Source organism: Hymenobacter oligotrophus, assembly GCF_003574965.1.
GTDB lineage: Bacteria > Bacteroidota > Bacteroidia > Cytophagales > Hymenobacteraceae > Solirubrum > Solirubrum oligotrophum.
Genome location: NZ_CP032317.1, coordinates 1,371,734 through 1,429,404 on the forward strand (window position 1 = coordinate 1,371,734; position 57,671 = coordinate 1,429,404).

The window sequence follows — 57,671 nt, forward strand, 5'->3', positions numbered from 1 at the left end:
TGGCTTGTTCAGCGCGTAGGCGGTGGGCCGGGTATACGCAGGCTTTGCGGCCGGGCAAAGCGCCGTGGCGGCAAGCGCGGTCGGCGGTTACGCGCCGTAGTAGTTGCCGTAAGGCCGGGCCTAGCTGCGGATGGGCGCTCAATGGGCGGGCAATGCCTTCGGTTTCGCCTTCGGTATCGCGCAGGCGCAGGGCCAGGTAAAACCAGGCCAAGGCAGCCGGCCACTCGGCCCCGCGGCCCAGGCAATCGTCGAAGGCACGGCCCAAAGCTTCCACGCACAAGTAGCAGTTTTTGCCCTTGAGCGTAGCGGTGCGGATGGCCTTGTAGCGGGCCGTGCGGCGGCCATCGACCTCGCGCAGCAGGGCTGGCAGTTCGCCTTGGCGCATCTGCTCCTGCAGGTTTTTGGTGGAGGTAGCCACTACCACCAGGGCTTCGGGCGCGTGGCGTAAGTACTCCAACGCGGGCACCAGGTAGCCAAACGTTTTACCCGTACCCGTGCCGGCCTCAATGGCAAAAGCACCGCGGCGGCCCACTGCACGCGCTATAAAACGGGCATACTCCAGCTGCTGCGGGCGCGGCTGAAAGGGGTGTTTGCCGCTGCTCATGCGCTTGGCCAGCTGCTCGAACGCCTCCTCTACCTGCTGCTCCGATACGTCGCCTAGGCCCAACTCGGGCGCGGCGCTGTCGTCGGCTTTGTCGCGCCAACGAGACAAGTAGTTGTTGAGCAACAGTGTCATTTGCTCGGGCTGCGGCCAGGCAGGTTGCGGAGGCGGCAGCGGCAGGCGGTTGGGCGCGTTGGGCTTGTCGCGGCGGGCGGTGTCGTCGCAGCAATCGGGTTGCTGGGCCAGGGCCTTCAGCAACCGAAAGGCGCGCAACTCGGGTCGGCGCGGTGCCAGGCTGATTACCGCATCGAGCAAGGTGTACCCTGGTAGCCACTGCTGGCCAGGTTGGCCTTGGGGCTGCAGCAAGCTCTCGAGCACGCGGCGCACGGCCCGGCGCATGGCATGCAGCATAAAGGGCAGCTGGGGCACGGCGCCGTCGTCGTTGCGCTTGGCATAGCCGAGCTTTTCGCTGACGGCTTTGTCCTGCGCTACCAGCTTTTCGAGCAGCTCATCGGCGTCGTCGAGTACTTCGTTGGGCAGGAAGAACGCCAGCAGCTCATCGAGCCCGACGCACATAGGCGGCTTAGCCATGCCGGCCAGCACGTGCTGCTCCAGCCACAGCCGCTCGGGCGAGGGTTGCCCGGCGCGGTCCATAATCAGCAACGCGTCAAAAGCACCTAGGGCCGCTTGGGCTTCTTCGGCCACTTCGGCCCAGGTGGGGGCCTCTTTTGCGCGGGCGTTGGCTACACCGCTGGCAGTACTTACGGCTGCGGAGTAGTCGCGCTCGGGGTTCAGCAGCCACTGCTGCACCTTGGCGCCGGGCTCAAGCGGCAGTACCCCTAGGTGCAACAGGCCGTGTTTGGTATCGGGGCGGTAGGCGCCGGTGGCGAACAAATGCGCCACAGCTACCCGCGCCGAACGAACCGGACTCGTGAATAAAACTGCCATAACCCCGTTGCTCCAAGCCGCAAATTAGGCAATCGGCAGCCGCAGCCCTAGCGTATTATGGTTGGGCTGCCACAAACCCTACCTTGGGCTGGTTGCCGGGTTGTTTTCCCTTGATACCTTCGCTCATGTGTCTTTCCGCTTCCCCTCTCCTTTCCGGCTTGTTGCTCACCGGAGCTTTGGCCGCGTGCTTGCAAAAGTCCGACAACTCTGCCGCCGAAACGGCTGTTGTTCGGTCTGATTCTGAATCAGCAGTTGCTGCTTTGCCCGCGCAGGCCAGCCCCCTCACCGAAACCTTCGAGGCAGGCAGCAAAGGCTCGTATGCCTCGGGGCAAGAGCAGCTGCCCTCGGGTACTTGGCTGCTCGATGATGCCCTGATTGGCACCTCCGAGCAAGACCACAAACGCGGCGACAAAGCCCTTCGCCTCCGCGGAAAAGGCCGCGCTCAAATGCGTTTCGACCTAGGCAGCGGCGCAGGCCGGGTGCGCGTGTTCAATGCCAGCTACGGGCGCGATGGCTCGGTGCGCTGGCAGCTGTGGCTCAGCACCGACCGCGGCCGCACCTGGCAACCCGCCGGCACCGAGGTGAAAGTTGAAGGCACCGGCATCACGACCGACGTGGCGGTAAACCGCCCCGGCCCTTTGCGGCTCGAAATTCGGAAAGTAGACGGTGGCGACGACCGCCTGAACATCGACGACTTTACCGTGGAGCCTTACCGCGGCGGCAGCGCACCCAGCGTGGCCACCACGCCCAGCAGTTCGGCCCAACCGAGCCGGACGCCGGCTGCTGCGCCGGCCCCAAACCGCTCAGGCAGCACCGGCACCACCCGCCGCGACGACCCGCTTACCCTTGGCAACCCCAGCGGCGCCACCAGCAACCCTACGGCTTCGCCCAACAACTACCTGATGCAGAAGTCGCAGTTTGTGCTGAGCTACTCGCGCGACCGGGGCATTCCGAACTGGGTAATGTGGCACCTGAGCAAGGGCTGGATGGGCTCGGCCCCGCGCCAGGACGATTTCCGCCCCGATCCGGCCCTGCCCCGCGGCTGGTACCAGGTTACGCCCCGCTCCTACTCCGGCTCGGGCTTCGACCGAGGCCACAACTGCCCCTCCGCCGACCGCAGCTACGACCTGGACGATAACTCGGCCACCTTCCTGATGACGAACATGATTCCGCAGGCGCCCATGAACAACCAGCGCACCTGGAATAGCCTGGAAGAGTACTCGCGCGACTTGGTAAAGGCCGGCCGCGAGGTGTACGTCATCATGGGCAGCTACGGCAAGGGCGGCACCGGCACCAACGGCCCCGCCACCACCCTCGACCAAGGCCGCGTAACCGTGCCCAAGCGCGTGTGGAAGGTGCTGGTAGTATTGCCCGAAGGCGACAACGACCTGCAGCGCGTGGCCAGCGGCCAAGCTCGCCTGGTGGCTATCGACACGCCCAACGACAACTCCGTCGACCCGGATTGGAGCCGGTACCGCGTGAGCGTGGATGCCATTGAAAACGCCACCGGCCTCGACTTGCTCAGCAAGCTTCCTACCGAGGTACAGGAACGGCTCGAGGCGCAAGTCGATAACGGCCCTATTCGGTAGCCGCCTAGGTACTCGGCAAGCAAAAAGCCCGAAACAGCTAGTGCTGTTTCGGGCTTTTTGCTTGCTAAGGCCTCATGGGTTATTCGCGAATGGCGCTGTCGAATCCGCTGGTCAGGGCTTGTTTTTCGGCGCTGCTAATGGGGCGGTTGTTGGCGGCCGCGTACAGCGCGCAGGCTTTATCGGCGGTAGCCACGCCCAGGGCTTTCACGCGCATGCCCCAGAGCACCAGCGCGTACTCCTGCTTGTTGTACATAGCACCCTGGTGTAAAAACATGCTTTGCTTGCGGTTGGCCAGCATTTGCGCAAAGTCGAGCTCACCGCCCTTCGCCGTTTGGGCTTTAATGAAGGCTTCCACATCGGCGGGGCTGGGGTTGGCGGCGGCCGTGGCCGTTGTGGGCACCGGGCCGCTGGTGCTCTGCGCCAGGCCCGTGGTGCCAATGGCGCACAAGCTCAACACCCCAAGTAGTACTTTGAACATAGAACGGAGAAAAACAGAGTACGTAATGATTACAATCGAACGCTAATGGAAGTGCTATATTATGTAAATTATTTACAAGATTTTTCTAAGCCGCTTGATTTTTTAGCATCCGCTGAATTACCGATAACAGCACGCTCGCATTCCAGTGGCGCTGGTAGCTGATGGTGGTGAAGCGCCGGCTGTTGCGGCGCGAGTTCAGCGTAAACGAATGCGGCGTTTGCAGCATGTCGCAGTCGGCCCAGGCGAGCTGCTGATCCACGGCCCAGCTAAGCCCTAGGTGGTTTACGGCCACACCGGCCAGCAGCACCGTTTCGCCGGCCTCAATGCGGCTCATGGCTTGCTGCTCGAGCCGCTCGAACACGGGCTGCTCCAGCGCGCCAAGTATTTGCTCGTACCGCTCCCAATCCTCGTCGTCCTCGTGGGTGTCAAACGAATACATCTGAATGCGCAGCACATCGCCCGAATGGTGCTGCAGCTCAACGGTGTAGCTGTTGCCAAACCGAAACCGGTAGAATACCAGCAATTGGTGGCTGAACCGAACCGCCGCCACCTCGCTCAGCAACCACTCACTCGACTTGCCCCCCGCCCACGAGGCGCTGCTGTAACCGATGGCGTTGCGCCCAATGCGCAACTGCCGCGGCAAGCCCAGCAGGCCATGCGGCACCTGCAAGGTTAGCTCATCGGTGGGGTTGGGCAGGTTGCTCATGGGTAAACGCGGCGGTTTCGGCCTGCCTGGTGTTTGCGGCGGTACGCCCACCTAGGCAGGCCAACCGTAGCATACGCAAAAGCGGACTCAGGCTTTGCGTCGCTTCGCGCCAGCGCCGGTGTCGGCCAGAAATTGGCTTAGCAGCTGCACGTAGGCATCGGCGTAGTGTTGCTGGCTGAGCTTGGCCGAGCCTTCGAGGTGGCCGCCTTCAAATTTTACCAGCCGGCGCACCTGCTTGCCGGTGGCCGTGCCCACTACCTGCTCCGAATGGGCCAGCGGCGTAAACGCATCGGCAGTACCGGCCACCAGCAGCATTAGGCACCGGATGCGCGGCGGCAACAGCTTGTACTGCTCGGCCGCGGCTGGCAACGTAACCACTTTGTTTTTCAGCTGCTTGATGTTGGCCACGTGCCAAACTGGGTCGGCTACGTAACCCTCCCCGATCAGGAAATCGAGCTTGGTACGCGCCGCCACTTTGGTGGCCATAATGGTGCCCATGGAAAAGGCCAACACGCCGGTGCGGTTGCGCGGGTACTGCCGGCGGGCATAGGCCAGCGCTGCCCCTAGGTCGTCGGCAAACTCGTTGTAGTACAGCTGTTGCTGATCGAGCGCAAAATCGTCGCTCTGGCCGAAGCCGCGGTAATCGAACAGCAGCACCCGGTACCCCTGCGTGGTCAGCTCCTTGGCCATGTGCACCCAGCCACCCATGTTGCCGGCATCGCCGTAGGCCAGCACAATGGTGGTACGCTTATCTAGTTTTTCATCAGGGCTACAATCCCAGCCTTGCAGATGCAGCTTATCGGGCGTGCCGATGCGTGTTGGCCGGTAAGCCATGCCCACCGAATCGGGGGTTTGGTAATACTTGCGTAGTGGCTTTATGGCCATGGCAACGTGGCTGAGCAACAGCACGGCCAGCAGGATCGGCAAGCGGCGAATCATCGGCAACGGAAATTGGGTCTGACGCAATAATTAACTGCCACGGCCAATGCAGCCGCGCCCGAACGCTGCCGGTTGGTTGCCTAATAACACCGCAAGGCAACCAACCGGCATAACGCAACAAGCGGTTGCTTAGCCGTGGCAGTTGGTAAAACAGGGCGTTGCTGCGCCCCGAAAAGGTTGTTTCAGGTGGGCCCTAGGTCTCGATGAGCGTTGCCTTGAAGCCGGCTAGCTTGCCTGCCGACGTTTTGCCCAGCACGTACGCTTCAATTTGCGCACCACTGCCCACGCGGTACACCTGCGTGTCCTCCATTTCCTGCTTCATAAACATTTGCAGGGCCTTGAAGCGGTTGGCCAGCTCCACGTTGCCGAGCACGCCCTGGTCGGCGGTGTGGTTGCGCAGAAAGTACGTCAGTTCCTGCGTTTCCACGTTGGTGCTGGCCGGCGAATGGCCCAGCAGCGGCAGCACGTTATCGGGGCTTAGCTGAAAACCAGCGGGCAGGTTGTAGCTCACCGGCGTCAGCGCCGATTCCGACTCGCTCACGAAGTACAAGCCATCGGTTAGGGCGCGCAGTTGCTCCACAGCTGCATCGGTATCCCCGGCGGCTTGGGCGCTTTGCGGGGCTTGGCTGCCGGCCGCGGCGGCTGGCTTAGCACCTAGGATTTCGCCCCCGCTTGCTTCGGCAATTTTCGCCGAAATAGCCGCGGCCAGCTCCTTCATGCGCTCTTCGCGAACCTTAATTTTCTCGTTGGCGAAATTCATGTCCGAAACGCGGTTCATCGGAATCAGGTGGATGTGGGCGTGCGGCACCTCCAGGCCAATCACAGCCACCCCCACGCGGCGGCACGGCACGGCTTCCTTCACGCCTCGGGCCACACGCTGCGCAAACTGGTGCAGGGCTGCCAGCTCGTTGGCCGGCAAATCGAAGATGTAATCGACCTCGCGCTTGGGCATTACCAAGGTGTGGCCTTCAACCAAGGGCGTGATGTCGAGAAAAGCCAGGTGGTGTTCGTCCTCGGCTACTTTGTAGGCGGGCAGCTCGCCGGCAACAATGCGGGAGAAAATGGAAGGCATTTTCGGGCGTTTGGTATCAGTTGACAAGTAATACGTACCGATAGGCTCGGCGCGGTGAAGCTAGGAAGTTTCCGGCGTTGGCAACTGCCCAGGCTGGGCCGCGGGCACAAAAAAACGCGGCCGGTCTTCCCAGACCGGCCGCGCCTCGTACTTGCCATTATGTGGGGGCTGCACCACCTAGGGCCGTGCAGCTGGGGTGCCTAGCGCGAAACCTCCAGAATCTCGAAGTGCAGCTTGCCGGCGGGCACGGTAATTTCGGCCACGTCGCCGGCTGATTTGCCCAGCAGGCCTTTGCCGATCGGCGACTTCACCGAGATTTTACCAGCGGCCAGGTTGGCTTCTTCCTCTGCCACCAGCACATAGTCTAGCACGGCGTTGTTCTTGAGATTTTTCAGCTTCACTTTGCTCATGATGAGCACCTTGCTGGTGTCGAGGTTGGTTTCGTCGAGGATGCGGGCGTTGCCGATAACCTCTTCCAGCTTCGAAATCTTAAGCTCGAGGTGGCCTTGGGCTTCTTTGGCCGCGTCGTATTCCGCGTTTTCGCTCAAATCACCTTTGTCGCGTGCTTCCGCCAGCTGTCGGGCTGCCTCGGCCCGGCCGCGGATTTTCAGATCCTGCAGTTCATCCTTCAGCCTTTGCAAGCCTTCGGGGGTATAATAGTTGACAGCCATGACAATGAGTGGTGGGCAAACAGGTAAAAAAACAAGGAGAACGGCCGGCGGTGCCGGCCGTTCTCCCGAACAGGCATCAGCAAATATACGAAACGGCAACCACTGTGCGCAAGAGCCCGCCGCAAACGCAGCCCGGCCGCAGCGGGCCCTAGGTGGTGCGCCCGTGCCGGGGCGGAGGCAGCTAGGCGCCGCGCAAAAAGGCTTCTATTTTGCGGGCCAGCACCTCGTTGATGCGGTGGTACGACTCGTGCGTCCAGCCGCCTACGTGCGGCGTAAGCAACACATTGCTGGCTTTGCGCAGGTAATCGAAACGGGCTTGTTGCTCGGGCTTCAGAACACCGAGGCGTTCGTTTTCGAGCACATCGAGGGCGGCGCCGCGCAGCTTGCCTTCGCGCAGCAACTGCACCAGGGCGGCATGGTCGAGCACCTCGCCGCGGGCCGTGTTCAGCAGCCACACCGGCTTTTGAAATCCGCGCAGCAGCTGCTCGTTGATGAAGTTGTGGTTGCTGGCCGAATACGGGATGTGCACGCTTAGCACGTCGCAGCGTTGCTGCAGCTCCGCCAGCGACACCAGCGGCAGGTAATCGGTGGGCTGCACGGCGGGGTCGTGGTCGTAGCCGAGCACTTCGCAGCCAAAGCCGCGCAGGCAGCGCGCAAAGCTGCGCCCCATGTGCCCGCAGCCAACAATGCCTACCGTGCGGGCTTGCAGCTCGTAGCCGCGGTTGGCCTCGCGGTGCCATTCGCTGCGGCGCACCTCCACGTCGGCCGAGGCTACTTTGCGCAGCAGGCTCAGCAGCAACCCCACCGTAAACTCGCCCACGGCTTGCGCGTTGCCTTCGGGCGCGTTCAGCAGGGTAAGTCCGGCAGCTTCCAGAGCAGCCACATCAACGTTATCGACGCCGGCTCCGGCCCGGGCCACGAAGCGCAGGCGGGGGCCGTGGCGCAGCAAATCGGCCGTTACGCGCACTTTTGAGCGCACAATCAGCCCTTCGTACGGCTTCTCGGCCAGGGCGGCGGGCACTTCGGCCGGCAGCAAATCGGGTTCGTAATCGATTTGCACGCCTACTTCGCGCAACAAGCTTTTAAGCGAAGCGTGCATTTCATCAATTACCAGGCAACGTATCACGGCAAACTCGGCTGGGTGGAACTACGAACGGCGAAGGTAGGCTGGTGCGGGCGGCGGCCCCTGCGGCCCTAGGTATTGCGCACGGCCGCCACGCGCTGCGTCAGGCCAATAAAATCCTGCACGCTGAGCTGCTCGGCACGTTTGTCGAAGATGGCATCCGTCATGGCCTCCGGCGGCATACCCATCGGTTTGATGCAGTTACGCAATGTTTTGCGGCGCGTGCTGAAAGCCTGCTTCACCACTTGAAAAAACAGTTTCTCGTCGCACTCGAGCTGCAGCACTTGGTTGCGCGTGAGGCGCAGCACGGCGCTTTGCACCTTGGGCGGCGGCACAAATACGTGCGGCCCCACCGTAAACAGGTACTCGGTGTCGTAGAAGGCCTGCACCAGCACGCTCAGGATGCCGTAGGTTTTGGAGCCGGGTTTGGCGGCAATGCGCTCGGCTACTTCCTTCTGAATCATGCCCACGCATTCGCGCACTTGCTGGCGGTGCTCGAGCACTTTAAAGTAAATCTGGGAGCTGATGTTGTAAGGGAAGTTGCCGATAACGGCCAGCGGCTTTTCTTCGAACAACTTGCCTAAGTCCTGGCGCAGAAAGTCGGCCGACAGGATGCGCCCCTCCAGCGCCGGAAAGTGCTGCTGCAGGTACGCCACCGATTCGCGGTCGATTTCGATGACCGTGGTTTCGTACTCGGCCGTGCGCTCCAGCAAAAACTGCGTCAGCACGCCCATGCCGGGGCCCACTTCCAGCACGTGGCGCACGCCGTCGGGCAGCTGCAACGATTCGGCAATGCGGCGGGAGATGTTCAGATCGGCCAGAAAGTGCTGGCCAAGGTGCTTTTTCGGGGTAACGCGTTCCACAGGCATGGGCACGAAGGCAAGCTTCGCGTATAGGATTGGCCGGCAAAAGTACGAAAGCCCCGCCGGGGCGGCCCAGCTCCGTACGCGGCCGGTAACGCATAACCCGATAACTTGCGCGCCAAAGCCAGATTTCCTCCTATGCCACTACACCTCGCCACCGCTGCTGCGCTGCCCCAAGGCCCCGCCGACGTTGTTCTGATTTTGCCCGCTGGCACCAAAGCCCTGCCAAGCGAAGCCCCCGAACTGCCCGAAGCCGCCCTTATTTACGCCAACGCGCAGCTTGCTGCCGACGAAAAGCTATTTGCGGTGAACTTATACACTCACCGAGTGTACGTGGTAGTGGCAGCCGATAAGAAAACGGCCGACCTCAACGCCGAGCAGCTGCGCCGCAGCGGCAACCAGCTACACGCCAAGCTGAAAGCGGCCCGCGTAAAGGAGCTGCACATACTCAACCTCACAACTAATAAGCAGGCCGCCCTTTCGCTGGCCGAGGGGCTGTACCTCACGGCTTATCAGTTTGAGGGCTACAAAACCGACGAAAAATCGAAGCAAGCGCCCGAGCTGTTCCGGGTAGCGTTGCTGGGCGTGGAGGAAGCGCAGGTGCGCGAGCTGGAGAATCTGCTCCTAGGTGTTGCGCTGGCCCGCGACTTGGTGAACATGCCGCAGAATAAGCTCACGGCCACCATGTTTGCCGAGCAAATGGCCAGCGCGGGCGAAGACGCTGGCTACCACACCGAAATTCTCGACCAAGCCCGCATCGAGGCCTTGCGCATGGGCGGCTTGCTGGCCGTAAACCAAGGCAGCCCTGAGCCGCCCACGTTTACCATTATGGAGTGGAAGCCCGAGGGCGCCCGCAACGAAAAACCCTACGTGCTGGTAGGCAAAGGCGTGGTGTTCGATACCGGCGGCCTCAGTCTGAAGCCCACGCCCGCTTCGATGGACATGATGAAGTGCGACATGGCCGGCGCCGCTGCCATGACGGGCGTGATGTACGCCTTGGCCAAAAACCAAGTTCCGCTGCACGTAATTGCCCTGGTACCGGCCACCGATAACCGCCCCGGCGGCCCCGCTTACTGCCCCGGCGACGTGCTCACGATGCACAGCGGCCTCACGGTGGAAGTGCTCAACACCGATGCCGAAGGCCGCCTCATCTTGGCCGATGCGCTCCACTTCGCCAAGAAGTACGAGCCCCAATTGGTCATCGACGCGGCTACGCTCACGGGTTCGGCGGCCCGCGCCATCGGCAAAGAAGGCATCGTGGCCATGGGCACCGCCGACGAAGACGTGATGCGCGAATTGGCCGCTGCTGGCCGCCGCACCCACGAGCGTATTGTGGAGTTCCCGCTGTGGGACGAGTACGCCGAGCACATCAAGAGCGACATTGCCGACATCAACAACCTAGGCAAAGCGGAAGCCGGCGCCATTTCGGCCGGTAAGTTTCTGGAGCGCTTCACCGAAGGCTACCCCTGGATTCACCTCGACATTGCCGGCCCGGCCTTCCTCACCGCACCCGACTCGTACCGCGGCAAAAACGGCACCGGCACGGCCGTGCGCTTGCTGTATTCCTTCCTAACCAGTCGCGCCTAGCAGATTAACAAACTCCCTTCCTCAGCTGATGAGGGGAATTTTCCGTTCAACTCTCCTCATCAAAAATGCTCCCCCGCATTGGCATAAGCACCGGCGACCTAGCCGGCATCGGACCCGAAATTATTTACCGCACCCTGCAAGACGCGCGCATTTTGCGCTTTTGCACGCCGGTAGTGTACGGCACCGCCGCCACTCTCTTTGATGAGTTTCCGCAGGATAAAAATCACGCTCCGTTGGCGTTTCGGCAGGTGCGCGAAGCAGCCGACATTGTAGCGGGCAAAGTAAACGCCGTAACCTGCTGGGACGAAGACTTCGTGCTCACGCCGGGTCAGCCGTCCGAAGCTTCGGGCCGAGCGGCGCGCCTTTCGCTGATTGCCGCCGCCAATGATCTGAAAGCCGGGCTGATCGACGGTCTGGTTACCGCCCCCATCAGTAAGGACAACACCCAAGGCGAAGGCTTTACCTTCCCGGGTCACACAGAGTTTCTGGCGCACCACTTCAGCCCGAACAACGACAGCCTGATGTTTTTGGTGGCCGACAACCTGCGCGTAGCCACCGCCACCGGCCACATTCCGCTGAAGGATGTGCCCACGCGTCTGACTTCCGAGGTGCTCACGGGCAAGCTGCGCATGCTGCTGCATTCGCTGCGCCAGGACTTTGGTATTCAGAAACCTAGGGTAGCCGTGCTGGGCCTCAACCCCCATGCCGGCGAAAACGGCCTGCTGGGCCGCGAGGAGCAGGATTTGGTGCAGCCTGTCATTCAGCAGTTCCTCAACGAGGGCCACTTGGTGTACGGCCCTTACCCCGCCGACGGCTTTTTCGGTACCCGCCAGTACCAGCAGTTCGACGCTACCCTGGCCCTTTACCACGACCAGGGCCTCATCCCATTCAAAACCATTGCCTTCGAGCGCGGTGTTAACTACACGGCTGGCCTACCGGTGGTGCGCACCTCGCCCGACCACGGCACGGCTTACGGTTTGGCAGGCAAGTTCGCGGCCGATCCTACCTCCTTCCGCGAGGCGCTGTACTTGGCCTGCGACCTGGTGCGTAACCGCACAGTTGGCAAATAATACGGTGTGCCACTTAGGCACTCGGCAAAGCCCTAGGTGCTTGGTTGCCAGCGCATGCAATTGAACCTCAGCTAAGCCTAAGCAAGGGAGCATGTTTTTCACCGACCGAAAGAAAGTTTACAAAATCGAAACTTAATTTTTCGATTTGCAATTTTCTCTCCACCTTTGCACTCGGAAAGACTGAGTGCCTTAGGTGCACGCCGTTACTTTCTTTCGATATCTTTCTCCATGACGCTTACCAACCCTTCGGAATACAAAGCTGCCCTGCGTCGGCTCGATGCCCTCGTTGCAGCTGGTTTTGAAGGCAACGAGGCCTTGGAAGCGGAGTTTCGGGAGTTGGTAGTGGCCATCGATGCGTACGAAGACCAGCTTGGCCTGATGCCCATCCCCACCTTGCCTGCCACCCTAGCCGACATGATCGAGCTGAAGCGGCAGCAGATGCGGTTAAAGCAAAAGGAGCTGGCCGAGCTTTTGGAAGTGCCCGCCGGGCGCTTGTCGCAGATACTCAGCGGCAAACGCCGCGTAACGCTCGACCTAGCCAAAAAGCTCTACGAACGCCTCGGAATCAGCCCCGAGTTCATCCTCAAAAAGGCCTGATTCCAGCCCACACGCCACTGTTTCATTCCTTGCGCGGCAAATAATTAGCTATTTTTGCCGCCTGCCTAACCAGCAACCCGTGAAAAAGCACACTCCCTACGATTTGCACATAGCCGCCCTGAGCGAGAAAACGCACGAATACGTTTTCGACCTCGGCACGGACTTTTTTGCGCAATTCGATCAAACGCTGATTCCGGACGGCAAGCTACGGGCCGACGTGAAGCTCGACAAAACCGCGCAGCGCATGGTGCTCGACATCCACATCGAGGGCACCGTAAAGCTAATCTGCGACCGGAGCCTCGATGAGTTCGACCAACCTATCGACGTGACGCACCAGCTGCTCGTCCGCTTCGGCGACCACGAGGCCGAGCTTGACGAGGACGTGCTGCAAATCACGCCCGACACCCAAACGCTGCCCCTGGCTCAGCATTTCTTCGATTACATTGGGCTGGCTATTCCGATGAAGAAGCTGCACCCGCGCTTCCAGGACGAGCCCGACGAGAACCCCGACGCCGACGCCAAGCTCATTTACTCTACCGGCTCTGCTGCCGATGACGACGATGACGACGAGGATGCCGGCGACCCGCGGTGGAACGCGTTGCGCAACCTGAACTAGCCTTTTTCGGCCGACATTTTTTCTTTTGTTTTAATACCCATTTTCACTCATGGCACACCCCAAACGACGCGTCTCCGCCGTTCGCCGCGACAAGCGTCGCACCCACTACAAACTCGACGCTAAAGCAGTTTCTGTTTGCCAAACCACTGGCGAACTGCACCTGCGCCACCGCGCTTACGTAGTGGACGGTGACCTGTACCTCAACGGTAAAATCGCGGTTAAGAACTACGCTCCCGTAGCTTCGGCCGCCGCTTCAACCGACGAGGACTAACCTAGCCTCTCCTTCCTGACCGGCGGCCGAATATCGGCCGCCGGTTTCAGTTATAACCGCCGACTGTTCTTCATTCTGCTTTCATGAAAATAGCCCTCGACGCAATGGGAGGCGACTTCGCCCCTCAAGCTGCCGTGGACGGCGCCGTACTGGCCGCTTCAAAGCTGGCTGGCAAGGCCCAAATCGTGCTTATCGGCCAGGAAGAGGCCGTGCGCCCCTTGCTGGAGGCCCACGGCGAAGCCGCTGCCGCCCTGGAGTTGGTGCACGCCACCCAAATCATCCAAATGGGTGAGCACCCGGCCAAAGCCTACCAACAAAAGCAGGACTCGAGCATTGCCGTGGGTTACCGCATGCTGCACGCCGGCGAGGTAGAGGCCTTTTGCTCGGCCGGCAACACCGGCGCCATGCTGGTGGGCGCCATGTTCAGCGTAAAGCCTGTACCCGGCGTGCTGCGCCCCGCCATTGCCAACTTCGTTCCGAAGGAGCACGGCGGCTTTGGCATTATGCTCGATGTGGGCGCCAATGCCGAGTGCAAGCCCGAAATGCTGGAGCAGTTTGGCGAGCTTGGCTCGCTGTACGCGCAGTACGTGCTGGGCATTGAGAAGCCCACCGTGGGCCTGATGAACCTAGGCGAGGAAGAAGGCAAAGGCACCACCCTCACGCAACAGGCCCACCAGCTGCTGAAGGTGAACCCGCACATTCACTTCATCGGCAACATCGAAGGGCGCGACCTGTTCAACGACAAAGTCGACGTGATTGTGTGCGACGGTTTCACGGGCAACGTGGTGCTGAAAATGGCCGAGTCGATTTACGACCTGCTGGCCGCCCGCAACATGCACGACCCGTTCTTCGACAAATTTAACTACGAGTCGGTGGGTGGCTCGCCCATTCTGGGCATCAACGACAATGCCATTATCGGCCACGGTGTTAGCACTCCGTTGGCCATCTGTAACATGCTGCTGCAAGGCTACCAAATGGCTCATTCGGGCATTGCCGAGCAAATCAAGAGCACGTTCAAATCGTAAAGCGCGCATAAATTCGCTTGCAAGTCCGGCCCCGAGGGCCGGACTTTTTGCTACCTTGGCGGCCGTTTTACTTGCCAGTTTCTCTCCGCCGCTTTTTAATTCTTTGCAATGAAGCTGACCGCTGCCATCACCGGCGTAGGCGCCTACGTACCCGATTACGTGCTCACCAACCGGGAACTCGAAACCCTGGTCGAAACCAACGACGAGTGGATTCAGAGCCGTACGGGAATCTCAGAACGCCGCATCCTGAAAGGTGAAAACCAAGGCACCTCGGTGATGGGCATCAAAGCCGTGGAACAACTGCTGCGCAAAACCGGCACCCGCCCCGAAGAGGTCGACCTGTTGATTTGCGCTACCACCACCCCCGATTTGGTGTTTCCGGCCACGGCCAATATCATTTCGGCAGCCGTGGGCCTAACCAAGGCGTTCAGCTTTGATATGCAGGCGGCCTGCTCGGGCTTTCTGTTCGCGTTGGCTACGGGCGCTTCGTTCATCAAAGCGGGCACGTACCAGAAAGTAATCGTGGTGGGCGCCGACAAAATGTCGAGCATCGTCGACTATACCGACCGTGCCACGTGCATCATATTCGGCGACGGGGCCGGAGCCGTGCTGCTTGAACCCAACACCGAGGGCCTAGGTCTGCTCGACCAAGAGCTGCACTCCGATGGCTCGGGCGAGCCTTTCTTGCACCAAAAAGCCGGCGGGTCGCGCCGTCCGCCCTCGGCTGAGACGGTAGCCAACCGCGAGCATTTTGTACACCAAGAAGGTGCAACGGTTTACAAGTTCGCCGTGAAAGGCATGGCCGATGTCGCCGCGCAGGTAGCCGAACGCAACAGCCTCACGCCCGAAACCATCGATTGGCTGGTGCCGCACCAAGCCAACAAGCGCATCATCGACGCCACGGCCCAGCGCGTGGGCATTGGCGCCGATAAAGTGATGCTCAACATTCAAAAATACGGCAACACCACCAACGCCACCATTCCGCTCTGCTTGGCCGATTACGAAAGCCAGCTTCGGAAAGGCAACAACCTGATTTTCGCGGCGTTTGGCGGCGGCTTCACCTGGGGTTCGTTGTACCTGAAGTGGGCCTACGACCCTAAGCCCGATCCACAGAACGCCTGACCTAGGGCGGCCTGACGCGGAAAACTCCTATACTTGCACCCCCGACGTGCCGCCCCGCCACTCCACGGGTCGGCACGTTTTGTTTCGGCCGTTAGCTACTGGCTATTAGCCCTTCGCTTCGGCTTCTTGCAGCCAATCCGATTTCCCACAGCTGATAGCCCTGGCTAAAAGCTAATTGCTCAAACCAACTCACAATGGCAACCACCGCGGATTTTCGCAACGGTCTCGTTCTGAATTACAACGGCGACCTGCACGTCATCACGGAATTCCAGCACGTGAAGCCGGGCAAAGGCCCCGCTTTCGTTCGCACCAAGATGCGCAACATCAAAACGGGTAAGGTCATCGACAACACCTTCAACGCAGGTGTAAAGGTTGAAACCGCCCGTGTAGAACAGCGCCCCCACCAATTCCTCTACAAAGACGACTACGGTTACAACTTCATGGACAACAGCAGCTTCGAGCAGGTAACGCTGCCCGAGGCCATGGTGCCGTTTGCCGATTTGATGAAGGAAGGCCAGGAAGTAACCATCCTGTTCCACGCCGAAACCGAGCAGCCCCTCACGGCCGAGCTTCCCGCCTTTGTTGAGCTGGTGGTTACGTACACCGAGCCCGGCTTGCGCGGCGATACGGCCACGAACACCCTGAAGCCCGCCATCGTGGAAACGGGTGCCCGCATCCAAGTGCCGCTGTTCATCGATCAAGACCAGAAAATCCGCGTCGACACCCGCGACTACACTTATGTCGAAAGAGTCAAATAAGGACAAGGTGCCGCAAAAGCCCTCCCCCGCTGCCATGAAAGCCAAAGAACTGCAAGAGCTGATCGACTTCATCGCGAAGTCGGGTCTGAACAAAGTCAACATCGAAACCGAAGAGTTTAAAATCTCGGTTCAGCGCGAGCCCAACACCAAAGTGGTAAGCGGCGGCGCCCCTGCTCCGGTGCAACACGCTCCGGCCCCGCAGGCTGCTCCGGCCCCACAAGCCGCTCCGGCAGCGGCCCCGGCTCCGCAAGCTGCCGCTCCGGCTGCTGCACCCGCCGAGGCCCCGGCCGCCAGCAACACGGTAGCGCTGAAAGCCCCGATGATTGGCACGTTCTACCGCTCGAGCAGCCCCGATACCCCTCCGTTCGTAGGCGTGGGCGACGTAGTGGAGCAGGGCCAAGTGATTTGCATCATCGAAGCCATGAAACTCTTCAACGAAATCGAAGCTGAACAGCGCGGCCGCATCGTGAAGGTGATGGTCGACAACGCTTCGCCCGTGGAGTACGACCAGCCGTTGTTCCTCATCGAGCCGATGTAATTTCAGAGCTTAGAATTGAGAGCTTAGAATTTAGAAAAGGTAAGCTTTTACGCCAGCCGCATCTAAGTTCTAAGCTCTCAGCTCTCCTATCTACACCCAGAGCTGTGTTCAAGAAAATACTCATTGCCAACCGCGGCGAAATTGCGCTTCGCGTGATTCGCACCTGTCGCGAAATGGGGATCAAAACGGTGGCGGTTTACTCCACCGCTGACAAGGAAAGCCTGCACGTACGCTTCGCCGACGAGGCCGTGTGCATTGGCCCGCCGCCCTCCCGCGACAGCTACCTGAACATACCGAACCTGATTGCGGCCGCCGAAATCACGAACGCCGACGCCATTCACCCGGGCTACGGTTTCTTGTCGGAAAACGCGGAGTTCTCGCGCATCTGCCGCGAAAACGGCATCAAGTTCATCGGTGCCTCGCCCGAGATGATCAACTCGATGGGCGACAAAGCCTCGGCCAAGGACACGATGAAGAAGGCAGGCGTGCCCACCATCCCCGGCTCCGATGGCTTGCTCGACTCGTTGGAGCAAGGCAAGCGCGTGGCTACCGAAATCAAGTACCCCGTTATCCTGAAGGCTACGGCCGGTGGCGGTGGCCGCGGCATGCGCATCATCAAGAGCGAGGACGAGTTCGAGAAAGCCTGGAACGATGCCCGCACCGAAGCCAAAGCCGCTTTCGGTAACGACGGCGTTTACCTGGAGAAGTTTGTGGAGGAACCCCGCCACATCGAGATTCAGGTTGCCGGCGACCAGTTTGGCACCGTGTGCCACCTTTCGGAGCGTGACTGCTCGATTCAGCGCCGCCACCAAAAGTTGGTAGAAGAAGCGCCTTCTCCCTTCATGACGCCAGAGTTGCGTGAGAAAATGGGCCAGGCCGCTATTGCTGGCGCGGCCTCCATCGGCTACGAAGGCGTGGGCACGATCGAATTTTTGGTTGATAAGAACCGCGACTTCTACTTCATGGAGATGAACACCCGCATTCAGGTGGAGCACCCCGTGACGGAAGAGGTAATCAACTTCGACCTAATCAAGGAGCAAATCAAGGTAGCGGCTGGCATCCCGATTTCGGGCAAAAACTACATGCCCAAGCTGCACGCCATGGAGTGCCGCATCAACGCCGAAGACCCCACGAAGGACTTCCGTCCGTCGCCCGGCAAAATCACGGTGCTACACATTCCTGGCGGCCACGGCGTGCGCGTGGATACCCACGTGTATGCAGGCTACCAGATTCCGCCGAACTACGACTCGATGATTGCCAAGCTCATCACCGTGGCGCAAACCCGCGAGGAATGCGTTGTAAAGATGAAGCGTGCGCTGTCGGAGTTTGTGGTTGAAGGCATCAAAACGACCATCCCCTTCCACCTGAAGTTGATGGACGACGAGGACTTTAAGGCCGGTAACTTCACCACGAAGTTCCTGGAGTCGTTCGACTTCTCGACGCTGTAAAACACAGCAGCTAATAGCAACAAGAAGGCCCGATCTGCACACAGATCGGGCCTTCTTGTTTACCTCAAATTCATGTTATGATACCTTAGGTGCTTCAATCTCCTGTACAAGTTCGCCATACCATTGTTCGCCGTACTTCCGGATCAGCGGCTCTTTCAGGAACCGGTAAACGGGTACGCCCAACTGCTCACCGAAGGAGCATGCGGCATTGCAGATGTGCCACCGGTCGTAGTTCAGCGCGTCGAACTCGTCGTACTTGCTGATGCGAATGGGGTAAAGGTGGCAGCTGATGGGTTTTTTGAACGTAGTTGCCCCGGCAAGGTAGGCCTGCTCGATGGCGCACTTTAAAATGCCGCGCTCGTCGTAAAGCGCGTAAGCACACTCGCGGTTGTCGATGGTGGGCGTGCTGTAGTCGCCTTCCCAATCCTTAATGTACAGCCCCTGCTCCTCGATGGCGTGCCGGCCACCTAGGGTCATGTAGGGTTTTATTTTGTCGTACTCCTGCTCCAAAATTTTCAGTTCCTCTTCTTCGAGCGGGGCCCCTAGGTCCCCTTCAACGCAGCAAGCACCTTTACAGCGCTCGAGGTTGCAAACGAAGAACTGGTCGCGAACATCGTCGGAAACGATGGTATTCTGGATGATAATCATGGAAACAGGCGCAAAAGCGAACCGCAAAGATACAGCCGCTAGCTCGGTGTCAAACCGCAGCCCAGTCGGCGAAGTTCTAGGATGCGCCAAATGCCACTAAATATGCATTTGCGCATATATTGTCGGGCTTAAACCTTCCAGCCAATAGTATGCGGCCCGTTACTACTCAGTTGCTTAATCCGCCTACGGGGTGGCATTTGCTTAACACCATCGTTACTAGCTTGGCGTTGGGCCTGATGTTGAGCCCGCTGCTTTATGAGTTGGCTGCCGCCACGGGCATCGTAGCATCAGAGCCGGCGGTTCGTTCGAGTTGTGGCGATACCCCCGCCGAATGGGCAGCAGTGCAGGTAGGGGCAGTTTGGGGCTGCGTTGTGGGCTTGGCGTTGGCGGTGAGCCAAATAGTGCTCCGGCGAAGCTGGGCAGTGCCTGCTGTCGTGCTCGATGTGGTAGCCCTGTACCTAAGCTTAACACTACTGAAGTACGGATTTGTGAAAGTGTTGGGTACGCAGTTCCCGCGGTTATGGGCAAACCTGGATACGCCCCCGGCCGAGCTCACGCCCATGCGGGTAGCCTGGCAATTTTTTGGCTACTCAACAGGCTATCAGCAATTTTTGGGCTGGGGAGAGGTATTGCCGGGCATGTTGCTCCTTTTCAGGCGCACCCGCACTTTGGGCGCCTTTATCGCAGCAGTGGTGATGTTGAACGTGTTTGTCGTCAACATTTTCTTCGATGTGTGCGTCAAAATCGGCTCCGCAAGCTACCTGTTTTTCTCCCTATTGCTGTTGGGCCAGGATTTGGACCGGCTGTGGCATTTCTTTATCGGGCATCGTTCGGCGGCTCTACGAACCTCGCCACCTACCTCAGTGCGTTTTGGCAAGCGGGGCCGAATAGTCTACCGCAGCTTAGGCGTGCTGCTGACAGTCGTTGTAATCACCTCAACGGCGTTCGATCTGGCCAGCACCCGCGAATACGCGGCTTCGCAAGCCGCTGTGTTTCCCTACACGGGGGTGTGGGAAACCACCCAAGCGGCCCGTTGGGCAAACGGCCGCTGGCAACCGCTTACCCCGGCCGACTCGGCCTACCCCACCCGGGCGTATTTTCAGGCCGCGCAAGCGGTGCTGCGAAACACCATGCGCCGCGACCGGTTTATAACCGAGCCGGATGACTCTTTGCCTGAAAAGGCACTTTTAATGGTGGCCCGCAACGAAGCCAATGATTTCGCACCGCCGCGCCGTTGGGTGTTTCGGGCGGTGCAGCCCGACTCGCTGTATTTAGCAGGTCGCTGGCGGCAGGATTCCTTGAAGCTGACCTTGCGCCTGAACCGGCATTTGATGAAGTAAGCTGGCGGGGACGGGGTGCACTTCATTTGCCCGAGCCCTTAGCCAACCAGATTAGCTAATTGCTTTCCCCCGGCGGAGCTTTAGCCTTACCTTTGTTGTTAGCCCGTAATCGGGCTACAAGAAAGAGAATGGCACTGGATTATATTTCCCTACTGAACGAGTCGCAGCGCGGCGCGGTGTTACACACCGAAGGCCCGGCGATGATTATTGCGGGTGCGGGTTCGGGCAAAACGCGGGTACTCACCTACCGCATTGCTCACTTGCTGGAGAAGGGCGTCGACCCGTTCAACATCCTGGCCCTTACGTTTACCAACAAAGCCGCGCGCGAAATGCGGGCGCGTATCGAGAAGGTGGTAGGCCCCGAGGCGAAGAACCTTTGGATGGGCACCTTCCACAGCATCTTCGCCCGGATTTTGCGTTCGGAAGCCGATAAGCTGGGCTTTCCGCGCCACTTCACCATTTACGACACGCAGGACACTAAAACCCTCGTTTCGCAGATTGTCAAAGAGTTGGACCTCGATGACAAGCTGTACAAGCCCAGCACCGTCCTAGGTCGGATTTCGGCGGCCAAGAACAAGCTCATTTCGGTGCAGCAGTACCTCAACGACCCCGTTATTCGGCAGGACGACGAGGCCGCCATGCGCCCGAAAATTGGGGTGATTTACCAGCAGTACCAGCAGCGCTGCTTCAAGGCCGGCGCCATGGACTTCGACGACTTGCTGTACCAAACCAACGTGCTCTTTAAGGACCACGTGGATGTGCTCAACAAGTACCAGAACATCTTTCACCACGTGATGGTGGACGAGTACCAGGATACCAACTACTCGCAGTACCTGATTACGCGTAAGCTGGCGGCCAAAAACCGCAACATTTGCGTGGTGGGCGACGACGCGCAAAGCATCTACGCTTTCCGCGGCGCTGATATTCAGAACATTCTCAACTTCGAGAAAGACTACCCCGAGCTAGCTGTTTTCAAGCTTGAGCAAAACTACCGCTCCACCAAAAACATCGTAAAGGCGGCAAACTCGGTTATCAAAAACAACCAGGCGCAATTGCGCAAAAGTGTTTTCTCCGACAACGAGGAAGGCCCGCGCATCGAAGTGATCCGCGCCGCTTCGGACAACGAAGAAGGCCGCTTGGTGGCTAACAGCATCTACGAGGACAAGATGAACCACCATCTGTCCTACGAAGACTTTGCTATCCTGTACCGCACCAACGCGCAAAGCCGCGCGATGGAAGAAGCCCTGCGCAAGCTCAACATCAAGTACAAGATTGTGGGCGGCCTGAGCTTTTACCAGCGTAAGGAAATCAAGGACTTGGTGGCTTACCTGCGCCTGACGGTAAACCCGAACGACGAGCAGGCGCTGCGCCGGGTGATTAACTACCCCAAGCGCGGCATCGGCGATACGACCATCAGCAAGCTGATTAACTCGGCCGACGAAGCCAACGAAACGCTGTGGGACGTGGTGGCCAATGCCGAGAAGTTCTTGCCGGCGCGGGTATCGAACCCGGTGGTAGGCTTTGCCGAGCAGATCAAGAGCTACGCCGTGGTAGCTGGCAAGGACGATGCGTTTGAGGCCGCTAAGTTCATTGCCAAAAACTCGGGCATGATCGAGGACTTGTACGCCGACAAAAGCATTGAGGGCTTGTCGCGCTACGAGAACATTCAGGAATTGCTGAACGGTATCAAGGAGTACGTCGACGACCCCGAGCGCGAGGATAAGTCGCTGGCTTCGTTTCTGCAGGACATTGCCCTGGTTACCGACACCGACCTGAAGGATGCCAAAGACGACGGCGAGTCGGTAACGTTGATGACCATCCACTCGGCCAAGGGGTTGGAGTTCCGCAACGTGTACATCGTGGGCATGGAAGAGAACCTCTTCCCCTCGCAAATGATGATTACCTCGCGGGCCGACCTGGAGGAAGAGCGCCGCCTGTTTTACGTGGCCATTACCCGCGCCGAGAAGAAGCTGACGCTGAGCTACGCCACCTCGCGCTACCAGTGGGGCAACTTGCGCAGCTGCGAGAAAAGCCGCTTTATCGACGAAATCGACCCCACGTACGTCGATTTTAAGTACGGCACCGAAGAAAGCCCTTTCGCGCCGGTGCTGGAGCGCCGTTCGAATTTGGTTGGTGCGCAGAAGATTAAGCCCGCCGCCGCCCCGATAAAGCCCTACGTGCCCTCGGCCGACTTTAAGCCCTCGGACACTAGTAACCTAGCCGCCGGCAACAAGGTGGAACATCCCAAATTTGGCTTTGGTACAGTTACCAAAATGGAAAACCAGGCCGGACAGACGAAAGCCACCATTCAGTTTGAAGGCGGCGTAGGAGAGAAAACCTTGCTATTGAGTTTCGCTAAGCTCCGCATCCTGTAAGCCTCAGCACAAGCGTAGCGCCGCTGGTCCGGCTGGTATGTTCTGAACCTTTGATGTAGCAAATACGTCGGTCGGAACATAGCAGCCGGACCAGCGGCGCTACCTTTTATGCCGCATAAGTGCTTCCGATCAGCACAAGCATTACCGAAGCCGCGCAACAGCCGTATATTTAGCACTTCAAATGGCCGAGCTCAACTGTCCGGCCTCTCGGTTGGTCCTCCTGCTCAGCTGAGCCCCTTGGTGCCGCCGAAGTCTTTCTTGACCTTCCCATGATTGAAACCCTCCCTCCGCAGCTCCAGCTGCTGGTGCGCGAATACGGCCATAACACCTACCAGTTGGCCCAAACGCTACTCACGCTGGAAGACCGCGCCGAGCGCACGAAGCGCGCCCACCAAGTGGTGCAGCTGATGTTTCGCCTGAACCCGGGCGTGCGCGAGCAGCAGGACTACCAGCACAAGCTCTGGAACCACTTATACGCCATGACCGGTAACCAGCTGGACGTGGATGCTCCTTACCCGCTCACGGGCCTCGATCAGTTCAACCAAAAGCCCAAGCCCCTTGCCTACCCCAGGAAGGCGCCCAAGCTGCGCCCTTACGGCAAAAACGTGGAGGAGCTCATTGCCAAAGCCAACGAAATTGAGGATGCCACTGAGCGCGAGCAGGCAGCGCTTTCGGTAGGCCGCGTGATGAAGTTTTTGTACCGCATGCACAGCAAGGATGTGCCGAAGGACGTAACCATCCTGAAGCACCTGAAAGACCTTTCGGGGGGCAAGCTGGTGCTCGATATCAACCAGTTGGAGAACCTAGGCGGCCTCGATACCATTGCCAGCGCCGCACCGGCCGGTGGCCGCGGCGGGGCTTTTGTGGTGCAACAACCGCGCGCCGAGCGTGGCGAGCGTGAACAGCGCCGTGGAGGAGGCAAAAACGACCGTCGCGATAAGCGCCGGGGCAAAAAAGGAGGACGCGACCAGCAACAACCGCCGCAATAGAGTACATGTCTGCAGCTTTTGAAGTAATTGGCGGGCAACCGCTACGCGGCGAAATTGTGCCGCAAGGAGCCAAAAACGAGGCTCTGCAAATTATTTGTGCCGTGCTCGTGACTGCCGAGCCGGTTACCATCTCCAACATTCCCGACATCCGCGACGTCAACAAGCTCATTGAGCTGCTGGCCGACATGGGCGTGAAGGTGGAGCGCCTAGGTGGTGATACTTACCGCTTCCAGGCCGACGACGTGAACCTCCAGTACCTCGACACGCCGGCGTTCGTGAAGCAGGCGCGGGAACTGCGCGGGTCGGTAATGATTTTGGGTCCGATGCTGGCCCGCTTTGGCAAGTGCCAGCTGCCCAAACCCGGCGGCGACAAAATCGGCCGTCGCCCGCTCGACACGCACTTTGTGGGCCTGCAAAAACTGGGCGGCGAGCTGAAGGTAGAGGGCACCGATTTTTACAAGATTTCGAGCCCGGGCAAGCTGCACGGCGCGCACATGCTGCTCGATGAAGCTTCGGTAACCGGCACCGCCAACATCGTGATGGGTGCGGTACTGGCCGAAGGCACAACCACCATTTACAACGCTGCCTGCGAACCCTACCTGCAGCAGCTGTGCAAAATGCTGGTGCGCATGGGTGCCAAAATCCAAGGCATCGGCTCGAACCTGCTCACTATTGAAGGTGTGGAACGCCTAGGAGGCACCGAGCACCGCATGCTGCCCGACATGATCGAGATTGGCTCGTTCATTGGCTTGGCTGCCATGACGGGTTCGGAAATCACCATCAAAGACTGCCAGATTCCGGAGCTCGGCCTCATCCCTGACACCTTCCGCAAGCTGGGCATCAAGCTGGAGTACCGCGGCGACGACATTTACGTGCCGGCCCAAGACCGTTACGAAATTGCCACTTACCTCGACGGCTCCATCCTGACTGTATCAGACCATACCTGGCCGGGCTTTACCCCCGACCTGCTGAGCATTGCACTGGTAGTAGCTACGCAGGCCAAAGGCACCGTGCTTATCCACCAGAAGATGTTTGAGTCGCGCTTGTTCTTTGTGGATAAGCTTATCGACATGGGCGCGCAAATCACCCTCTGCGACCCGCACCGCGCCATTGTGATTGGCTTGGACAAGCGCCACGCCCTGCGCGGCATTACCATGACGTCGCCGGACATCCGGGCCGGTGTGGCCTTGCTGATTGCGGCCCTTTCGGCCGAAGGCAAGAGCACGATTCTGAACGTAGAGCAGATTGACCGCGGCTACCAGAACATCGACGGCCGCTTGCAAGCCCTAGGTGCGCAAATCAAGCGCGTGTAACAACACCCTTTTCATCGCCTCAAACCGGCCGCTTCTGCACGTCAGTAGCGGCCGGTTGCTTTTGTAAGGGTTACTTACGGGGGCCGGCGGGCATATAAGGTAGGCGCCGGCGTGGCGTTATGCCGTTGGGCTTTGCCCCTTCTATCCTAAACCCATGAACTACCTAACCAAAGTTATTTTTGCGGGCCTCGCTTTGTTTGTGGCGAGTTGCAGCAGCCGCGAGCCGCAATCGGCCCAAGCCAGCGCGGACGCAGCCACCCAGACCGAGGAACTATCCGCACCACCCGTTCCGCCTCCCCCATCGGCTCCGCCTGCACCCCAACCTACGCTGGCCGATAAAGCAAGCGGAAGCGCCGCACTGGCACCCCAAGCCCCGGCTGGGGCGCGGCTGTTGGTATACAAAGCCCACGTCGACATCAGGGTAGACGACCTAGGCAAAGCGGCGGCGCAAGTAGATAGCGTTGTGCGGCGTAGCGGCAGTTGGGCAAGCAGTGCCACCCAAACCCGCGAAGAAGACAACTGGCGCCAGGAAATGACTATTCGGGTGCGCCCTCAACAGTTCACGGCGCTGCTCAACGGATTGGCCCGGTTAGGTACTGTCGAAAACAAAGCCATTGAGGCGGAAGACGTAACCGGCCAGCACGCCGATGTGTCGGCACGCCTACGCACGAAACGTGCTTTAGAACAGCGCTATGTGGGGCTTCTGAGCCAGGCTAAGAAGATCAGCGAAGTACTAGAAATTGAGCAAAAGCTCGGCGAAGTGCGCGAAGACATTGAAGCCACCGACAGTCGGCTGAAAACCCTCAACGACGAAGTTGCCTATTCAACCATTTTCCTGAAGCTGTACCAGCCATTGGCCCTGCCTACGCCCGAGGCACCGGTACTATCGTTTGGCAGCCGGATGGCCGAGGCGTTCTACGGCGGCTGGCATCTTGTTACCAATCTGGTGATTGGTGCGGTGTACCTCTGGCCAGCATTCGTGTTACTTCCGGCCGGGCTGTGGCTGTTCAGGTGGTGGCGCAGGCGGCCGGCCTCGGCCCCTAGGTAGCCCTAGCGCCCAAAAGCAACAAGGCCGCCCCGGGTACGGGGCGGCCTTGTTGCTGCGGCATGCGCAACAGGTGTTAGTCGATTATCATGTCGACAATGGCCGTTGCGACGGTTAGCACCACGCTGAATATCAAGGCAGCAACAAAGCCATCGACCTTGAAGCCGGGCAGAATCCAGTCGGCCAGGAGCACAATTACGGCGTTGATTACCAGCAGAAACAGGCCAAGGGTAAGGATGGTGATAGGCAAGCCGATCAGCTTCAGGATGGGCTTCACAACCGCGTTCAGCAAACCCAGCACTACAACCAGCAACAATGCATCGACAAAACTCCCTAGGTGCGCGCCGGGCAACACTTTGGTAAGCACGTAGGCGATGATGCCGCTGAGAATAAATTTCAGAATAAAGCCCATGAGAGCAGCTGTTTGGTGGAAATGAAAATTGCCCGCCAGCTCGCACGGTGGAGCTGACGGGCAACTATACGAAAAAGCAAATACTTGGCTGCTATACCGCGGCCATGCCGTTGGCCGTGAGGCGGCCCTGCGATACAGCCATCCAGTTGATCATCTGGTAAAGCAAGCGCGCTCCTACATTGCCGTTCCAATCGGTGTCGCCGGGCGCTACCTCGTTTAGGTCGCAGCCGATGATTTGGCGGCCCGAGCGCACCACAGCACGTATCAGGTACAGCGCCTCTTCAAACTCCAACCCGCCGGGCACGGGCGTACCGGTACCGGGGCACAGTTTTGGGTCAAGGCCGTCGATATCGAAGCTGAGGTAAACCTTCTGCGGCAGTTGGGCAATAATCTTGCTGCACTGCTTTTTCCACGACTTTTTGCCGTACATCTCGTCGCGCAAAAAGCGGTGGTGGAACATCACCACGCGGCCACCCGATTGGGCAATAACGTCGGCCTCCTGTTGGCACAGGTCGCGGATGCCTACTTGCACCAGTTTCTTCACCTGCGGCAGTTGCAGGGCGTTGTACATGATGGAGGCGTGCGAATAATGGAATCCTTCGTAAGCTACGCGCAGGTCGCAGTGAGCGTCAATTTGCAGAATGCCAAACTCCTCGTGCCGCTCGGCCAGCGCATGCATGTAACCTAGGGGCGTGCTGTGGTCGCCGCCAAGCACTACTACCGCCTTCCCAGCGTCGAGGTACTGGCCGGTTCGGGCCTTCAGCCACTCCAGCAGGGCTTTACCGCGCTCGGTTACTTTGGCCGGAATCACCTGCAGATTGGCCGCGTTTTCCTGCGGCTGGCCGTCCTCCAGCCAGTTAATGTAGTCTTCGGCCGATTCGCGCAGCTTTTTGCTTTCGGCTTCCCATTCGGCGTTGATTTCATCCATGGCCAAGCCCAACTTCCAAGCATCGGCAATGTCCGGATCGTAGAGGTCGACCTGCGAGGAAGCCTCGGCAATGGCGGCGGGCCCCTGCGCCGTGCCGGCGCGGTACGACACGGTTACTTCCCACGGAACGGGCACCACAACTACTTGGGCCTCATCCACTGTGAATGGCAAGCCAAACAATCCACCCGATGTATCGCCAACGGCATTCGGGTCGAAATTGGCCAGTTTCTGCTGCAACGCAAGGGTGATGGGATCGTGCATGGAAGTACGGTAAGTAGCAAACTTGCCGGTAAGCTAGGCGGGTTGGCCGTTGCCGGGCAGGTCGTAGGTGCGGATGATGGAAAGAATTTTGTCGAACGTCAGGCGGTCGAAGAACAGCATGAGCGGCAATTCCACGTTGCTGTTCTGGTCGGAAAACTGCGTAATCACCGAGAAGATCAGCGGCTGCATCTGCGGGTGCGACAGCAGCAGGTTATCGAGGGCATGCGCTAGGTCGCCTTTGGGCGCGCGCGGTGGGGCACCGTAAATCTTGGCTTTTAGAATGTTAGCCAACTGCGTTACCAAGGCACCGGTAATGATGTTGCTGATTTCGAGCAACAACGATTCCTGCATCTCGCTCAGGTTGAGGGTTTCCGCAACCGTTTGGCGCAAGCACACGCGCGACAACCGCTGCACGTGCTGCCCCGAGAAGAACATCAGGGTAGTACCGTTGAAATCGCCTTTGATGTCGGATTGCACCACGACGTGTTGCGCCTGGTACTTGTTCACCATTTTGAGTATATCGCGCGGCTTGACGAGCTCTAGGCTCGGCACCTCCAGCAACACCTTTTCTTGGGCAATGGCAGCAAATGAGTCGGCTGCCCGCGCCAACCCGATGTTGAGGATTTCGCGGATAATGTCCCGTTCCAGATCGTTCATGTGCAGGTCCATACGGGTGGGTCAGTTAGGTAGCAGGCCGGCGGCAACTCGGCGGCGACCCGAATTTGGCTGTACGTGTATCATGGGCGGCGGGCTATAAACAGGCGCGTCAGGGCCGGTACGTCCAGTACCAAACACACCTGCCCACTGCCGAGTAGTGTGACGCCGCCAAACAAATCAATCATGTCGAGCGGCTGGCTCACGGGTTTAATAACAATGTCCTGCTGGCGCAGAAACTGGTCGACAATCAGACCCAGCTTACGACCATTATAGCTGGTGATGATAATATCCTGACGACCTGTGAGGGCTTCGCGGTCGGCGGGTTGCAGCGGCTCGTCGGAGTCGTCGAGCAGTTCGGCCAGCTTCACCACCGGTATGTGTTCGTCCTGCACTTTGGCCAGCAGCATCCCGCCCACGGCGTGCAACTGCTCGGGCCGCAACGAAACCACCGAATCGGTGTGCATCAGCGGCAAAGCGTACGAATGGCCATCTAGCTGGAACAACAACGCGCCTTTTACGGCAATTGAGGTGGGCAGCACCAGCGTAAACGTGGTGCCCTGGCCCAACTGCGACTCCACGCGCAACTGACCACCTAGGGAGTCGATAGCCAGCTTTACCACGTCGAGGCCTACGCCGCGGCCCGAAATTTCGGTAACCTGCTCGGCGGTCGAAAAGCCTGCCTCGAACATGAGGCTGTATACCTCAACGTCGCTTAGGCGACTGGCGGCGTCGGTCGGGATTTGGCCGCGCTCCACAGCTTTGCGCCGTACGCGCTCCACATCGATGCCGCGGCCATCGTCGGTGATGCGAATCAGCACGTCGTCGCGCTCGGTTTGGGCCGAGAGCGTAAGGTGACCCAGTGGCGATTTGCCCACGCGTGCGCGCTCTTCAGGCGTTTCGATGCCGTGACCGATGGCGTTGCGCACCAGGTGCAGCAGCGCATCGGTAATGATTTGCAGGATGTTGCGGTCGATCTGGATGTCCTGCCCGCTGATGGTCAATTCCACCTGCTTTTGCTCGGCCGTGGCTACGTCGCGCACCACCCGCGGAAACTTGTTGAACAGCGTACCCACCCCTACCAGGCGCGCATCCATCACGGAGTACTGCAGGTCGTCGGCCAAACGGCTGAGGTGAGCCGCTATGCTTGCCAGCGCAACATCGCCTACCTCCTGGCTTATGGTAAGCACCCGGTCGCGGTCAATAATCAGCTCGCCTACGAGGTTTAGCAGATGGTCGAGCTTCTTGATCGGGATATAAACCAAATCGGAAAGCTCCAGCTTGCGCGTAGCATCTTCGTCGGAGTGCCGTACCTGGTTTGGCTCGAGCTCAGGCTCTTCGCCGCGCATTACCCGGTCGAGGTTGTCCAGCAATGCCGTACCATCGGGCAAAGGCCGGTTGGCACCCACAGCCCGAATCATCTCGCCCAGCACATCGATGCCAGCGAATAGCACAGGCACCAACGAGTCCGAAAACGCCCGCTCTTTGCTGCGTATTTCGCCGAAGATGGTTTCCATGCGGTGCGCCACCTCGCCAATTTCTGTATAGCCCATGGCGCGGGCATTGGCCTTCAGGTTGTGCATCAGGCGAAACAACTCCTGCAGGGCGGCTTCGTCGTCGGGCCGCTTCTCCAGCACCGAAATGTGCTGGCTCATGGCATCGTACGCCTCAAGGGCTTCGGCCATGAACAACTCCCGGTATTCCTGTTCGCGCGATTTCATCGGGTGTAGGAGCGGGAAACGGAAGTGGTTCGAGAAACCAACGGCCACGGACGCAGTACCTGCGTGTGGGCGTTGATAAAGGGTGGCAACTCGCCTAGGCTGAGCACCACCGTTGCATGCCCGGCCCGAATGACCGCTTTCGGCATGCCAAACACAGCTGACGATTGTTCGTCTTGGGCAACTACAGTACCTCCAAGCTGGCGCACTACCTGGGCCCCCACGCTACCATCGTTGCCGAGGCCGGTGAGCACTACCCCGAGGGTATTACGGCCAGCGGCCCGGGCTGCCGAGCTCAACAACAAATCGATGCTGGGCTCGTCGAGGGCTGGGGCCTGCTCGGTAGCCGGGGCTAGCCAAATTTGTTGCGGCAAGCTTCCGCGAATTGTCCAGTGACGTCCGCCGGGTACCACCACAATCTTGCCGGGCTCAAGCCGCATGCCGGCGGCGCCTTGCACTACGGGCAACACCGAAACCTTGCGAAGCCGCTCCACCAAAACCGCCGTGAACGAGGCGGGTAAGTGCACGGCCACCACCACCGCATGCCGAATGGTTGGGGCAAGCTGCCGCACAATGTGTTCTACGGCCGCAGCTCCTCCCGTTGAGCCACCCAGCACGATAAGCCCCCTAGGTGGCGCAAGGTTGGTACGGCGCAAGGCAGCCACCTCGGTAACCAATTCGGCTTTGGCGGATGAGCGCCCAACGTAGGCCGTCACAACCCGCCGCGAACGGTGCACTTTTCGCAGCAGCTCCCGTCGTGCGAAGGCGTGGTCGGGGTGCGATGCGGCAGGCATGGGCCCAAAATGGTCGTATACGCCCCATTTGGCCGTGTCGCGAAGCAAACTGGCGCGCAGGTTCTGCGCCGAGTACAACAACACGGGTCCGCGGTGGCAGCTGGCCAGCTCGTGCAGCACCGGCGCCGATTGGTCACCCACAATAATCAGATCGGGACGGAGGGCCCGCGTTTGATCAAGCAGGTCGTGCGCGCCCGAGGTGCTTGCAACGATGCGCACATCCTTGTCCGTCCGCAATACCTTGGACACAGCCAAGCGCACCAAACCTGGCAAATCGCCAAGTAAGATGGTCAGGGGTGCATGCACGGCGGAAGAACTAAGCAAAACGCAACGGGTGGATAAAGAGAGGCTAGCCCAAGCACCTGATTATGGCAGGTGCTTACCAACATCAGCTAAAAACGACGATTACTCGGCTGCTTCGGAGTTAGTTGATGAATCGCTGCCGGCTTCTTGCAAAGCACCGCTTACGATTTCAAGGACTTTGTCTTCGGAGAAAGGCTTCACGATGTAAGCCATGGCACCGCTTTCCAATGCCTCGTTCACAATTACCTCCTGTCCCACGGCGCTGCACATCACGATTTTAACATCGGGCAGCTCTAGGCGGATGTCCTTAAGCACTTCCAACCCGGTGTTATCCGGCAGAATCACGTCGAGCGTAATCAGGTCGGGCTTGGTTTGCGAAGCCAGCTCCCGGGCCTGTTGGCCGTTGGCAGCCTCGCCTACCACGTCGTACCCGGCGTCGGTAAGCATGTTCTTCAGCATCGTGCGCATGTAGAAAGAATCGTCTACGATGAGGATGCGGTTTTTCATAGGATCGGATTAAAAGAACTCGATGGGAGAATGTGAAAGAAATCAGGCCTGTTTACGCTCGGCGCCGGCAGAAGATGTTGCCCGCGGGCGCAGCTGCATGATTTCTTCGGGGGTGAGCAACTTGAGCATGTCCAACACAATGATGATACGATTGTCGACCCGCGCAATTCCCTCGATGTACTTGTCGTGAATGTTGATGTCCTGAATGAAATCAGGTGCTTGCTCGATGCTCGATGCCGGAATCGAAATGGGCTGCGGTACTTCGCGCACAATGATGCCAATCGTGTAGTCGCGGGCTTCGATGGCCAGCGTAAACGTTTGCGGCGGCAGGGGCTGATCGGAGCGCCGCAACCGAAACCGTTCCTCCAAATCGATGATGGCAATAATGTCGCCGCGCAAATTGGCGATGCCCTTAACAAAACGCGGCGTTTTGGGCATGCGGGCAATTTCCGGGGTTACCGTTACCTCCTTTACCTGCTCAATACGGATGCCGTACTCCTCGTTACCTAGGCGGAAAACGATGAGCTGAACAGGTACTTCCGACTTCTGGGGCTTCTTTTCTGCGGCAGCCGAATTTTCAGTCATGCGCTAGGAGTAGCTGAGCAATGCAGGCTAGCCGGGCAAGTCAATTCTTCAATTGCCCTGCCCGACAACGACCTAACCGTCAATTATTTGTTCTTGCGTTTTGGAGCAGCCTTCGGAGTTTCACCGCCTTCTTTGCCTGCCTTACCTGCCGAACCTTGCGGGTCTTCATTCGAAGCCGCAGGTGCCGGCCGGCGTACGGGGACTTTGCGAGTGGTTGCCGCGGCAGCTTCAGCAGCGGGTGCTGGTTTGCGGGTGCCACGAGCCGGTTCGGCACTACCATTCGACTGCGGGCGCGGCAACGGCACCGGGCGCGTGGGGCGGTTTGGGGGCGTTACGGGCGTTCCGCCGTTGGCTACCGTGCGTGCCGCTGCTGCCGTTACCGAACGGTTGGGCGTGCGCGCTGCACGTGCCGCTACTTCTTCGCGCGCCGATACGTGCCCTTGCTGCATACGCCGCAAGCTGCTGCGTACGGGAGGCGCGGGCTCGTAGTACACGTCTTCGGCCAGGTGGTCCATCAGCTGGAAGGCCGAAAGGCCCACCTGCAGGTCGTCGGCAATGTCGGTCAGCTTCTGGCTCGAAGCCGTCAGTTCCGACATCGAGCTCGAAAGCTGCTTGGCCGTGCTGGCTACCTGCTGCGTACCCGAGGCCGTTTGCTCGGCGATAGCTACTACTTCCTCTACGTACTTTACTACGTCGCCAATCGAGGTCTTCTGAATCTCGGTTGCCGTGAGAATGTCGCGCGAGGTGCGGAGGATTTCGCCCGACGAGGTTGCAATGTTTTTAAAGGCCGAGCTGGCCTCGAACGTTGCGTTTTTCCCTTTCAGTACTCGGCCCTCCATGGTCGAAATAGCGGTTGCGGCCGAGGCGGTGTCCTTACGAACGTCCTCTACCAGCGTGGCAATTTCGTTTGCCGATTTGCGCGAACCTTCGGCAAGCTTGCGGATTTCTTCGGCTACTACCGCGAAACCACGACCGGCTTCGCCGGCACGGGCAGCTTCGATGGCTGCGTTCAGAGCCAGCAAGTTGGTTTGGGCAGCAATGTCGGTGATTACACCCAGCGACTTGCTGATGTCCTGCGAGCGAACCGAGAGTACATCAATGGTTTTGGCCGTTTGGGCCGAAGCGCTGGAGATTTCCTCCATGTTCTTAACCACTTCTGCCACCGTCTTCAGACCCAGCTGCGAGGTTTGCTCACCTAGGATGGCGGCTTTGTTTACCACGTCGGCCTTGTTGGCGGTTTCCTTCGTGGCCTGCATGATTTCCTCGATCAGCTTAAAGGCCTGGTCGGTCTTCATAGCCTGGTTTTGCGCGCCTTCTGCCATCTGTTGCATGGCAAGCGACACGTCAACCGTTACGCGGCTCATCTCGAGGCCTTTCTGCGCCATTTCCTCCGACGAGGCCCCTACTACCAACGACGAGTCGTTGATTTCGGCGAGCAGTTCGTTCAAGCTTTCAACGGCCGTGTTCAAAGCCATTGCCATGGCGTAGATGTCGCCGGCGGTTGGTACTTCTACCTTCTGCGTCAGATCGCCTTCCGATACGGCTCGTACCACGCGCGACACTTCCAGTACCGGCGAGGCAATCGACTCGATCAGGTCGTTCAGCGTATCCACGATGTCTTTCCACGAACCGCTTACCTCGGTTACCATGGCGCGCTCGGTCAGCTTGCCTTCGACACCGGCTACGCGGGCCACGCGGCTAACTTCTTGCGCCAAGCGGTTCAGGTCGTCCACCATTCGGTTGATGGTATCCGCCAGATCTGCTAGTTCGCCCTTGGCTTCCAGGGTCAGCTTTTGGGTAAGGTCACCTTGCGATACACCGGTTACTACCTTTACGATACCACGTACCTGTGTGGTAAGGTTGGCAGCCATGCGGTTTACATTGTCCGTCAAGTCCTTCCATACCCCGCTCACATTCGGTACGTTGGCTTGGCCACCTAGGCGGCCTTCGGTGCCTACTTCCTGCGCCACGCGGGTTACCTCGCCAGCAAATACGTTCAGCGAGTCCACCATTCGGTTGATGTTGTCTTTTAGCTCCAACATCTCGCCCCGAACGTCAACCGACACTTTCTGGCTTAGGTCGCCGCGGGCTACCGCCGTGGTTACATTAGCAATGTCACGTACCTGCGAGGTCAGCGACGCGGCCATGGTGTTTACATTGTCGGTCAGCTCTTTCCAGGTACCGCGCACGTTCGGCACCACAGCCTGGCCGCCCAGCTTACCCTCCGTACCTACTTCGCGCGCCACGCGGGTTACTTCGTCACCAAACGTGTTCAGCGAGTCCACCATCTGGTTGAGGTTTTCCTTCAACTGAAGCAGTTCGCCCTTTACGTTTACCGTAATTTTCTGCGACAAGTCGCCGCGGGCTACCGCGGTAGCTACGTTAGCAATGTCACGCACCTGCGAAGTCAAGTTCGAAGCCATCGTGTTCACGTTGTCGGTGAGGTCTTTCCATACCCCGCCCACATTCGGCACGTTGGCCTGACCACCTAGGATACCTTCGGTACCTACTTCGCGTGCCACGCGGGTTACCTCGCCAGCGAAGATGTTGAGCGAGTCCACCATCTGGTTCAGAATGTTCTTCAGATCCAGCAGTTCGCCTTTTACATCTACCGTAATCTTTTGCGTCAGGTCACCTTTTGCTACTGCGGTTGCTACGTTCGCGATGTCGCGCACCTGGCTCGTCAAGTTCGAAGCCATGGTGTTTACGTTGTCGGTCAACTCTTTCCAAGTACCACCAACTCGCGGTACTACGGCTTGGCCGCCCAGCTTACCCTCCGTACCCACTTCGCGCGCCACACGGGTTACTTCGTCACCGAAGATGTTGAGCGAGTCCACCATCTGGTTCAAGATGTTCTTGAGCTCCAGAATTTCGCCCTTCACGTTCACAGTCATCTTCTGCGACAAGTCGCCGCGGGCTACCGCGGTGGCTACGTTCGCAATGTCGCGCACCTGCGAGGTCAGGTTGGAAGCCATGTTGTTTACGTTGTCGGTGAGTTCTTTCCAAACACCACCTACACCGGGCACCACAGCCTGGCCGCCTAGTTTACCTTCGGTACCTACCTCAAGTGCTACACGGGTTACCTCGCCGGCGAAGAGGTTGAGCGAGTCCACCATCTGGTTAAGGTTCTGCTTCAGTTGAAGCAGTTCGCCTTTCACGTCAACCGTAATCTTTTGCGTCAGGTCGCCTTTGGCTACCGCGGTGGCTACGTTCGCAATGTCGCGCACCTGCGAGGTCAGGTTGGCGGCCATCGTGTTCACGTTGTCCGTCAGGTCCTTCCACACGCCTGCTACGCTCGGCACGTTGGCCTGGCCACCTAGGCGGCCTTCGGTACCCACTTCCTGCGCCACGCGGGTTACCTCGCTGGCAAATACGTTCAGGTTGTCGATGGTTTTGTTGATGGTTTCGGCCATCAACTTGAAGTCGCCCGACACCGGAATCTGGAACGACTCGTCGAGGTTACCGCGCGAGATGTTCTTCAATACCTTGCCTACCTCCAACACCGGTACGGCAATGGAGTCTACCAGGCCGTTGATGTTGTTGATCATGTCGCGCCAGAAACCCGTGGCGTTTTCGCCGGAGGCGCGTGCCTTCAGGTTACCTTCTACCCCCGCTACTTTCGAGATGCGCGATACCTCGCCACCCACGCCGCCGATCATCTCTACCATTGAGTTGTAGGCTTCGGCAATTTCAGCGAAGATGTCGTCGTTCTGCTTGGTTAGGCGCACCGAGATGTCGCCTTTCTTAAAGGCGTCGAGGGCATACAGAACGCGGTTCAGCTGCTCGTTAACATAGTCGGGATCCTGCGTGCCCGCGGAGCTACCGCGAGCGGCACCCCGTTTACGCGTCAAGTCGGAACTCACGCGTTCAACGGGTTCAGACTTGCTCATGTCAGCGTCAACTGGCAAATCGGCGTCGTCGTCGAAAGGCGTAGGGTTCGTAGCAGGTTTGCTGTTCTTACCGGAGGCCATAAATGGTAGGGTCGAAGCGCAAAAAAGCGCGGTGAAAGCAGGTGGCTACCCAATGAGGATAATGGGCAACACTGACAAAAGTAGCAAACGCAGTTGGTTGCGCGCTACTATATATTCTTTTTGACATCGGTGCCGCTGATTTTATCGTTGACAGGGTATTGATCGGCAATACTTTCGGCAGCTCGAAACTCCTTTAGATCCATGGGTGTTGAACTTGCCCTAGGCGCCTTTGCATAGCGAGGATGGATTATTCGACCATCTTTGCGGCCGAGTTCAACAGCCCGTTGCGCTTTTTCGTTTCCGTTTTACCTCCGCAGCTCCACCCGCGCCTTACCACTACCCCACCCCTATTCTATGGTTAAGAACCTCGTCATCGTGGAGTCGCCTGCCAAAGCCAAAACCATCGAGGGCTACCTAGGCAAAGACTTTGTCGTTAAGTCAAGCTTCGGGCACGTACGCGATTTGCCAAAGGACAACAACGCCATTGATATCCAGAACGGCTTCAAGCCAACCTACGTCGTTTCGCCCGATAAGCGCGAGGTAATTTCTCAGCTGAAGAAGCTGGCCAAGGAAGCGGAAACGGTGTGGCTAGCAAGCGACGCCGACCGCGAGGGCGAAGCCATTTCGTGGCACTTGGCCGAGACCCTCGACCTAACCAACGACAAAACCCGGCGCATCGTGTTCCGGGAGTTGACGAAGAACGCCATTCTGAACGCCATCGATTCGCCCCGCGAAATCGACCTGAACTTGGTAAACGCCCAGCAGGCTCGCCGCGTGCTCGACCGCCTCGTGGGCTTCGAGTTGTCGCCGGTGCTTTGGAAGAAGGTAAAAACCGGGTTGTCGGCGGGCCGCGTGCAGTCGGTGGCGGTGCGCTTGGTGGTGGAGCGCGAGCGTGAAATTCAGCAGTTTAAAACGTCGTCGGCGTACCGCGTGGTGGCGCGCTTCGACGCCGGCAACGGTGCCGTGCTCGAAGCCGAGTTGCCCCAGCGCCTAAAGACGCTGGAGGAAGCAGAAGCCTTTTTGGCGCGTTGCGCCGGTGCGGCATACCGCATCGAAACGCTCGAAAAAAAGCCGGGCAAACGCAGCCCTGCGCCGCCCTTTACCACATCGACACTGCAGCAGGAAGCTTCGCGCAAGCTGGGCTTTTCGGTGGCGCAAACCATGAGCGTGGCGCAGCGCTTGTACGAAGGCGGCAAAATCAGCTACATGCGTACCGACTCGGTGAACCTGTCGCAGGAAGCCCTGACGGGCGCCAAAGCCGAAATTAGCCGCGCTTATGGCCCTGAGTATTCGCACACCCGGCAGTTCAAAACCAAAGCCGCCTCGGCCCAGGAAGCGCACGAAGCTATTCGCCCCACCGATTTTTCGTTGGTAAAAGCCGGCGAAGACTCGGCCGAGCAACGCCTCTACGACCTCATTCGCAAGCGCGCCATGGCCTCGCAAATGGCCGACGCCGAGATTGAGCGCACGGTGGCTACCATCGGCATCAGCACGCAGCCCGGCGTAACGCTCACGGCCACGGGCGAGGTGATTACGTTTGAGGGTTTTCTGAAAGCCTACAGCGAGTCGAAAGACGAAGATGAAAACGACGGCGAATCGTCGTTTTCGCGTGGGTTGCCGCCCCTAAGCGTGGGCCAGCAACTGCCGCTGCAGCGCCTATCGGCCACGGAGCGTTACGCGCAGCCACCAGCCCGCTACACCGAAGCTTCGTTGGTGAAAAAGCTGGAGGAAATGGGTATCGGTCGGCCATCGACGTACGCACCCACCATTAGCACCATTCAGAAGCGCGGCTACGTAGAAAAAGACACCCGCGAAGGCAAGGAGCGCAAGTTCCATGTGCTCACGCTCGACGGCGAGCAGGTGAACACGGAAGTCAAGACGGAAGTGTACGGCGCCGACCGCGGCAAGCTGTTCCCGACGGACACGGCTATGGTGGTGAACGACTTTTTGGTTGAGCACTTCCCGCTGATCATCGACTACTCTTTCACGGCTAAAGTGGAAGAAGAATTCGACCGCATTGCCGAAGGACAAGAGGCTTGGGAGCATATGATTGCGGGCTTCTACGGCACGTTCCACGAAACCGTGGAGCGCGGCAAAGAAGTGGAGCGCGCCGACGTGGGCACCACCCGCCTGATTGGCGACCACCCCGAAACCGGCGATAAAATTTACGCTAAGCTGGGCCGCTTTGGACCCTACGTTCAGCTGGGCGAAGCCGAAGGCGAAACCAAGCCGGCGTACGCCAATCTGCGCAAAGGCCAGTTCATTGAAACCCTAACGCTGGAGGAGGCGCTGGAGTTATTTAAGTTGCCGCGCGTGGTAGGCCAGTTCGAGGAAAAGGACATGACGGCTGCCATCGGCCGCTTCGGCCCATACATCCGCCACGACAGCAAGTTTTACTCGCTTGCCAAAGGCCAGGACCCGCACACCGTAACGCCCGAAGAAGCCGTACAGCTGATTGCGGAAAAGCGTAAGCAGGAGGCCGAAAAAGTAATTCTGACGTTTGAGCCCGAGGGCCGGGCCGACGTGCAGGTGCTCAACGGCAAATACGGCCCGTACATCGTGTGCGGTGGCAAAAACGTGAAGATCCCGAAGGGCGAAGAACCCCGCAGCCTTTCGCTGGAGCGCTGCCTGGAGCTGGCCGAAGCCACGCCCGACAAGCCCAGCCGCGGCCGTTTTGGGGCCAAAAAGGCTGCGGCACCCGCGGCCAAAGCCCCGGCCAAAAAAGCCGATGGCGCAGCCAAAAAGCCCGCTGCTAAAAAAGCTACGGGCACGGCCAAAAAAGCCGCTAAGTAACCCCGTACTCCTAGGTACAAAAGCCCCGCCGTTTATAAACGGCGGGGCTTTTGGCATTTTGCGCAACTAGCAAATCACCTACAATATTTTGGGTTGGTTGCGTTGCTAGCTTATGCGTTCGTTCATGCTTCATTCGGCCCTGGGTCTGGCCTTGCTTTGGGCGGCCGGCAACCCGTTGGCTTCGCCTGATTATGCGCTGCGCTCAACGGTGCCCAGCCCTAGGTTGCAGGCCGCCAGCCACCACCCCTACAGCTGGCTTATGCGCCCTTACAACGAGCAGCAAACGTTGGCGGCCCGGTTTGCGGTACCAGTGGGTTGCCAGCGCATTGCGGCTGCTCCTAACTCCTTTGCGCACTGGTTGCGCTACCTGCCGCTGCGGCCAAAAAACACGCCGGTGTACTTGCACAACGGCCGCCTGAAAACCCCGCAAACAGTGCATGCGGCCGTGCTCGACCTTGACACCGGCCCGCACGATTTGCAGCAGTGCGCCGATGCCGTGATGCGCCTGCGTGCAGAGTACCAGTTCACCCAAAATTTCCGGCAAATTCATTTCCGCCTCACCAGTGGCCACGACATTTGGTTTGGCGACTGGGTTGCGGGCCAAGGGTTTCGGGTGCAAGGCGACGAGGTGCTGCCGGCACCTAGGAACGCCGAAGCCCCCACGCACGCCGCGCTGCGCCGCTACCTCGATCAAATTTTTACCTACGCTGGCTCGCTTTCGCTTAGCCGCGAGTTGCGGCCGGTGCCGCTGGGCGAGGTGCAACCCGGCGACGTGCTCATCAAAGGCGGCTCGCCGGGCCATGCGGTAATGGTGCTCGATGTGGCTGAGCACCCGGCCACCAAGCGCCGGTACGCGCTGCTGGCCCAAAGCTACATGCCCGCCCAAGACATGCACGTGCTGCGAAACCGGCCCAGTACAGGCCTAGGCGCTTGGTTTTACATCGACCCCGCAGCGGAGTGGCTCGAAACGCCCGAATGGGATTTTACGGCTGCGCAGCTAATGCGCTGGCAATAGCGGCTCAACTGCCCTAGGTGGTTATGCGTTGAACTGCATCAGGCACCGCGGCCGCCCTAGGTCGCGCCAACGTATTTTGCGCCTATGACTCGCAAGAAAATAGTGGTACTCACGGGCGCTGGCATTTCGGCCGAAAGCGGCTTGGCTACTTTTCGGGCCTCGGATGGGCTCTGGGAAAACCACCGCGTGGAGGACGTTGCTTCGCCCGAAGGTTGGGCCAAAGACCCCGCCCTGGTGCTCGAGTTTTACAACCAGCGCCGCGCCGCTGCCCGCAAAGCGCAGCCCAACGCCGGCCACCTGGCCCTAGTGGAGCTGGAGCAAGCCTATGAGGTTGTAATTGTAACGCAGAACGTGGACGACTTGCACGAGCGCGCCGGTTCGCGTAGGGTTATACATCTGCACGGCAAGCTGATGGAAGCCCGTAGCACGCGCCACGAGGACCTGGTGTATCCGCTTGAAGAAGACCGGATTGAGCTGGGCCAAACCTGCGAACGGGGTCATCAGCTGCGCCCCAACATTGTGTGGTTTGGCGAGGCCGTGCCGCTGATGGAGCGGGCTATGGAAGAAACAGCTACCGCCGATATCATGCTGGTGGTTGGCACCTCGCTGCAGGTATACCCAGCGGCGGGCCTGATTCATTACCTGCCCAGCAACTGCCCGCTTTACGTCGTCGACCCGGGTTTGTCCGGGGTTACGCGGCGCGGCAATGTGGAGCTGATTGCCCAGCCCGCTACCGTGGGCGTGCCTCGCTTGGTGCAGCAGCTGCTCAGCCAAGCCTCGGCGGGCCGGTAGCCCCAACGGCCAGTGCCCTTGCGGGCGGCAACCATCGTTGTGCGGCAGGGCATGTTACTGTTGGGTTATCCGCCTAGGTGCTTTTCGCGTAGGTAGTGCATTTGGTGCTCCGCGTCGCCGTGCGGGTGGGGCGCCATTGCCCCACTTTTGCTTCTTTATGAGCCATATCTACCGCCGCTTACTCGTGGCTGGTTTACTGCTAACGGCTATCTTGCCCGCCCGTTCGCAGTCGGTGCCGGCTGCGCACCATGTGTACTTATTGGGCAACACAGCCGGTCCCATTCCGGAAGCCCGGCTACGAACCTTGCGTCGCACCTTGGAGCAAGAAAGCACTCCATTTACGGTGGTGCACCTAGGCGATGTAGTCGGCAATCAGGGCCTGTCGGAAAAGCAGGATACCACCCGCGCCGCGCTCGAAGCCCGCGCCGATGCCTTATTGGCCCTGGTGAAGGACCTGCCCAACGGCCAGATTTACTTTGTGCCGGGCGACAAGGACTGGAACAACTCGGGCCGCGACGGGCAAAAAAGCGTGCGGCGCCTGGAGAAGTACCTCGAAGAGCAGGCCGGCGGCCGGAACATATTTTTGCCGAGCAACGGCTGCCCCGGCCCCGAAATCGTGGACGTGGCCCCGCTGGTACGCTTGGTGGCCCTAAACACGCCGTGGTGGTCGCACCCCTTCGACCGGCCCGAAGCGCCCGATACCGAATGCAAAACCATGTCGGCCGGCGAGTTTCGGGAGCAACTGCAAGATGTGCTCGACGAAACCCGCGGCCGCAACGTGCTGCTGGTGGGCCACCAACCGGTGGTCAGCAACGGCACCTACGGCGGTTTTCAGCCCCTGAAGCGCCACCTCTCCCCGCCCGTGCTGGGCACCATCAACGCGGCGTACCGGCAAAACGTGGGCACCCCGCGCGACATGGCCTCGCCGGGTTACCAGGCGTTCCGCAAAACCATGCTGAGCACGCTGAAGGAGCACCCCAACGCGCTGTACGTAGCCGCCCACGATTTCAACCTGCAGCTCACGCCCTTCGAGCAGAATTACCACTTGGTGTCGGGCAGCTTTGCGCACGTCGAGCCGGTGGCCAGCAACGCCGCTTCGCTCTACAACAAAGCCGAGCCCGGCTACACCCGCCTCGATTACTTTGTCGACGGCACCGTGAAGGCGGTGTTCATCACCTTCGACAAGCGCAACAACGGTGCTACCCAAGAGGCTTTTGCAGCCACCTTGTTTCAGTCGGCTTGCCTGCCCGCCAGCAAAACGGTAGCTACCAACCCTTACCTTTCCGACTGCCCTTCGGCCCCGGCTGCGGCCAGCGCACCTAGGGCCGATGGCCCCGCGGCCGCCACCGCCACCGCCACCGTTACGCCCGGCCCGCAGTACCGCGCCCACGGCCTGCAACAACCGCTGATGGGCCCGCTGTACCGCAGCTCCTGGACGCAGCCCGTAACCGTGCCCGTGCTCGACCTCGCCACCGAAAAAGGCGGCTTGCAGCCGTATAAGCGCGGCGGCGGCCGCCAAACCACTTCGCTGAAATTTGTTGCGGCCGATAGCTCGGAGTACACTTTCCGCTCGGTTGATAAGGACGTTACCAAAATTCTGCCGCCCGAGCTGCGCAACTCCGTAGCGGCCGACATCCTGCGCGACATCACGCCCACGGCGCACCCGTACTCGGCGCTGGTGGTGGCACCGCTGCTCGACCGCACCGACATTTTGCACGCGCGCCCTAGGTTGTTTGCCCTGCCCGACAACCAACAGCTGGGCCCGTTTCGCGAGCAGTACGCCGGTTTGCTCGGCACGCTCGAAGAAGACCCGTGGGATAAGAAAGACAACCTGCCCGGCTTTGGCGGCGCCTACGAAGTGCGACGTTCCTTCAGCATGTTTCGGCAGCTTTACAAAGACCACGACAACCGCGTCGATGCCGTAGCCCTGGGCAAAGCCCGCGCTTTTGATATGCTGGTGGCCGACTTCGGCAAGCACGACGACAACTGGAAGTGGGCCGAGTACGACGAAGGCAAGCAGAAAACTTTCAAGCCCATTCCGCGCGACCGTGACCAGTCGTTTACACTCTGGAACGGCGCCCTAACCTGGATTGCCAACCGCGAGTGGGCCGTGCCGAGCATCGAAGATTTCGGCGAGCATTTCCGCGACCTGGAAAGCCTGAACTGGCCCGCCCGCCACCTCGACCGCGCCCTGCTGCAGTCGCTCACGCGCGACGATTGGCGGCGCATTGGCCAGTACCTGCAGCAGCGCATTACGCCCGCAGCCATCGATTCAGCTACGGCGCAGCTGCCCCCGGAAATCCAAGGCCTTTCGGGCCGCGATATCAACCGCAAGCTAAAAACCCGAATTCAGGAGCTGCCCCAAGCCCTCGACAAATATTACCTGATGCTGGCCCGCGACGTGGACGTGGTGGGCTCGAACAAGGCCGAAGTATTTGAGGTAGAGCGCCTAGGTGGCGGCAACGTGCGGGTGCGCGTGAGCAAGAAAGACGACGCAGGCAACGCCAAAGGCGAGCCGTTTTTCGAGCGCACGTTTGTGCGGGGCGAAACGCGCGACATCCGCCTTTACGGGCTCGATGGCAAAGACGCGTTCCGGCTTGCGGGAGCTGCGCCCGGCAGCATTCGGGTGCGTATTATCGGCGGCGAAGGCAAAGATCAGATCAGCAACAACTCCGGCGGCGGCCGCACCGAAGTGTACGACGCGCTAGGTACCGAACTGCAAGCCACCACGCCCACCGTCGACCGGCGCTCCGACCGCCTCGGCGTGAACCACTACAACCGCAACGCGTTTGAGTACGACGGCTACGCGCCGCGCGGCGGCTTGCTGTTCAACCGCAACGACGGCTTTGGCGTAGCGGCCGGGTTCGATTGGGTGAAGCAGGGTTTCCGCAAACCCGATTACCGCGTGCGCTACGGCATTGATGCGCAATACACCACCGGCGGCAACCGGCAAGTTACCGGCAACGTGCGCTGGCGCTACCTCATCGGCAAAACCGATTTTGGCGTGCGCGCTACTTATGGCAACTACTTCCCGTTCTACAACTTCTTCGGGCTGGGCAACAACACCCGCAAAGACGACGCCCTGTTCGAGGACAACTTTTACCGGGCGCGCTACCGCGGCTACCAAACCGAGGCGTTTTTCGAGCGCGTGTTCCGGCAAAAAAGCGTGCTGCGCGTGGGCCCCGTGTACGAGCAGTACCAAAGCAACTTTGCCCGCAACAGCTACCTAGGGCAATTGGTAGCCGGCGAGCAGCCCACCCCCACCGCCGACGAACCCGTGCCCGAGGTGGCTTTCCAGCGTTTGCTGGGCGGCCGCGCCGTGCTCGATGTGGATTTCCGCGACCGTAAGCAGTTCGCGCGCAAGGGCGTACGCCTCTACGGCGAGCATACCACGTGGCGGCAGCTCAACCAAGGCAAGCGCACCTTTGGCCTCACGGAGGGCTTTGCCGAGTACTACGGCACGGCCCGCCTAGGTATTCCGGTAACGCTGGTGGTAAAGGGCGGCGGCGGCAAAAACTACGGCCCCGTCGACGAAATCCCGTTCTACAAATTCACCCAACTGGGTTTGCGCCAAAACCTGCGCGGCTACGTGCGCAACCGCTTCACCGGCGACGCCTCGCTGTACCTGAACTCGGAGCTGCGCCTCTCGTTGGGCTACGCCAACACACAGTTTTTGCCGTTTTACTACGGCGTGTTCGGTTTCTACGACCAAGGCCAGGTGTACTACAAAGGCACGGCGGCCGGCGGGTGGCACCGCGGCTACGGCGGTGGTTTTTACATCGCGCCGGTGTATGAAACGCTGGCTTTGTCGGTTTCGGTGCAGCGCTCCGCCGAGGAAAACTACCTGCTGCAGTTTGGCTTGGGCTTCCGCATCGATCAGTAAGTAGTAGGCGTGCCGAGTAAATTACGGCCGGGTTATTCCGGGCCTTTTTACCTTTGCCTCTCTTCTCTCTTTTACCGCTTCTTCCATGGAATACCCGCTGCTGAAACTAGCCGCCATCGACATCGGCTCCAACGCTGTCCGCTGTCAGATATCCGCCGTGCTAGAGTTTGGCGGCAACTACAGGCTTAAGCGCGTGGAGTACGTGCGCTATCCGTTGCGCCTGGGCGAAGATGTGTTTGCCACCGGGCGCATTTCGCCGGCCAAGGAAGAGAAGTTTGTGAAATTTCTGCACGCGCTCAAGCTGCTGATGGAAGTGCACGACGTGGCGCATTACCTAATTTGCTCTACCTCGGCTATGCGTTCGGCCGAAAACGGCCAAGCCATTGCCGAGCGCATGAAGCGTGAGTTGGGCATCGACGTGCAAATCATTGATGGGCAGTCCGAAGCGGCGTACGTGAACCGCGTTATCATGCAGTTGCTCGAAGACAAGCGCCACTACCTGCACATCGACGTTGGCGGCGGCAGCACCGAGTTCAACCTATACTCGGAGCGCCGCAAGGTGGCTTCGCAGTCGTTCGAGGTCGGCTCGATTCGGCGCTTGCAAAACGACGGGCAACCCGGCGCGCAGCTGCAGGACACCTGGCAGCAAATGGAAACCTGGGTAAAGGAAAATGCCCGGCGCTACCACGTTACGCGCGCCATTGGCACCGGCGGCAACATCAACAAAATCTACGCCCTGGCCCAGCTGCCGCTCGATCAGCCCATTTCGCGTCGCCAGATCAAGGACATTCTCACCCGCCTGCGCGGCATGAGCATGGACGAGCGCGTGAACCTGCTCATGCTCAACCCCGACCGCGCCGACGTCATCGTGCCCGCCGGCCAAATCTACCTTTCGGCCATGGAGTGGTCGGGCGCCAAGGACATGCTCGTGCCCGACATCGGCCTCAAGGACGGCATGCTACAAGCCTTGTTTGAAGACCACTTCGAGGAAATCCGGCCCATTACCGATCAGTCGCACCGAATGCCGGTGCCCGTAATCCAAAAAGATTCGGAGGGTTCCTAAAGCAAAAGACCCGAGTGCTCGGCGCTCGGGTCTTTTGCTTTAGGAACTTGCTGGCACCTAGGGCCAAGCCCTAGGTCAGCGACTAGCTCTGCTCCTCGGGCACCACGGGCGGCACGGGGCCCGGCGTAAGCGGGTCGGGCTGCGCCAGGGCTAGGGCGGGCTCGGCCGTGCCCTCCAGCAGCTCGTCGGTTTCGTCGTCCGGCAACACCACTTCTTCGCCCGCAATCAAGCTGTCCTCCGAGGGCGACACGGTTTCGCCTTCGGGCACACGCGCCATAGGCATGGCGGCCAAAAAGTCCTGGTACAAGTCGGTATCCTGCACCAAGCCGTAGTTCTTTAGGTAAAACTCCTTGTGCAGGTTGAACACCGGCTCCCCATCCTCGGGCTGGCGGCGGATGTAGGCCCCGTCTTCGCGCATGAGGTAGGTGTTGTAGTTGTCGCGCAGGTTGAAGTAGAGGATGTTGATGGCCTCGCGCAACAATTGCGGGTTCACGATCAGGAACAAGGCCTCGATGCGGCGGTCGAAGGAGCGCACCATCACGTCGGCCGAGCCCGAGTACACCTTGGGCTGGCCGCCGTGGTGGAAGTAAAACAAGCGCGTGTGCTCGAGGTATTCGCCCACAATGCTGCGCACTTCTATGTTCTCGCTCAGGCCTGGGCGGCCCGGGCGCAGGCAGCAAATGCCGCGCACAATCAGCCGGATGGGCACGCCCGCCTTGGAGGCCTTGTACAGCTCGTCGATGATGTCGCGGTCTTCCAACGAGTTCATCTTCATCACGATGCCCGACGGCAGGCCGCGTTTGGCGTTGCGCCCCTCATCGCGAATCAGCTGGATGAGCTGCTGGCGCATGTCCTTGGGGGCCGTAATCAGGTACTCGTAGTCGTCGGGCTGCGAGTGGCCGGTAATTACGTTGAAGAACTCCGACACGTCGTGGCCATACACGTCGTTGGTGGTCAGCAGGCTTACGTCGGTGTAAAAGCGCGAGGTTTGCTCGTTGTAGTTGCCCGAGCCAATGTGCACGTAGCGCGTCACCTTTTCGCCTTCCTTCCGGATGATCATGGCCATTTTGGTGTGCGTCTTGTACTTGCTCACGCCGTAGATGACAAAGCAGCCCGCCTTTTCGAGCTTAGCCCCCTCACGGATGTTGCGTTCCTCATCGAAGCGCGCCTTTACCTCGAACAGCACTGATACGTGCTTGCCGTTTTCGGCCGCTTTCAGCAACGCGGCCGTCACGCGCGAGTCGTCGGCGAGGCGGTAAATGGTTTGCTTGATGCCCAGCACGTGCGGATCTTCGGCGGCTTGCTCCAGCAGCTTCACCACCGGCTCGATGGAGTTGTACGGGTGGTGCAGCAGCACGTCGTGGTGCTTCAGGTACTCAAATAGGTTCTCGTCGGCACCTAGGGGCAGGCTTAGTGGCTGCACGGGAGCCAGCAAGCGCGGCAACTTGTCGCGGAAGCTGGGGTGGCGCACAATCTGATTTACGCCGCGCAGGTCAATCAGCGAGCTGATGACGAACACGTTGCCGTTGTCAATCTTCCAGCGTTCCTTCAGCACCTGCATCAGGATGTGCGAGGCATCGGGCTCCACCTCCAGGCGCACCACGCGGCCGCGCTTGCGGGTTTTCAGCCCCTGCTGTATCTCCTGAATAAAGTCTACGTCGATGTCGTCGGATTCCTCCAGCGTAAAGTCGCCGTTGCGGGTGATGCGGAACAGCGTGGCCGACACGATATCGACGTTGCGAAACAGCTTCCCTAGGTTGGCGCGCACGATTTCTTCGATGGGCACGAAGATGACCTTGTCCTTGCGCGTGAGCTCGAAAAAGCGCGCCAGGTTGGCCGGTATCTGTACGAACGTAAGGCGCTCCTGCCCTTCCTCGGGGCCTTCGCCGCTCATGCGCGTTACCACGCCAAAAATGAGCAGCTGGTTCATCATCAGCGGAAAGCCGTGGTACGAGTCGTATACCATCGGCGTGAGCAGCGGAAACACCGTGTTCTTGAAGTAGCCGTCGGCCTTCTTCTGCTCCACCTCCGTCAGTTCATCCACGCGCAAAATATCGAAGCCGTTGCGCGCAAACAGCGGCCGTAGCTCCTGCAGGTACGTTTGCGACTGATCGTGCACAAAGCGGTGCGCGAAGTCGAGCAGCTTGCGCCGGAACGGCAATTCGCGCAGCCCGGAGTAATCGACGCGCACCTTCCCGTAGTCGAGATAATTATACAACGAGCCCACCCGAATCATGAAGAACTCATCGAGGTTGGAGGCCGTGATGCCCAAAAAGCGCAGCCGGTCGAGCACGGTGCGGCCCGAGTCGCGGGCCTGGTCGAGCACGCGGTAGTTAAACCGTAACCAGCTCAGGTCGCGGCTGATGTATTTACTCTTGCGGATGAGGTCCGACGACTTAAACAGTTTCATAAAGTAGCAATCCTACCTGCGTATTCGGGCCAGGCAAAACGGAGTTACGCAGAGTTACGAAATAATGGCCGTGGCTTCAATTTCTACCTGCAAACGCGGATCGATCAGGGCGCTTACCTCCACCATGGTGGTAGCGGGCCGAATGGTGCCGAACACCTCGCCGTGGGCGCGGCCCGCCTCTTCCCAACGCCGCATGTCGGTAATGTAAATGCGGGTGCGCACCACGTGCTCCATGGTGGCGCCGGCCTCGGCCAGGGCGTCCTTTATCTTTTCCAGAATGCGCTTGGTTTGGGAGTACACATCGCCGCCGGTAATGGTGGGGCCGTCTTGGGCGGTGGTGCCGGCCACCTCCACCAAGTTGCCCACGCGTATGGCCCGCGAGTACCCTACGGTGTCTTCCCAGGGCGAATTAGAGGTTATAAGTTGTCGCATTGTACTGATGTTGATTTTTGTGGCGGGCGTTGGCAACAGCCGCGCGGTGCGCGTGGCTCGGCGCGAAGTGCTGCGCCCGCCCGCCGTTCGCACCACCTAGGGTTTTACTCAGCATGCCGAATGCCCAACAAAAAAGCCCGCGCTAGGCGGGCTTTTTTGGCTGCAAGCTGCTTATACGTCCAGCTTGGCATATTTGGCGTTCTTCTCGATAAAGTCGCGGCGGGGAGCCACCTCGTCGCCCATCAGCATCGAGAACAAGTGGTCGGCTTCGGCCGCCGATTCTACGGTTACCTGCTTCAGCGAACGGGTTTCGGGCTGCATGGTGGTAGTCCAGAGCTGCTCGGCGTTCATTTCACCTAGGCCTTTGTAGCGCTGCACGTTCACCGATTCGGGGCGGCCTTTGGCCAACTCCTCCACGGCGGCCTGGCGCTCTACTTCGGTCCAGCAGTAACGCTCCTCTTTGCCCTTCTTCACGAGGTACAACGGCGGCAGGGCGATGTAGATGTAGCCCTTGTCGACCAGCTCGCGCATGTAGCGGAAGAAGAACGTCAGGATCAGCGTCCGGATGTGCGAGCCGTCCACATCGGCGTCGGTCATGATGATGACCTTGTGGTAGCGCAGCTTCGAGATGTTCAGCGCTTTATCATCCTTCTCGATGCCGTTTTCCGGATCGGCGGGCACCCCAAAGCTCACGCCCAGGGCCGTAATCATGTTCCGGATTTCCTGGTTTTCGTAGATGTGGTGCTCCTGCGCCTTCTCCACATTCAGGATTTTACCGCGCAGCGGCAGAATAGCTTGGAAAGCCCGGTTGCGGCCCTGCTTGGCCGTGCCACCGGCCGAGTCGCCCTCTACCAGGTACAGTTCGCAAATAGCCGGGTCCGATTCGGAGCAGTCGGCCAGCTTGCCGGGCAGCGAGTTGGAGCCCAGCACGGTTTTGCGCTGCACCATTTCGCGGGCTTTGCGGGCGGCAATGCGAGCCTTGGCAGCCAGGATTACCTTCTCCACAATCACCATGGCCTCCTTGGGGTTTTCCTCCAGGTACTGGTTCAGGATTTCGCCCACCACTTGGTTCACGGCACCGCTTACCTCGTTGTTGCCCAGCTTGGTTTTGGTCTGGCCTTCGAACTGCGGCTCGGCTACCTTCACCGAAATAACGGCGGTGAGGCCCTCGCGGAAGTCGTCGCCCTGCACCTCCACCTTGGCTTTGGCCAGCATGCCCGACTTATCGGCGTAGGCCTTGAGCGTGCGGGTAAGGGCCGAGCGGAAGCCCGCTACGTGCGTGCCGCCCTCGATGGTGTTGATGTTGTTGACGTAGGAGAAGATGTGCTCCTGGTACGAATCGTTGTACTGCAGGGCCACCTCCACGGGCGTGCCGCCCCGCTCGCTCACCACGTGAATGGGGCGCGTCATCAGCACGTTACGCTCGCCGTCGATGTACTGCACAAACTCCGACAAACCGCCCTCCGAGAAGAACTGCTCGCCGCGGGCCACGCCGTTTTCGTCCTTCTCGCGCAAGTCGAGCAGGTTGATGCGGATGCCCTTGTTCAGGTACGACAACTCGCGCAAACGCGTGGCAATGGTTTCGTAACGGTACACCGTCTCGGTGAAGATCGAGTCGTCGGGCCAGAACTCCACCTGTGTGCCGTTGCGGTCGGTATCGCCGATCTGCTTCACGGGGTACAGCGGGGCGCCGCGCTCGTACTCCTGCTGGTACACGTGGCCGTTTTTGTATACGGTTACACGCAGCAGGTTGCTTAGCGCGTTCACGCAGCTCACGCCCACGCCGTGCAAACCGCCCGACACTTTGTAGGTGTCTTTGTCGAATTTGCCGCCGGCGTGCAGTACGGTCATTACAACCTCCAGCGCCGAGCGACCTTCTTTCTGGTGAAAATCCACCGGAATGCCGCGCCCGTTGTCGCGCACCGTGATGGAGTTGTCTTCGTTTATGGTTACGTCAATCGTGTCGCAGTACCCGGCCAGTGCTTCGTCGATAGAGTTATCGACTACTTCCCATACCAAGTGGTGCAGGCCTTTGATACCAATGTCGCCGATGTACATGGCCGGGCGCTTGCGCACGGCTTCAAGCCCTTCCAGTACCTGAATACTATCTGCCGAGTATGCGGCGGGGGCTTTTTTCTCTTGAATTTCGCTCATGTGCGGCGGTTAAAGTTCAGCTCCTGTGTAACACGCGAAGATACCGAAACATCCCTTTTTTGCTACGTTTAACCGGGTTTTCCGGGCATAAAAAGCCAAAAATAAAAGCCGTTCCGGATTACCCGAAACGGCCTTGCCCAAGGCGGCCCACTAACGCCGCCGCGCGGCGCCCCCTAGGTGCCTCATGGTCACTGCCCAAGCCGGCACCTAGGGGGCGCATACCCAGCGGCAGGGCTACCGAATTACGAGCTTGCGCACCAGCGTGCCCTTGTTGGTTTCGGCCTGCAGATTGTAGAGCCCGGCTTTGTGCTGGCTCAGGTCGATGAGCACCTCCTGCGTGGTGGCCGCCGTGAGTTGCAACGCTGCGCGGTACACCTCCCGACCTAGGGCATCGGTTACCTGCAGGCGGCTTACGCGCAGGTTAGCTTCGCCCAAGCTCAGTTGAAACACGCCGTTGGCGCTGGGGTTCGGAAAGGCCTTCACGGCGGCATCGGTAGCCAGGCTTACCCGCGTGGAGGAAATTACGGAATTGAGCTTGAACATGCCGCCGGTGCTGGCGCTGCCCGCTTCGCCGGTAAAGCCGCCGGTGTAGCCAATGGAGGGGCTTAGCATATCGACTTCGAACTGGTACTTGCCGATGTCCATGTTCGTCCAGGTTTGGCCGCCGTCGCGCGAAATGGAGCTGCCGAAATCGTTGATGCTGCTCGCCTGGCGCACGTTCTGCCCCACGCTGATGTAGGTGTTCGGCAATCCGGGCACGGCATCGAGCCCGAATACGCGCAGCGGGCCGGTGTAAGTAAGGGCGGTGCTGGTGGCGCCGCCGTCGGCGGTGCTGGCCAGCCCAAAGCCCGTGTTCAGCAAGCCGCGCTGGGCATCGGTGAAGGCGATGTTGAGGATGGCATTGGGCACGGGCGTGTTGTACGCCGCCCAAGTGGCGCCGCGGTCGGTCGATTTTAGAAGCCGGGCGTTGGTGTTGTTGGCCCCGCTCAGGGTGCTAAGCCAAATGGTGTTACCCAACGCGAAATAGGTGCCCGTCATGCCGTACTCTGAGGCGCTGACCGAGGTAGGCGCATTGCTCACGCGCGCCCAAGTGGTGCCGCCGTTGGAGGTGGTGTAAATCTCGAACTGCGCGCCCGATCCGCCGGGGTTTGGGTCGCCGAACGCCACGCCCTGGTTGGCGTCGAAAAAGTGCACCACGTTGGGGTAGGCATCGTCGCCGCTGAAGGTGGCAGTGGCCTGGCGCGTCCAAGTTTGGCCGCCGTTGGTGGTTTTGTAAATGCCCGGGGCCGTGGCGGTTTCTTCGGCCGGGTAGGCGGCTACCCAGGCAGTGTTGGCATCCACGGCCGTAATGTTGGCCACGCTCAGCCCGGCGGGCAAGCCGTTCAGCAAGCCGCCCGTCCAGGTATTGCCGCCGTCGGTCGAGCGGGCGTAGCGGTTTACCAGCGGGTCTTCCACGTTTTCGCTCAGCAACACCCAAACCGTGGAGGCGTTTACGGCCAGCACCTGATCGACGAGGTAATTGGCGGGCGCTACGTTCGACCCCAAGTTTTGCGTAATCCAAAAGGGGGTATTGTTCTGGCCTAGGGCGGCGGTGCTCAGCAGCAGCGCGGCGCCCAGCGAGAGTAAAAAGTGTTTCATAGCGGAGATGCGTGAGTGGATGTTGCGCCCTGCGCGGTGCAGGTTCGGGCGAAGCTGCAACTGCCGGCAAAGCGATTGAAAGTACGGATTATTATATTCTGCAACTCATATGAAACAGGATATTGTCAATTGCCCGGCAACGATGATATTAGGCGTAGGATGTAGCAAGCCCCTAGGTGCGCACGGGCACCCAAAGCCGTGGGAACGGCTCATCTAGGTTTCGACGAGTTTGGCTTCCTCGCGCGGCTTGAACTTGCGGCGCTGGCACAGCTGGAGCTGGAGGCAACGCACGCCGGCCGCACCGATGCGAGTGGCTCAAGGGCTGAGCGTTGCGGTTTTCAGTATGCCAAGTGCAGCTCAATGGCCGCAGCGGTTTCGGCGGGGGCGCTTAGCTGTGGGCAGTGCCCCGTAACGGGCAGGGTGACCAGGTGCGCAGCCGGAATGCTGGCGCTCAAAAAATCGCCTACTTCGGGCGGAGCAATCAGGTCGTGCGCGCACTGCAGTAGCAGGCACGGAATGGGGATTTGGGTAACGTCGAGGCGGTTGTCGGAGAGAAAGGTAACGCGCGCAAATTGCCGGGCAATGGTGGGGTTAGTTTGGCAGAGGCTGTGCGTGAGTTCGGCAGCCAACGAAGGCCGGTCGGGCTCGCCCATAATAAAGGGCCCAAATGTATCGGCCCACCCCACGTAGTCGCGCTCCATGTACGCCAGCATGGCTTCTAAATCGGCGCGCTCGAAGCCGCCGTAGTAGCCGTTTGCATTGATGTAGCAGGGCGAGGCGCCAATCATGATGGCTTGCCGAAACAGCTCGGGGCGCGCAATGGCCGCTAAGGCGCCAATCATGGCGCCTACCGAGTGGGCCACCAGTATGGGCTGCTGTAGCTGCAAATGCTCGCAAATTTCCAGCAAGTCATCGGCGTAGCCTTGCAGGCTGGTGTACTTCTCGGGCAGGTAAGCCTCCGTGGCCGACGACCCCGCGCCCACGTGGTCGAACAGCACAATTTTGTAGGCTTGGGCGAACGAAGGCAACAGGTAACGCCACATGGTTTGGTCGCAGCCAAACCCGTTGACGAACACCAGGGTTTGCTCGCCTTTACCCAACACATGCACGTTGTTGCGCTGAATCACATTCATAAGTACGCCTTCTAACAAACGTATTTCGGAACTACGAATCCGTATTGCAAGAGAATTTGACCAAATTTAACTTGGAAAACAACTATTTCAACAGAGTAGTACTACGCGTACTGTAGTGAGAGCAACAATCGGGCATCGCAGGGTCATTTTTGCCCTGGCGGAAGGCGTACCACGGGCCACCCAGCAGGCCGCAACGGACCCTGTTTCGGAAACCCGGCCGGCACAGTTTTGCCAAATACATTAGCAGCCGATAAATTAGCCTAAATTTTTAGCTAATCTACCATGGCTAACGTTTCCAGAACCCGGGAGCCGGGCGTGTTGGTTGATGAATTCGCTTTAACTGACGCCTCCCCCAACGACGATGCTCTCGACCTTGGCAGTGGCGCACCGCAGCCCGCAGCCGAAAACCTCGATGCCTCGCTGTGCCCGCTGTGCACGGAGCCGCTGGGCTGGCACGACACCCCTTGCCTGAGCACGCAACCAGCTACTGCCTCGGCCAGCAACCCCACTTTTCACTATTCTCCAGCTGCCCTTTTCGCCTTCGACCTAGGGCAAGCGGTGCAAGCAGCCTATAACAACCGGGCGCACCGCATCATCTGGCGCGGACAAGTAAAGGAACGCCACCCGGCCACCGGCTGGGTGCAGCGCATAAACGTGTACCGCCTCAACGACGGTTACTGGGACTGCTACCGCGAAGACGACCTGCAAGTTGCCTAACAACTCGCCAAACAGCATCACCGCCCTAGGTGCAGCCAAGTTGCGCCGGCCAGGCAGCCACACTTGCAGCTAAACATAGCAGGCCCCTAAACCCAACCGCAGCTCCGCCACCCGTACTAGGCTGGCTGCACCGCGTTTGCTGCGGGCCTCGCAAATACTCGCGCAAAGCTGTGAGGCAGCTGGCTTTTGGTGGAAAATAGTCGAATTGCTATTTAGCAAGCAGGAATTCTTATTTTCGCCCATGGAAGCGCCTGCACTTGCCGATGTAATTTTTGCTAATGGCGCCGCGGCGCTCAGCACCGATGGCAGTGCTTACCTGCGGCTAACGTGGCTAAGCGGCCCTCGCCGCTTCGAGGATTTTCGGACGGTCCTGAACGTGCTGCTCCAGGCGTGCCGGCGGCAAGGCACGGGCAAGGTATTGGTTGATCAGCGCCACATGAGTACCCTAACTCCCGCCGAGGAACACTGGATTGCCAACGATTGGCTGCCGCGCTCAGTTGTGCAGGGCAATTACCGCTACGCCGCCATTCTGCCGCCCACCGATGCCGAAGCCCTGGCTTGCATGAAGGCGCTAAATTGGCCGCCGGTGCCCGAAGCACCTTACTTCGCCACCTTCAGCGACGAATCGTCGGCCCTGAGCTGGCTGCGCCGCCAAATACCCGTTGCTTCTCACCACTTAGCCTGATGGCTGCAGCCATTCGCTCCTGCCAGCGTGCCGTAACCCTTGACGCCTAGGTCCGAATGGTGTCGGGTGCCAAGCTGCCCTAGGTGCCTACCCAGTGCAGAGCTCGTTCGAGGGAAAGACTTGGTTAGCCTTCACTAAGGGAATGGCCAACGTGGAGGCCACACTCATCATGTAAGGTTTTTGGCAACCACAGCAAGCCTCCTAACAGCCGCTTGGATACCGCGCTGCTGATGCAACTGCCCAGGCACAGCCAACCCGCTATGACTTAAGGGTTCCTTTTTGTATTGTTGAGGTCAATTCCGGCGTTATGCTAAAACTTCTCCTGCTGCTCACCTCGCTGGCCGTTACTGCCTGCACCATTCCGCTGCCCCAACCGGCTCCCACGCCCACCCCGCCCCCTGCGCCCGTGCCCAAAGTTCGCACGGTGCTGCTCTCGGCACTTGTGATGAGCGAAGGCGACGCCAGCCAGCTACCAACCGACGACCCACTGGTTACGCTGAGTTTGCGGCGCGTGGCTCCGCTGCCCGCGGGGGGATTCGAGCTTAAACCCGCCGAGCTTATTTTGCCTGCCACTCCGCTTAAGCCGCACATGCGCTACTTCAACCTACCGCCCATCGAAACCTACGCTGGCGCCCCCATGCCGGTGCTAATTGGGGAGGTTACGGTGAAAACGGCCCCGCCCCAAGGAGCCGGCCAAGGCTACCGCGTAACTGGCTCCTACACCATCGATGGGGTGGTAACCAGCAACATGCCAGCTATTTACTACATGGCGGGCGTGGCAGCTGCGGCAGGCACCCCGCTATCGTATAAAACTGAGTTTCAAGTACCGCACCAGTAGCACAGCTTTTGAATACGAGCCGGCGGCCTTTAGAAGCAGCCCCGCTTGCTTCCAAAGACTAGAACACCGTCGCCTAGGGCCGCTTGGTCCGCGTGTGCGGTAAGCAACACGTTAGCAAAAACACACCCCGCGCCGGCGCGCTACATAAATGCTGCGTATCGGCGCGGGGTGCGTAATCCTTGGAGTTGTTTTCAGGAAAACCTTTTAACCGAGCTGCGTCAGCTGCGCGCTACGGGTGCAGAGGTGCTTACGTTGGCCGGAGCGGCAGCGGCTTCTTGCTTTGAGCCACGGCTGTAGGCCGCAAAGAGCAGGGCAACAAGGGCAGTTAGGTAGAGTGTTTTCATAGTGGAGTAGAGTGGCGTTAGGATAATGGTTACGCATGAATTGCTCCTGCGTTGGGTTTAATGTTGAGTTTCAAACCCAACTGCGGATGTTGCCCCTTGGCCCACAAAGAAAATCAGCCACTCCGCTGTGCAGCAAAGTGGCCGATTGTAAGTGGCACCCCCGGCACGATTCGAACGTGCGACCGTCTGCTTAGAAGGCAGATGCTCTATCCAGCTGAGCTACGGGAGCTTATGTTGTGCTATACGCGGATTTCAAACGCAAGTAGTTGCTGCAACGACCGGAACATACTGTTGCTTGCAGCAGCCACGAAGCATCGAAAGCCGCCCACCCCACAAGGCGGGCAGACGGCTTCCGAAAAAGTAGTCGGGGTGGCAGGATTCGAACCTGCGGCCTCCTGCTCCCAAAGCAGGCGCGATACCGGGCTACGCTACACCCCGAAAGCGGCAACAGACGCTGCTGCGCTATAAAAAATCAGGCTTCCCGAAGTACGGGAAGCCCGTGGCGGAGAGGGGGGGATTCGAACCCCCGGTAAACTTTAGGTCTACGGCAGTTTAGCAAACTACTGGTTTAAGCCACTCACCCACCTCTCCGTAATTGAGGCTGATTACCTAGTGGCCGCTTGCCCTTAGGTGCCGCAAATATACAAGCGGCAATCGAAAAACAATTGTCGAGCGAAAAAAAATCTACGTTTCAGCTCAGCAGGGCCATTATCTTTGACATCGACCACCGCCCGCGCTGGGCCCGCACGCATGCTTACTTGGCTGTATTCCTGGACGATTTGGGAAGCCTTGCTTACGGCTGGGGCGCTGGTGCTATATGTGGGTTACGTGTGGCGCACGGTGCGGCTTTCGCGCCCGCTCGGCATGTCGGGGTGGCGCTTGGCCTGGAAAGCCTTGCCTCGCCTGCTGGCGTTTGGGCTCTTGCTGGTAGCGCTGCTGGGCCCGGCCTACGGGCTTACCCAGCGCGCGGTGCGCACCGCCGGTAAGGACGTGTGGCTGCTTGTCGATTTGTCGCGCTCCATGGATGCTAACGACGTGGCGCCTTCGCGGCTGCAAAAAGCCAAAGCCGAGCTGACTGCTTTGGTGCAGCGCTTTCCGGCCGACCGCATTGGGCTCATCGTGTTCAGCTCCGAAGCCTTCGTACACTGCCCGCTCACTTACGACCAGGAAGCGCTGCTGATCTTGCTGAATACCCTGGATACGAAGTTAGTGCCTAAAGGCAGCACCGAGCTGACACAACCTTTGCAATTGGCCCTCGCACGCATGGCCACCTCGGCGCTTAAGCCCGACAGCGTTGGCGCACCTAGGGCCACGGCGCTGGTATTGGTGAGCGATGGCGAGGACTACAGCGACAACGTGGAAGGGGTGCTGCGCGAAGTAGTACGCAGCGGCATGCGCCTTTACACCGTTGGGGTGGGCACCGCCGCAGGCGGGCGCATACCCCGGGCCGGCGGGTACGTGCGCGATGCGCAGGGCAAACCGGTTCTCACGCGTTTGCAGCCGGCCGTGCTGCGCCGCCTTTCCGAGGCAACCGGCGGCGTGTATGTAGAGCTGACGGACCGGCGCAACGAGTTTCCGCTGCTGTTGCGGGCCATATCGCGCCTCGAGGGCCAAACCCAGCAGGTGCGCACCGTAACCGTAGCCGACAACCGCTACCTGTACCCGTTGGCGGCGGCCTTGTTGCTGCTCGCGCTGGATGTGGTTATATCCGTAACCGTAGTGAAGCCCTGATGCGCGGTTTGCTGCTGATACTGCTGGTGCTGGGCGGTGGCTGGTGGAGTGCCCTGCAACGCGTGCACAACGCCAACGACGCCATGCGCCTGGGGGCCAGCGCCTACGCCCAGCGCGACTACGCTACCGCCGCCGCCGCTTACGCCCGCGCCCGGGGCCTAGGTGTTACCGACGAAGG

At 59.6% G+C, this 57,671-nt stretch carries 49 protein-coding genes and 3 tRNA genes (2 of these 52 running past the window's edge); 26 read left to right on the plus strand and 26 right to left on the minus strand.

Translation table 11 applies throughout. The features are described from left to right. A protein-coding gene (locus D3Y59_RS05800) for an ATP-dependent DNA helicase (RefSeq protein WP_162910586.1) crosses the window boundary here: on the minus strand, positions 1-1,504 show its 5' end (the start). It extends 2,117 nt beyond the left edge of the window; the window shows 1,504 of its 3,621 coding nt (coding positions 1-1,504); the start codon lies at positions 1,502-1,504; its stop codon lies beyond the left edge, outside the window. 305 nt (positions 1,505-1,809) lie between these two features. Between D3Y59_RS05800 and D3Y59_RS05805 the strand changes: the two genes are divergently transcribed. Next, on the plus strand, positions 1,810-3,138 hold the full coding sequence (locus D3Y59_RS05805; protein WP_162910587.1) for a DNA/RNA non-specific endonuclease: 1,329 nt from the start codon (positions 1,810-1,812) through the stop codon (positions 3,136-3,138). A gap of 79 nt (positions 3,139-3,217) precedes the next feature. On the opposite strand, the gene D3Y59_RS05810 is transcribed toward D3Y59_RS05805, so the two are convergent. The 7 genes from D3Y59_RS05810 to rsmA all read right to left on the minus strand — a co-directional run bounded on the left by D3Y59_RS05810 (position 3,218) and on the right by rsmA (position 8,990). Next, positions 3,218-3,616 (minus strand): hypothetical protein, encoded by a 399-nt coding sequence (locus D3Y59_RS05810; RefSeq protein WP_119444195.1) that lies wholly within the window; start codon positions 3,614-3,616, stop codon positions 3,218-3,220. An 85-nt stretch (positions 3,617-3,701) separates the two neighbouring features. Continuing rightward, on the minus strand, positions 3,702-4,322 hold the full coding sequence (locus D3Y59_RS05815) for a hypothetical protein (RefSeq protein ID WP_119444196.1): 621 nt from the start codon (positions 4,320-4,322) through the stop codon (positions 3,702-3,704). A gap of 87 nt (positions 4,323-4,409) precedes the next feature. Then, positions 4,410-5,261, minus strand: a complete 852-nt coding sequence (locus D3Y59_RS05820) for an alpha/beta hydrolase family protein (protein ID WP_119444197.1) — start codon at positions 5,259-5,261, stop codon at positions 4,410-4,412. Positions 5,262-5,454: 193 nt separating this feature from the next. Then, positions 5,455-6,333, minus strand: a complete 879-nt coding sequence (locus tag D3Y59_RS18790; protein WP_119444198.1) for a nuclease A inhibitor family protein — start codon at positions 6,331-6,333, stop codon at positions 5,455-5,457. A 200-nt stretch (positions 6,334-6,533) separates the two neighbouring features. Then, a complete protein-coding gene (greA, locus tag D3Y59_RS05830; protein ID WP_059071155.1) occupies positions 6,534-7,004 on the minus strand; it encodes a transcription elongation factor GreA in 471 nt (156 codons plus the stop codon). Between the two features lie 181 nt (positions 7,005-7,185). Beyond that, on the minus strand, positions 7,186-8,130 hold the full coding sequence (locus D3Y59_RS05835) for an NAD(P)-dependent oxidoreductase (protein ID WP_119444199.1): 945 nt from the start codon (positions 8,128-8,130) through the stop codon (positions 7,186-7,188). A 68-nt stretch (positions 8,131-8,198) separates the two neighbouring features. Beyond that, complete coding sequence (gene rsmA, locus D3Y59_RS05840) at positions 8,199-8,990, minus strand: 16S rRNA (adenine(1518)-N(6)/adenine(1519)-N(6))-dimethyltransferase RsmA (RefSeq protein WP_205590894.1); 792 nt, start codon at positions 8,988-8,990, stop codon at positions 8,199-8,201. Between the two features lie 138 nt (positions 8,991-9,128). On the opposite strand from rsmA, the gene D3Y59_RS05845 reads away from it, so the two are divergent. The 10 genes from D3Y59_RS05845 (at position 9,129) to accC (ending at position 18,022) form a co-directional block, all read left to right on the plus strand. Continuing rightward, entirely contained in the window at positions 9,129-10,577 is a 1,449-nt protein-coding gene (locus tag D3Y59_RS05845; protein ID WP_119444201.1) for a leucyl aminopeptidase family protein, read from the plus strand. Positions 10,578-10,642: 65 nt separating this feature from the next. Then, on the plus strand, positions 10,643-11,647 hold the full coding sequence (gene pdxA, locus D3Y59_RS05850) for a 4-hydroxythreonine-4-phosphate dehydrogenase PdxA (RefSeq protein WP_119444202.1): 1,005 nt from the start codon (positions 10,643-10,645) through the stop codon (positions 11,645-11,647). A 228-nt stretch (positions 11,648-11,875) separates the two neighbouring features. Further along, a complete protein-coding gene (locus tag D3Y59_RS05855; RefSeq protein WP_119444203.1) occupies positions 11,876-12,244 on the plus strand; it encodes a helix-turn-helix domain-containing protein in 369 nt (122 codons plus the stop codon). A 79-nt stretch (positions 12,245-12,323) separates the two neighbouring features. Further along, the gene (locus tag D3Y59_RS05860; protein WP_119444204.1) at positions 12,324-12,860 is read left to right on the plus strand and encodes a YceD family protein; all 537 of its coding nucleotides are present in this window, start codon (positions 12,324-12,326) and stop codon (positions 12,858-12,860) included. A gap of 49 nt (positions 12,861-12,909) precedes the next feature. Beyond that, positions 12,910-13,131 carry a 50S ribosomal protein L32 gene (rpmF, locus tag D3Y59_RS05865; RefSeq protein WP_119444205.1) on the plus strand — a complete coding sequence of 74 codons (222 nt, stop codon included), beginning with the start codon at positions 12,910-12,912 and terminating at the stop codon, positions 13,129-13,131. Positions 13,132-13,214: 83 nt separating this feature from the next. Further along, entirely contained in the window at positions 13,215-14,156 is a 942-nt protein-coding gene (plsX, locus tag D3Y59_RS05870; RefSeq protein ID WP_119444206.1) for a phosphate acyltransferase PlsX, read from the plus strand. Between the two features lie 108 nt (positions 14,157-14,264). Further along, positions 14,265-15,278 carry a beta-ketoacyl-ACP synthase III gene (locus D3Y59_RS05875; protein WP_119444207.1) on the plus strand — a complete coding sequence of 338 codons (1,014 nt, stop codon included), beginning with the start codon at positions 14,265-14,267 and terminating at the stop codon, positions 15,276-15,278. A 194-nt stretch (positions 15,279-15,472) separates the two neighbouring features. Beyond that, the gene (gene efp, locus D3Y59_RS05880) at positions 15,473-16,036 is read left to right on the plus strand and encodes an elongation factor P (RefSeq protein ID WP_059071146.1); all 564 of its coding nucleotides are present in this window, start codon (positions 15,473-15,475) and stop codon (positions 16,034-16,036) included. Between the two features lie 34 nt (positions 16,037-16,070). Beyond that, positions 16,071-16,574, plus strand: a complete 504-nt coding sequence (gene accB / locus D3Y59_RS05885; protein ID WP_119444208.1) for an acetyl-CoA carboxylase biotin carboxyl carrier protein — start codon at positions 16,071-16,073, stop codon at positions 16,572-16,574. A gap of 104 nt (positions 16,575-16,678) precedes the next feature. Next, positions 16,679-18,022: an acetyl-CoA carboxylase biotin carboxylase subunit gene (accC, locus tag D3Y59_RS05890; protein ID WP_119444209.1), complete on the plus strand. Its 1,344-nt coding sequence runs from the start codon at positions 16,679-16,681 to the stop codon at positions 18,020-18,022. 75 nt (positions 18,023-18,097) lie between these two features. Here the strand turns inward: accC and D3Y59_RS05895 are convergent, their stop codons facing one another. Beyond that, a complete protein-coding gene (locus D3Y59_RS05895; RefSeq protein WP_119444210.1) occupies positions 18,098-18,670 on the minus strand; it encodes a DUF3109 family protein in 573 nt (190 codons plus the stop codon). Positions 18,671-19,308: 638 nt separating this feature from the next. On the opposite strand from D3Y59_RS05895, the gene D3Y59_RS05900 reads away from it, so the two are divergent. The 5 genes from D3Y59_RS05900 to D3Y59_RS05920 all read left to right on the plus strand — a co-directional run bounded on the left by D3Y59_RS05900 (position 19,309) and on the right by D3Y59_RS05920 (position 25,735). Continuing rightward, positions 19,309-20,010 (plus strand): hypothetical protein, encoded by a 702-nt coding sequence (locus D3Y59_RS05900; protein ID WP_162910588.1) that lies wholly within the window; start codon positions 19,309-19,311, stop codon positions 20,008-20,010. A 134-nt stretch (positions 20,011-20,144) separates the two neighbouring features. Next, complete coding sequence (locus tag D3Y59_RS05905; RefSeq protein WP_119446348.1) at positions 20,145-22,385, plus strand: ATP-dependent helicase; 2,241 nt, start codon at positions 20,145-20,147, stop codon at positions 22,383-22,385. 269 nt (positions 22,386-22,654) lie between these two features. After that, entirely contained in the window at positions 22,655-23,374 is a 720-nt protein-coding gene (locus D3Y59_RS05910; RefSeq protein WP_119444212.1) for a DUF4290 domain-containing protein, read from the plus strand. Positions 23,375-23,379: 5 nt separating this feature from the next. Continuing rightward, positions 23,380-24,687: a UDP-N-acetylglucosamine 1-carboxyvinyltransferase gene (murA, locus tag D3Y59_RS05915; RefSeq protein WP_119444213.1), complete on the plus strand. Its 1,308-nt coding sequence runs from the start codon at positions 23,380-23,382 to the stop codon at positions 24,685-24,687. A 154-nt stretch (positions 24,688-24,841) separates the two neighbouring features. Further along, positions 24,842-25,735: a DUF4349 domain-containing protein gene (locus tag D3Y59_RS05920; protein ID WP_119444214.1), complete on the plus strand. Its 894-nt coding sequence runs from the start codon at positions 24,842-24,844 to the stop codon at positions 25,733-25,735. 73 nt (positions 25,736-25,808) lie between these two features. On the opposite strand, the gene D3Y59_RS05925 is transcribed toward D3Y59_RS05920, so the two are convergent. From D3Y59_RS05925 to D3Y59_RS05960, 8 genes are all read right to left on the minus strand, one after another. Further along, the gene (locus D3Y59_RS05925; protein ID WP_119444215.1) at positions 25,809-26,144 is read right to left on the minus strand and encodes a phage holin family protein; all 336 of its coding nucleotides are present in this window, start codon (positions 26,142-26,144) and stop codon (positions 25,809-25,811) included. Between the two features lie 91 nt (positions 26,145-26,235). Further along, entirely contained in the window at positions 26,236-27,333 is a 1,098-nt protein-coding gene (gene speB, locus D3Y59_RS05930) for an agmatinase (protein WP_119444216.1), read from the minus strand. A gap of 33 nt (positions 27,334-27,366) precedes the next feature. Continuing rightward, a complete protein-coding gene (locus D3Y59_RS05935) occupies positions 27,367-28,002 on the minus strand; it encodes a chemotaxis protein CheC (protein ID WP_240410547.1) in 636 nt (211 codons plus the stop codon). Between the two features lie 68 nt (positions 28,003-28,070). Beyond that, positions 28,071-29,708, minus strand: a complete 1,638-nt coding sequence (locus tag D3Y59_RS05940) for a chemotaxis protein CheA (RefSeq protein ID WP_119444217.1) — start codon at positions 29,706-29,708, stop codon at positions 28,071-28,073. Further along, positions 29,705-30,748 carry a chemotaxis protein CheB gene (locus tag D3Y59_RS05945; RefSeq protein WP_162910589.1) on the minus strand — a complete coding sequence of 348 codons (1,044 nt, stop codon included), beginning with the start codon at positions 30,746-30,748 and terminating at the stop codon, positions 29,705-29,707. Before D3Y59_RS05945 ends, D3Y59_RS05940 begins: the two co-directional genes overlap by 4 nt. Before the next feature lie 156 nt (positions 30,749-30,904). Continuing rightward, complete coding sequence (locus D3Y59_RS05950) at positions 30,905-31,309, minus strand: response regulator (RefSeq protein WP_119444219.1); 405 nt, start codon at positions 31,307-31,309, stop codon at positions 30,905-30,907. 42 nt (positions 31,310-31,351) lie between these two features. Continuing rightward, positions 31,352-31,894, minus strand: coding sequence for a chemotaxis protein CheW (locus D3Y59_RS05955; protein WP_119444220.1), 543 nt, complete (start codon positions 31,892-31,894; stop codon positions 31,352-31,354). An 83-nt stretch (positions 31,895-31,977) separates the two neighbouring features. Further along, positions 31,978-35,865, minus strand: coding sequence for a methyl-accepting chemotaxis protein (locus D3Y59_RS05960; RefSeq protein WP_240410548.1), 3,888 nt, complete (start codon positions 35,863-35,865; stop codon positions 31,978-31,980). A 354-nt stretch (positions 35,866-36,219) separates the two neighbouring features. Between D3Y59_RS05960 and topA the strand changes: the two genes are divergently transcribed. The 5 genes from topA to D3Y59_RS05985 all read left to right on the plus strand — a co-directional run bounded on the left by topA (position 36,220) and on the right by D3Y59_RS05985 (position 45,411). Continuing rightward, complete coding sequence (gene topA / locus D3Y59_RS05965; RefSeq protein WP_119444221.1) at positions 36,220-38,658, plus strand: type I DNA topoisomerase; 2,439 nt, start codon at positions 36,220-36,222, stop codon at positions 38,656-38,658. 112 nt (positions 38,659-38,770) lie between these two features. Further along, positions 38,771-39,673 carry a DUF4846 domain-containing protein gene (locus D3Y59_RS05970; RefSeq protein WP_119444222.1) on the plus strand — a complete coding sequence of 301 codons (903 nt, stop codon included), beginning with the start codon at positions 38,771-38,773 and terminating at the stop codon, positions 39,671-39,673. A gap of 84 nt (positions 39,674-39,757) precedes the next feature. Continuing rightward, positions 39,758-40,465: an SIR2 family NAD-dependent protein deacylase gene (locus D3Y59_RS05975; RefSeq protein ID WP_119444223.1), complete on the plus strand. Its 708-nt coding sequence runs from the start codon at positions 39,758-39,760 to the stop codon at positions 40,463-40,465. A gap of 157 nt (positions 40,466-40,622) precedes the next feature. Continuing rightward, complete coding sequence (locus D3Y59_RS05980; RefSeq protein ID WP_119444224.1) at positions 40,623-44,348, plus strand: metallophosphoesterase family protein; 3,726 nt, start codon at positions 40,623-40,625, stop codon at positions 44,346-44,348. Positions 44,349-44,433: 85 nt separating this feature from the next. Further along, positions 44,434-45,411 carry a Ppx/GppA phosphatase family protein gene (locus tag D3Y59_RS05985; RefSeq protein ID WP_240410549.1) on the plus strand — a complete coding sequence of 326 codons (978 nt, stop codon included), beginning with the start codon at positions 44,434-44,436 and terminating at the stop codon, positions 45,409-45,411. Between the two features lie 82 nt (positions 45,412-45,493). Here the strand turns inward: D3Y59_RS05985 and ppk1 are convergent, their stop codons facing one another. The 5 genes from ppk1 to D3Y59_RS06010 all read right to left on the minus strand — a co-directional run bounded on the left by ppk1 (position 45,494) and on the right by D3Y59_RS06010 (position 53,178). After that, positions 45,494-47,821, minus strand: a complete 2,328-nt coding sequence (gene ppk1 / locus D3Y59_RS05990; protein WP_240410550.1) for a polyphosphate kinase 1 — start codon at positions 47,819-47,821, stop codon at positions 45,494-45,496. A gap of 54 nt (positions 47,822-47,875) precedes the next feature. Continuing rightward, complete coding sequence (locus tag D3Y59_RS05995) at positions 47,876-48,253, minus strand: RidA family protein (protein WP_119444225.1); 378 nt, start codon at positions 48,251-48,253, stop codon at positions 47,876-47,878. Positions 48,254-48,424: 171 nt separating this feature from the next. Further along, positions 48,425-50,407 carry a DNA topoisomerase (ATP-hydrolyzing) subunit B gene (gene gyrB / locus D3Y59_RS06000; RefSeq protein ID WP_119444226.1) on the minus strand — a complete coding sequence of 661 codons (1,983 nt, stop codon included), beginning with the start codon at positions 50,405-50,407 and terminating at the stop codon, positions 48,425-48,427. Between the two features lie 234 nt (positions 50,408-50,641). Continuing rightward, entirely contained in the window at positions 50,642-52,045 is a 1,404-nt protein-coding gene (locus D3Y59_RS06005; RefSeq protein WP_162910590.1) for a T9SS type A sorting domain-containing protein, read from the minus strand. 338 nt (positions 52,046-52,383) lie between these two features. Further along, on the minus strand, positions 52,384-53,178 hold the full coding sequence (locus tag D3Y59_RS06010) for an alpha/beta fold hydrolase (RefSeq protein ID WP_119444228.1): 795 nt from the start codon (positions 53,176-53,178) through the stop codon (positions 52,384-52,386). 282 nt (positions 53,179-53,460) lie between these two features. Here D3Y59_RS06010 and D3Y59_RS06015 point away from each other — a divergent pair, with 282 nt between their 5' ends. The 3 genes from D3Y59_RS06015 to D3Y59_RS18230 all read left to right on the plus strand — a co-directional run bounded on the left by D3Y59_RS06015 (position 53,461) and on the right by D3Y59_RS18230 (position 55,418). Beyond that, positions 53,461-53,895, plus strand: a complete 435-nt coding sequence (locus D3Y59_RS06015; RefSeq protein WP_162910591.1) for a hypothetical protein — start codon at positions 53,461-53,463, stop codon at positions 53,893-53,895. 241 nt (positions 53,896-54,136) lie between these two features. Then, on the plus strand, positions 54,137-54,580 hold the full coding sequence (locus D3Y59_RS06020; protein ID WP_119444230.1) for a SpoIIAA family protein: 444 nt from the start codon (positions 54,137-54,139) through the stop codon (positions 54,578-54,580). Between the two features lie 307 nt (positions 54,581-54,887). Further along, positions 54,888-55,418 (plus strand): hypothetical protein, encoded by a 531-nt coding sequence (locus D3Y59_RS18230; RefSeq protein WP_162910592.1) that lies wholly within the window; start codon positions 54,888-54,890, stop codon positions 55,416-55,418. Positions 55,419-55,636: 218 nt separating this feature from the next. On the opposite strand, the gene D3Y59_RS18730 is transcribed toward D3Y59_RS18230, so the two are convergent. The 4 genes from D3Y59_RS18730 to D3Y59_RS06040 all read right to left on the minus strand — a co-directional run bounded on the left by D3Y59_RS18730 (position 55,637) and on the right by D3Y59_RS06040 (position 56,353). Continuing rightward, positions 55,637-55,762: a hypothetical protein gene (locus D3Y59_RS18730; protein ID WP_262696962.1), complete on the minus strand. Its 126-nt coding sequence runs from the start codon at positions 55,760-55,762 to the stop codon at positions 55,637-55,639. A 152-nt stretch (positions 55,763-55,914) separates the two neighbouring features. Then, positions 55,915-55,991, minus strand: a tRNA-Arg gene (locus D3Y59_RS06030). Positions 55,992-56,126: 135 nt separating this feature from the next. Next, a tRNA-Pro gene (locus D3Y59_RS06035) sits at positions 56,127-56,200 on the minus strand. Between the two features lie 62 nt (positions 56,201-56,262). After that, a tRNA-Ser gene (locus tag D3Y59_RS06040) sits at positions 56,263-56,353 on the minus strand. Positions 56,354-56,476: 123 nt separating this feature from the next. Between D3Y59_RS06040 and D3Y59_RS06045 the strand changes: the two genes are divergently transcribed. Both D3Y59_RS06045 and D3Y59_RS06050 read left to right on the plus strand, forming a co-directional pair. Beyond that, positions 56,477-57,493 carry a vWA domain-containing protein gene (locus tag D3Y59_RS06045; RefSeq protein WP_162910593.1) on the plus strand — a complete coding sequence of 339 codons (1,017 nt, stop codon included), beginning with the start codon at positions 56,477-56,479 and terminating at the stop codon, positions 57,491-57,493. Next, positions 57,493-57,671 carry the 5' portion of a hypothetical protein gene (locus D3Y59_RS06050; RefSeq protein ID WP_119444233.1) on the plus strand. The gene runs 709 nt beyond the window's last position, so 179 of the gene's 888 nt are visible here — the first part of the coding sequence; the start codon lies at positions 57,493-57,495; its stop codon lies beyond the right edge, outside the window. Before D3Y59_RS06045 ends, D3Y59_RS06050 begins: the two co-directional genes overlap by 1 nt.

What these genes read in the sequence shown, in the direction of transcription:
- D3Y59_RS05925 (WP_119444215.1), bottom strand. Translation starts at nt 26,144, where the DNA reads ATGGGCTTTATTCTGAAATTTATTCTCAGCGGCATCATCGCCTACGTG.
- accB (WP_119444208.1), top strand. Translation starts at nt 16,071, where the DNA reads ATGAAAGCCAAAGAACTGCAAGAGCTGATCGACTTCATCGCGAAGTCG.
- D3Y59_RS05910 (WP_119444212.1), top strand. Translation starts at nt 22,655, where the DNA reads ATGATTGAAACCCTCCCTCCGCAGCTCCAGCTGCTGGTGCGCGAATAC.
- greA (WP_059071155.1), bottom strand. Translation starts at nt 7,004, where the DNA reads ATGGCTGTCAACTATTATACCCCCGAAGGCTTGCAAAGGCTGAAGGAT.
- D3Y59_RS06020 (WP_119444230.1), top strand. Translation starts at nt 54,137, where the DNA reads ATGGAAGCGCCTGCACTTGCCGATGTAATTTTTGCTAATGGCGCCGCG.
- D3Y59_RS05810 (WP_119444195.1), bottom strand. Translation starts at nt 3,616, where the DNA reads ATGTTCAAAGTACTACTTGGGGTGTTGAGCTTGTGCGCCATTGGCACC.
- pdxA (WP_119444202.1), top strand. Translation starts at nt 10,643, where the DNA reads ATGCTCCCCCGCATTGGCATAAGCACCGGCGACCTAGCCGGCATCGGA.
- D3Y59_RS05995 (WP_119444225.1), bottom strand. Translation starts at nt 48,253, where the DNA reads ATGCGACAACTTATAACCTCTAATTCGCCCTGGGAAGACACCGTAGGG.
- D3Y59_RS05940 (WP_119444217.1), bottom strand. Translation starts at nt 29,708, where the DNA reads ATGAAATCGCGCGAACAGGAATACCGGGAGTTGTTCATGGCCGAAGCC.
- D3Y59_RS05950 (WP_119444219.1), bottom strand. Translation starts at nt 31,309, where the DNA reads ATGAAAAACCGCATCCTCATCGTAGACGATTCTTTCTACATGCGCACG.
- D3Y59_RS18230 (WP_162910592.1), top strand. Translation starts at nt 54,888, where the DNA reads ATGCTAAAACTTCTCCTGCTGCTCACCTCGCTGGCCGTTACTGCCTGC.
- gyrB (WP_119444226.1), bottom strand. Translation starts at nt 50,407, where the DNA reads ATGAGCGAAATTCAAGAGAAAAAAGCCCCCGCCGCATACTCGGCAGAT.
- efp (WP_059071146.1), top strand. Translation starts at nt 15,473, where the DNA reads ATGGCAACCACCGCGGATTTTCGCAACGGTCTCGTTCTGAATTACAAC.
- D3Y59_RS06005 (WP_162910590.1), bottom strand. Translation starts at nt 52,045, where the DNA reads ATGAAACACTTTTTACTCTCGCTGGGCGCCGCGCTGCTGCTGAGCACC.
- D3Y59_RS05845 (WP_119444201.1), top strand. Translation starts at nt 9,129, where the DNA reads ATGCCACTACACCTCGCCACCGCTGCTGCGCTGCCCCAAGGCCCCGCC.
- D3Y59_RS18790 (WP_119444198.1), bottom strand. Translation starts at nt 6,333, where the DNA reads ATGCCTTCCATTTTCTCCCGCATTGTTGCCGGCGAGCTGCCCGCCTAC.
- D3Y59_RS05960 (WP_240410548.1), bottom strand. Translation starts at nt 35,865, where the DNA reads ATGGCCTCCGGTAAGAACAGCAAACCTGCTACGAACCCTACGCCTTTC.
- D3Y59_RS05820 (WP_119444197.1), bottom strand. Translation starts at nt 5,261, where the DNA reads ATGATTCGCCGCTTGCCGATCCTGCTGGCCGTGCTGTTGCTCAGCCAC.
- D3Y59_RS05895 (WP_119444210.1), bottom strand. Translation starts at nt 18,670, where the DNA reads ATGATTATCATCCAGAATACCATCGTTTCCGACGATGTTCGCGACCAG.
- topA (WP_119444221.1), top strand. Translation starts at nt 36,220, where the DNA reads ATGGTTAAGAACCTCGTCATCGTGGAGTCGCCTGCCAAAGCCAAAACC.
- D3Y59_RS05875 (WP_119444207.1), top strand. Translation starts at nt 14,265, where the DNA reads ATGAAGCTGACCGCTGCCATCACCGGCGTAGGCGCCTACGTACCCGAT.
- D3Y59_RS05985 (WP_240410549.1), top strand. Translation starts at nt 44,434, where the DNA reads ATGGAATACCCGCTGCTGAAACTAGCCGCCATCGACATCGGCTCCAAC.
- D3Y59_RS05855 (WP_119444203.1), top strand. Translation starts at nt 11,876, where the DNA reads ATGACGCTTACCAACCCTTCGGAATACAAAGCTGCCCTGCGTCGGCTC.
- plsX (WP_119444206.1), top strand. Translation starts at nt 13,215, where the DNA reads ATGAAAATAGCCCTCGACGCAATGGGAGGCGACTTCGCCCCTCAAGCT.
- ppk1 (WP_240410550.1), bottom strand. Translation starts at nt 47,821, where the DNA reads ATGAAACTGTTTAAGTCGTCGGACCTCATCCGCAAGAGTAAATACATC.
- D3Y59_RS05900 (WP_162910588.1), top strand. Translation starts at nt 19,309, where the DNA reads ATGTTGCTCCTTTTCAGGCGCACCCGCACTTTGGGCGCCTTTATCGCA.
- D3Y59_RS05935 (WP_240410547.1), bottom strand. Translation starts at nt 28,002, where the DNA reads ATGGACCTGCACATGAACGATCTGGAACGGGACATTATCCGCGAAATC.
- speB (WP_119444216.1), bottom strand. Translation starts at nt 27,333, where the DNA reads ATGCACGATCCCATCACCCTTGCGTTGCAGCAGAAACTGGCCAATTTC.
- D3Y59_RS18730 (WP_262696962.1), bottom strand. Translation starts at nt 55,762, where the DNA reads ATGAAAACACTCTACCTAACTGCCCTTGTTGCCCTGCTCTTTGCGGCC.
- D3Y59_RS06015 (WP_162910591.1), top strand. Translation starts at nt 53,461, where the DNA reads ATGGCTAACGTTTCCAGAACCCGGGAGCCGGGCGTGTTGGTTGATGAA.
- D3Y59_RS05970 (WP_119444222.1), top strand. Translation starts at nt 38,771, where the DNA reads ATGCGTTCGTTCATGCTTCATTCGGCCCTGGGTCTGGCCTTGCTTTGG.
- murA (WP_119444213.1), top strand. Translation starts at nt 23,380, where the DNA reads ATGTCTGCAGCTTTTGAAGTAATTGGCGGGCAACCGCTACGCGGCGAA.
- rpmF (WP_119444205.1), top strand. Translation starts at nt 12,910, where the DNA reads ATGGCACACCCCAAACGACGCGTCTCCGCCGTTCGCCGCGACAAGCGT.
- D3Y59_RS05975 (WP_119444223.1), top strand. Translation starts at nt 39,758, where the DNA reads ATGACTCGCAAGAAAATAGTGGTACTCACGGGCGCTGGCATTTCGGCC.
- D3Y59_RS05955 (WP_119444220.1), bottom strand. Translation starts at nt 31,894, where the DNA reads ATGACTGAAAATTCGGCTGCCGCAGAAAAGAAGCCCCAGAAGTCGGAA.
- D3Y59_RS05980 (WP_119444224.1), top strand. Translation starts at nt 40,623, where the DNA reads ATGAGCCATATCTACCGCCGCTTACTCGTGGCTGGTTTACTGCTAACG.
- D3Y59_RS05920 (WP_119444214.1), top strand. Translation starts at nt 24,842, where the DNA reads ATGAACTACCTAACCAAAGTTATTTTTGCGGGCCTCGCTTTGTTTGTG.
- D3Y59_RS05815 (WP_119444196.1), bottom strand. Translation starts at nt 4,322, where the DNA reads ATGAGCAACCTGCCCAACCCCACCGATGAGCTAACCTTGCAGGTGCCG.
- D3Y59_RS06010 (WP_119444228.1), bottom strand. Translation starts at nt 53,178, where the DNA reads ATGAATGTGATTCAGCGCAACAACGTGCATGTGTTGGGTAAAGGCGAG.